The sequence below is a fragment of the Roseovarius sp. MBR-78 genome, from assembly GCF_040547535.1.
GTDB lineage: Bacteria > Pseudomonadota > Alphaproteobacteria > Rhodobacterales > Rhodobacteraceae > Roseovarius.
The window spans coordinates 112,667-167,447 of record NZ_JBEPPX010000006.1; the positions used below are offsets into that span (position 1 = coordinate 112,667).

At 65.8% G+C, this 54,781-nt stretch carries 60 protein-coding genes (2 of these 60 cut by a window edge); 16 read left to right on the forward strand and 44 right to left on the reverse strand.

Annotation, left to right across the window (positions count from 1 at the left end; genetic code table 11):
• The 3 genes in view from ABIE58_RS06715 to ABIE58_RS06725 are tightly spaced (at most 39 nt apart) and all read right to left on the reverse strand, a layout consistent with a single transcriptional unit that may run on beyond the window.
• Positions 1-707 carry the 5' portion of a PhnD/SsuA/transferrin family substrate-binding protein gene (locus ABIE58_RS06715; protein ID WP_354543934.1) on the reverse strand. It extends 43 nt beyond the left edge of the window, so 707 of the gene's 750 nt are visible here — the first part of the coding sequence; its start codon is at positions 705-707; its stop codon lies off the left edge, out of view.
• The gene (locus ABIE58_RS06720) at positions 704-1,141 is read right to left on the reverse strand and encodes a tellurite resistance TerB family protein (protein ID WP_354543935.1); all 438 of its coding nucleotides are present in this window, start codon (positions 1,139-1,141) and stop codon (positions 704-706) included. Before ABIE58_RS06720 ends, ABIE58_RS06715 begins: the two co-directional genes overlap by 4 nt.
• Positions 1,142-1,180: 39 nt before the next feature.
• Complete coding sequence (locus tag ABIE58_RS06725; protein WP_354543936.1) at positions 1,181-1,954, reverse strand: 3-hydroxybutyrate dehydrogenase; 774 nt, start codon at positions 1,952-1,954, stop codon at positions 1,181-1,183.
• Between the two features lie 291 nt (positions 1,955-2,245).
• Here ABIE58_RS06725 and ABIE58_RS06730 point away from each other — a divergent pair, with 291 nt between their 5' ends.
• From ABIE58_RS06730 to rnd, 8 genes are all read left to right on the forward strand, one after another.
• Positions 2,246-4,075 carry an extracellular solute-binding protein gene (locus ABIE58_RS06730; protein WP_354543937.1) on the forward strand — a complete coding sequence of 610 codons (1,830 nt, stop codon included), beginning with the start codon at positions 2,246-2,248 and terminating at the stop codon, positions 4,073-4,075.
• 46 nt (positions 4,076-4,121) lie between these two features.
• The gene (locus tag ABIE58_RS06735; protein ID WP_354543938.1) at positions 4,122-4,235 is read left to right on the forward strand and encodes an entericidin EcnA/B family protein; all 114 of its coding nucleotides are present in this window, start codon (positions 4,122-4,124) and stop codon (positions 4,233-4,235) included.
• 116 nt (positions 4,236-4,351) lie between these two features.
• Positions 4,352-5,389: an alanine racemase gene (gene alr / locus ABIE58_RS06740; protein ID WP_354543939.1), complete on the forward strand. Its 1,038-nt coding sequence runs from the start codon at positions 4,352-4,354 to the stop codon at positions 5,387-5,389.
• Entirely contained in the window at positions 5,386-6,171 is a 786-nt protein-coding gene (locus ABIE58_RS06745; protein WP_354543940.1) for an MlaE family ABC transporter permease, read from the forward strand. The genes alr and ABIE58_RS06745 overlap by 4 nt, the downstream gene beginning before the upstream one ends.
• Positions 6,168-6,914, forward strand: a complete 747-nt coding sequence (locus tag ABIE58_RS06750; RefSeq protein ID WP_354543941.1) for an ABC transporter ATP-binding protein — start codon at positions 6,168-6,170, stop codon at positions 6,912-6,914. The genes ABIE58_RS06745 and ABIE58_RS06750 overlap by 4 nt, the downstream gene beginning before the upstream one ends.
• Before the next feature lie 79 nt (positions 6,915-6,993).
• A complete protein-coding gene (gene purM, locus ABIE58_RS06755) occupies positions 6,994-8,058 on the forward strand; it encodes a phosphoribosylformylglycinamidine cyclo-ligase (protein WP_502950071.1) in 1,065 nt (354 codons plus the stop codon).
• The gene (purN, locus tag ABIE58_RS06760; RefSeq protein ID WP_354543943.1) at positions 8,055-8,648 is read left to right on the forward strand and encodes a phosphoribosylglycinamide formyltransferase; all 594 of its coding nucleotides are present in this window, start codon (positions 8,055-8,057) and stop codon (positions 8,646-8,648) included. Before purM ends, purN begins: the two co-directional genes overlap by 4 nt.
• 77 nt (positions 8,649-8,725) lie before the next feature.
• Positions 8,726-9,892 (forward strand): ribonuclease D, encoded by a 1,167-nt coding sequence (rnd, locus tag ABIE58_RS06765; RefSeq protein ID WP_354543944.1) that lies wholly within the window; start codon positions 8,726-8,728, stop codon positions 9,890-9,892.
• A 69-nt stretch (positions 9,893-9,961) separates the two neighbouring features.
• On the opposite strand, the gene ABIE58_RS06770 is transcribed toward rnd, so the two are convergent.
• From ABIE58_RS06770 to ABIE58_RS06935, 34 genes are all read right to left on the reverse strand, one after another.
• Positions 9,962-10,471, reverse strand: coding sequence for a DUF2478 domain-containing protein (locus ABIE58_RS06770; RefSeq protein WP_354543945.1), 510 nt, complete (start codon positions 10,469-10,471; stop codon positions 9,962-9,964).
• A 12-nt stretch (positions 10,472-10,483) separates the two neighbouring features.
• The gene (locus ABIE58_RS06775) at positions 10,484-12,151 is read right to left on the reverse strand and encodes a ribonuclease J (protein ID WP_354543946.1); all 1,668 of its coding nucleotides are present in this window, start codon (positions 12,149-12,151) and stop codon (positions 10,484-10,486) included.
• Positions 12,152-12,157: 6 nt separating this feature from the next.
• A complete protein-coding gene (locus tag ABIE58_RS06780) occupies positions 12,158-12,928 on the reverse strand; it encodes a type III pantothenate kinase (RefSeq protein ID WP_354543947.1) in 771 nt (256 codons plus the stop codon).
• Positions 12,929-12,939: 11 nt separating this feature from the next.
• A complete protein-coding gene (locus tag ABIE58_RS06785; RefSeq protein ID WP_354543948.1) occupies positions 12,940-13,698 on the reverse strand; it encodes a biotin--[acetyl-CoA-carboxylase] ligase in 759 nt (252 codons plus the stop codon).
• Positions 13,699-13,735: 37 nt separating this feature from the next.
• Entirely contained in the window at positions 13,736-15,169 is a 1,434-nt protein-coding gene (gene nuoN / locus ABIE58_RS06790) for an NADH-quinone oxidoreductase subunit NuoN (protein WP_354543949.1), read from the reverse strand.
• 16 nt (positions 15,170-15,185) lie between these two features.
• Positions 15,186-16,733, reverse strand: coding sequence for an NADH-quinone oxidoreductase subunit M (locus ABIE58_RS06795; RefSeq protein WP_354543950.1), 1,548 nt, complete (start codon positions 16,731-16,733; stop codon positions 15,186-15,188).
• Complete coding sequence (nuoL, locus tag ABIE58_RS06800) at positions 16,733-18,805, reverse strand: NADH-quinone oxidoreductase subunit L (RefSeq protein WP_502950072.1); 2,073 nt, start codon at positions 18,803-18,805, stop codon at positions 16,733-16,735. Before nuoL ends, ABIE58_RS06795 begins: the two co-directional genes overlap by 1 nt.
• A gap of 5 nt (positions 18,806-18,810) precedes the next feature.
• Entirely contained in the window at positions 18,811-19,116 is a 306-nt protein-coding gene (gene nuoK, locus ABIE58_RS06805; RefSeq protein ID WP_354537223.1) for an NADH-quinone oxidoreductase subunit NuoK, read from the reverse strand.
• Positions 19,113-19,397, reverse strand: a complete 285-nt coding sequence (locus tag ABIE58_RS06810) for a hypothetical protein (protein ID WP_354543951.1) — start codon at positions 19,395-19,397, stop codon at positions 19,113-19,115. The genes nuoK and ABIE58_RS06810 overlap by 4 nt, the downstream gene beginning before the upstream one ends.
• 3 nt (positions 19,398-19,400) lie before the next feature.
• Complete coding sequence (locus ABIE58_RS06815) at positions 19,401-20,009, reverse strand: NADH-quinone oxidoreductase subunit J (RefSeq protein ID WP_354543952.1); 609 nt, start codon at positions 20,007-20,009, stop codon at positions 19,401-19,403.
• Positions 20,006-20,419 carry a carboxymuconolactone decarboxylase family protein gene (locus tag ABIE58_RS06820; protein ID WP_354543953.1) on the reverse strand — a complete coding sequence of 138 codons (414 nt, stop codon included), beginning with the start codon at positions 20,417-20,419 and terminating at the stop codon, positions 20,006-20,008. The genes ABIE58_RS06815 and ABIE58_RS06820 overlap by 4 nt, the downstream gene beginning before the upstream one ends.
• The gene (gene nuoI, locus ABIE58_RS06825) at positions 20,416-20,910 is read right to left on the reverse strand and encodes an NADH-quinone oxidoreductase subunit NuoI (protein ID WP_354537226.1); all 495 of its coding nucleotides are present in this window, start codon (positions 20,908-20,910) and stop codon (positions 20,416-20,418) included. The genes ABIE58_RS06820 and nuoI overlap by 4 nt, the downstream gene beginning before the upstream one ends.
• Before the next feature lie 3 nt (positions 20,911-20,913).
• Positions 20,914-21,951, reverse strand: a complete 1,038-nt coding sequence (gene nuoH, locus ABIE58_RS06830; RefSeq protein WP_354543954.1) for an NADH-quinone oxidoreductase subunit NuoH — start codon at positions 21,949-21,951, stop codon at positions 20,914-20,916.
• A 13-nt stretch (positions 21,952-21,964) separates the two neighbouring features.
• Positions 21,965-22,342 (reverse strand): YNQ4 family lipoprotein, encoded by a 378-nt coding sequence (locus tag ABIE58_RS06835; RefSeq protein ID WP_354543955.1) that lies wholly within the window; start codon positions 22,340-22,342, stop codon positions 21,965-21,967.
• Between the two features lie 2 nt (positions 22,343-22,344).
• Positions 22,345-24,357, reverse strand: a complete 2,013-nt coding sequence (gene nuoG, locus ABIE58_RS06840) for an NADH-quinone oxidoreductase subunit NuoG (protein WP_354543956.1) — start codon at positions 24,355-24,357, stop codon at positions 22,345-22,347.
• 6 nt (positions 24,358-24,363) lie between these two features.
• On the reverse strand, positions 24,364-24,768 hold the full coding sequence (locus tag ABIE58_RS06845) for a DUF5333 domain-containing protein (protein ID WP_354543957.1): 405 nt from the start codon (positions 24,766-24,768) through the stop codon (positions 24,364-24,366).
• A gap of 32 nt (positions 24,769-24,800) precedes the next feature.
• Positions 24,801-25,154 (reverse strand): hypothetical protein, encoded by a 354-nt coding sequence (locus ABIE58_RS06850; protein WP_354543958.1) that lies wholly within the window; start codon positions 25,152-25,154, stop codon positions 24,801-24,803.
• Positions 25,151-26,449 carry an NADH-quinone oxidoreductase subunit NuoF gene (nuoF, locus tag ABIE58_RS06855; RefSeq protein WP_354543959.1) on the reverse strand — a complete coding sequence of 433 codons (1,299 nt, stop codon included), beginning with the start codon at positions 26,447-26,449 and terminating at the stop codon, positions 25,151-25,153. Before nuoF ends, ABIE58_RS06850 begins: the two co-directional genes overlap by 4 nt.
• 4 nt (positions 26,450-26,453) lie before the next feature.
• The gene (locus tag ABIE58_RS06860) at positions 26,454-26,684 is read right to left on the reverse strand and encodes a DUF5337 domain-containing protein (RefSeq protein WP_354543960.1); all 231 of its coding nucleotides are present in this window, start codon (positions 26,682-26,684) and stop codon (positions 26,454-26,456) included.
• 12 nt (positions 26,685-26,696) lie between these two features.
• On the reverse strand, positions 26,697-27,449 hold the full coding sequence (locus ABIE58_RS06865; protein WP_354543961.1) for a helix-hairpin-helix domain-containing protein: 753 nt from the start codon (positions 27,447-27,449) through the stop codon (positions 26,697-26,699).
• Positions 27,450-27,483: 34 nt separating this feature from the next.
• Positions 27,484-28,659, reverse strand: a complete 1,176-nt coding sequence (locus tag ABIE58_RS06870; RefSeq protein WP_354543962.1) for an NADH-quinone oxidoreductase subunit E — start codon at positions 28,657-28,659, stop codon at positions 27,484-27,486.
• Position 28,660: 1 nt separating this feature from the next.
• The gene (locus ABIE58_RS06875; protein ID WP_354543963.1) at positions 28,661-28,939 is read right to left on the reverse strand and encodes a hypothetical protein; all 279 of its coding nucleotides are present in this window, start codon (positions 28,937-28,939) and stop codon (positions 28,661-28,663) included.
• Between the two features lie 2 nt (positions 28,940-28,941).
• Entirely contained in the window at positions 28,942-29,307 is a 366-nt protein-coding gene (locus tag ABIE58_RS06880; RefSeq protein ID WP_354543964.1) for a hypothetical protein, read from the reverse strand.
• Positions 29,304-30,521: an NADH-quinone oxidoreductase subunit D gene (locus tag ABIE58_RS06885; protein ID WP_354544015.1), complete on the reverse strand. Its 1,218-nt coding sequence runs from the start codon at positions 30,519-30,521 to the stop codon at positions 29,304-29,306. Before ABIE58_RS06885 ends, ABIE58_RS06880 begins: the two co-directional genes overlap by 4 nt.
• The gene (locus ABIE58_RS06890) at positions 30,521-30,724 is read right to left on the reverse strand and encodes a hypothetical protein (protein WP_354543965.1); all 204 of its coding nucleotides are present in this window, start codon (positions 30,722-30,724) and stop codon (positions 30,521-30,523) included. The genes ABIE58_RS06885 and ABIE58_RS06890 overlap by 1 nt, the downstream gene beginning before the upstream one ends.
• Positions 30,721-31,326, reverse strand: coding sequence for an NADH-quinone oxidoreductase subunit C (locus ABIE58_RS06895; protein WP_354543966.1), 606 nt, complete (start codon positions 31,324-31,326; stop codon positions 30,721-30,723). Before ABIE58_RS06895 ends, ABIE58_RS06890 begins: the two co-directional genes overlap by 4 nt.
• Complete coding sequence (locus ABIE58_RS06900; protein WP_354543967.1) at positions 31,323-31,856, reverse strand: NuoB/complex I 20 kDa subunit family protein; 534 nt, start codon at positions 31,854-31,856, stop codon at positions 31,323-31,325. Before ABIE58_RS06900 ends, ABIE58_RS06895 begins: the two co-directional genes overlap by 4 nt.
• Entirely contained in the window at positions 31,847-32,212 is a 366-nt protein-coding gene (locus tag ABIE58_RS06905; protein ID WP_354543968.1) for an NADH-quinone oxidoreductase subunit A, read from the reverse strand. The genes ABIE58_RS06900 and ABIE58_RS06905 overlap by 10 nt, the downstream gene beginning before the upstream one ends.
• Positions 32,213-32,431: 219 nt before the next feature.
• The gene (locus ABIE58_RS06910; protein ID WP_354543969.1) at positions 32,432-33,217 is read right to left on the reverse strand and encodes a crotonase/enoyl-CoA hydratase family protein; all 786 of its coding nucleotides are present in this window, start codon (positions 33,215-33,217) and stop codon (positions 32,432-32,434) included.
• A complete protein-coding gene (locus ABIE58_RS06915; RefSeq protein WP_354543970.1) occupies positions 33,210-33,713 on the reverse strand; it encodes a DUF6653 family protein in 504 nt (167 codons plus the stop codon). The genes ABIE58_RS06910 and ABIE58_RS06915 overlap by 8 nt, the downstream gene beginning before the upstream one ends.
• Positions 33,710-34,561 (reverse strand): hydroxymethylglutaryl-CoA lyase, encoded by an 852-nt coding sequence (locus ABIE58_RS06920; RefSeq protein ID WP_354543971.1) that lies wholly within the window; start codon positions 34,559-34,561, stop codon positions 33,710-33,712. The genes ABIE58_RS06915 and ABIE58_RS06920 overlap by 4 nt, the downstream gene beginning before the upstream one ends.
• 2 nt (positions 34,562-34,563) lie before the next feature.
• Positions 34,564-35,220 carry a glutathione S-transferase family protein gene (locus ABIE58_RS06925; RefSeq protein WP_354543972.1) on the reverse strand — a complete coding sequence of 219 codons (657 nt, stop codon included), beginning with the start codon at positions 35,218-35,220 and terminating at the stop codon, positions 34,564-34,566.
• On the reverse strand, positions 35,217-37,154 hold the full coding sequence (locus ABIE58_RS06930) for an acetyl/propionyl/methylcrotonyl-CoA carboxylase subunit alpha (protein ID WP_354543973.1): 1,938 nt from the start codon (positions 37,152-37,154) through the stop codon (positions 35,217-35,219). Before ABIE58_RS06930 ends, ABIE58_RS06925 begins: the two co-directional genes overlap by 4 nt.
• Positions 37,155-37,211: 57 nt before the next feature.
• Complete coding sequence (locus tag ABIE58_RS06935; RefSeq protein ID WP_354543974.1) at positions 37,212-38,816, reverse strand: carboxyl transferase domain-containing protein; 1,605 nt, start codon at positions 38,814-38,816, stop codon at positions 37,212-37,214.
• A 137-nt stretch (positions 38,817-38,953) separates the two neighbouring features.
• Between ABIE58_RS06935 and ABIE58_RS06940 the strand changes: the two genes are divergently transcribed.
• Positions 38,954-39,565, forward strand: coding sequence for an OmpW/AlkL family protein (locus tag ABIE58_RS06940; RefSeq protein ID WP_354543975.1), 612 nt, complete (start codon positions 38,954-38,956; stop codon positions 39,563-39,565).
• 71 nt (positions 39,566-39,636) lie between these two features.
• On the opposite strand, the gene ABIE58_RS06945 is transcribed toward ABIE58_RS06940, so the two are convergent.
• From ABIE58_RS06945 to ABIE58_RS06960, 4 genes are all read right to left on the reverse strand, one after another.
• Entirely contained in the window at positions 39,637-41,196 is a 1,560-nt protein-coding gene (locus tag ABIE58_RS06945) for an AMP-binding protein (protein WP_354544016.1), read from the reverse strand.
• Positions 41,197-41,210: 14 nt separating this feature from the next.
• Positions 41,211-41,675, reverse strand: a complete 465-nt coding sequence (locus ABIE58_RS06950; RefSeq protein WP_354543976.1) for a lysozyme inhibitor LprI family protein — start codon at positions 41,673-41,675, stop codon at positions 41,211-41,213.
• A complete protein-coding gene (locus ABIE58_RS06955) occupies positions 41,672-42,835 on the reverse strand; it encodes an isovaleryl-CoA dehydrogenase (RefSeq protein ID WP_354543977.1) in 1,164 nt (387 codons plus the stop codon). Before ABIE58_RS06955 ends, ABIE58_RS06950 begins: the two co-directional genes overlap by 4 nt.
• 151 nt (positions 42,836-42,986) lie before the next feature.
• Positions 42,987-44,186 carry a DegT/DnrJ/EryC1/StrS family aminotransferase gene (locus ABIE58_RS06960; RefSeq protein WP_354543978.1) on the reverse strand — a complete coding sequence of 400 codons (1,200 nt, stop codon included), beginning with the start codon at positions 44,184-44,186 and terminating at the stop codon, positions 42,987-42,989.
• A 201-nt stretch (positions 44,187-44,387) separates the two neighbouring features.
• On the opposite strand from ABIE58_RS06960, the gene ABIE58_RS06965 reads away from it, so the two are divergent.
• Positions 44,388-45,293, forward strand: a complete 906-nt coding sequence (locus ABIE58_RS06965; RefSeq protein ID WP_354543979.1) for a pirin family protein — start codon at positions 44,388-44,390, stop codon at positions 45,291-45,293.
• 32 nt (positions 45,294-45,325) lie between these two features.
• Here the strand turns inward: ABIE58_RS06965 and ABIE58_RS06970 are convergent, their stop codons facing one another.
• The 3 genes from ABIE58_RS06970 to ABIE58_RS06980 are packed head-to-tail and all read right to left on the reverse strand — an operon-like array spanning position 45,326 to position 46,672.
• The gene (locus tag ABIE58_RS06970; RefSeq protein ID WP_354543980.1) at positions 45,326-45,841 is read right to left on the reverse strand and encodes a helix-turn-helix transcriptional regulator; all 516 of its coding nucleotides are present in this window, start codon (positions 45,839-45,841) and stop codon (positions 45,326-45,328) included.
• Positions 45,838-46,416 (reverse strand): cytochrome b/b6 domain-containing protein, encoded by a 579-nt coding sequence (locus ABIE58_RS06975; protein WP_354543981.1) that lies wholly within the window; start codon positions 46,414-46,416, stop codon positions 45,838-45,840. The genes ABIE58_RS06970 and ABIE58_RS06975 overlap by 4 nt, the downstream gene beginning before the upstream one ends.
• A 4-nt stretch (positions 46,417-46,420) precedes the next feature.
• Positions 46,421-46,672: a PepSY domain-containing protein gene (locus ABIE58_RS06980; protein ID WP_354543982.1), complete on the reverse strand. Its 252-nt coding sequence runs from the start codon at positions 46,670-46,672 to the stop codon at positions 46,421-46,423.
• A 232-nt stretch (positions 46,673-46,904) separates the two neighbouring features.
• Between ABIE58_RS06980 and ABIE58_RS06985 the strand changes: the two genes are divergently transcribed.
• From ABIE58_RS06985 to ABIE58_RS07010, 6 genes are all read left to right on the forward strand, one after another.
• Positions 46,905-47,972 carry an AI-2E family transporter gene (locus tag ABIE58_RS06985; protein WP_354543983.1) on the forward strand — a complete coding sequence of 356 codons (1,068 nt, stop codon included), beginning with the start codon at positions 46,905-46,907 and terminating at the stop codon, positions 47,970-47,972.
• A complete protein-coding gene (locus ABIE58_RS06990) occupies positions 47,969-48,646 on the forward strand; it encodes a P-loop NTPase family protein (RefSeq protein ID WP_354543984.1) in 678 nt (225 codons plus the stop codon). Before ABIE58_RS06985 ends, ABIE58_RS06990 begins: the two co-directional genes overlap by 4 nt.
• 49 nt (positions 48,647-48,695) lie before the next feature.
• Positions 48,696-50,870, forward strand: coding sequence for an RNA degradosome polyphosphate kinase (locus tag ABIE58_RS06995; protein WP_354543985.1), 2,175 nt, complete (start codon positions 48,696-48,698; stop codon positions 50,868-50,870).
• 49 nt (positions 50,871-50,919) lie between these two features.
• Complete coding sequence (locus tag ABIE58_RS07000; RefSeq protein ID WP_354543986.1) at positions 50,920-52,470, forward strand: Ppx/GppA family phosphatase; 1,551 nt, start codon at positions 50,920-50,922, stop codon at positions 52,468-52,470.
• A 425-nt stretch (positions 52,471-52,895) separates the two neighbouring features.
• Entirely contained in the window at positions 52,896-53,792 is an 897-nt protein-coding gene (locus tag ABIE58_RS07005) for a 5-bromo-4-chloroindolyl phosphate hydrolysis family protein (RefSeq protein WP_354543987.1), read from the forward strand.
• A 12-nt stretch (positions 53,793-53,804) separates the two neighbouring features.
• Positions 53,805-54,781, forward strand: the 5' portion of a protein-coding gene (locus tag ABIE58_RS07010; RefSeq protein WP_354543988.1) for a toxic anion resistance protein. It continues 223 nt past the right edge of the window; only the first 977 of its 1,200 coding nucleotides appear in the window; the start codon lies at positions 53,805-53,807; the stop codon falls past the right edge of the window.

The following is a 54,781-nucleotide window of genomic DNA, read 5'->3' on the forward strand; positions in this document are numbered from 1 at the left end:
AAATAATCCTCGGGCGCGAGCGCCGCCAGGCCACTCAAGCCCAGCACCGCGCGGTCGGCCGCCGACAATGCCGCCAGCGCCTCGCCAAGTGCCGCGCGGATCGGGGCCGGGTCGCGGGTGATCGCGGTGATATAGGGCATCGCGGGGCTTGGATCGGTGCGCGCGATGATCCGCAGCCTTGCGGCATAGCCCTCATGCCGCGCGATTATCCGCCATGTCAGCGCGTCGATGGCGGCGATATCGGCACGCCCTTCGGCCACCGCGCGCGCGGCATTCACATGCGCCCCGGTGCCCATCACGCGCGCAAACGCGAATCCGCGCGCGGCGGCCCAGGCCTGCGGTGCCGCCCAGCCCGATTGCGATACCGCCTCGTTATAGGCAAGCACCGCATCGGCATAGTCCGCCGGGTCATCGCGCGGATCATCCGCGCGCACCACGAAATGGCTGTAGTAATGCCCTTCAGGGCAATCGGGCAGGTCAAAGACGGGGGCGGCCACGAACTGCACGCGGTCGCGCAGCCGCGTGCGAAACGGCAACCCGCAGGTCTGCGACAGCACCAATTCGGGATGCTCCCAGTGCTCCCAAAAATCGCCCCCGCGCGTGAGATGCTCCGGCCCATATCCCAACCGGTCGCGCACCCCCTGCCACAAACGGTCATTGGCCGCCGCCGTCTCGGGGCGGTCATACATCGGCAGGCTCGCGATCATGCGCGCGTTACTTTCTGCCGGGCGCGGGCGCTCTCCTGATCGGTGAGGCCCAGAAGGCTCGCCACCAGCCGCATCAGCGAATCCTCATGTGCCTCGCGCGCCCCATCGGCAAGCGCCACCTGCCACAGCGCCTCGATCACCTCGGCGCGCGCCTCATAGGGCACCGCGTCCTTGATCGCACGGGTGAATCGCACCGTGTCGGGGGCCTCGGCCTCCAGCGCCTCGGCATCGGCGCGCAGCGCCTCGGCCTCTGCCGCGTCAAGGCCGTAGCGTTCGGCGATGATCGCCGTGATTCGCGCGCGCTCTGCCTCGGCATAATCATTATCGCTGCGGGCAAACCGCACCATCAGCGCCGACAGCGCCAGACGCGCATCCGCGTCGGGCAGGGTTTCGGGGGCGGGGGCAAGAAGCCGGGTCAGGAAATCAGCAAACATGCCTCTGTCATAGCCCAGCCAACCGCCCCCGCCAATGGCTCAAAGCGCGGTCCAGCCGCCATCGACGCTGATCGTGGTGCCGGTGATCTGCGCGGCTGCGTCCGAGCACAGGAACAGCGCCGTGCCGCCCATCTGTTCGGTGGTGGCGAATTCCTTGGAAGGCTGCCGCTCCAGCATGACCTTCTCGATCACCTCTTCGCGGCCCATGTTGTATTTCTCCATCGTGTCGGGGATCTGATCCTCGACCAGGGGCGTCAGCACATAGCCCGGACAGATCGCATTGGCGGTGATCGGCTCGCGCGCGGTTTCCAGCGCCGTGACCTTGGTCAGCCCGACAATGCCATGCTTGGCCGCGACATAGGCCGATTTGAACGGGCTTGCTGTCAGGCCATGCGCCGAGGAGATGTTGATCACCCGACCCCAGCCGCGTTCACGCATCGCGGGCAGCGCGGCGGCGGTGGTATGGAAGGCGGAACTGAGGTTGATGGCGATGATCGCATCCCATTTGCCGGCCGGAAACTCATCGATCGGCGCGACATGCTGAATGCCCGCATTGTTGATCAGGATATCGCAGGCCCCTGCCTTCTCAATGAGCGCGCGGCACTCGTCGGCCTTGGACATGTCGGCCTTGATATAGCGCGCCTCCACCCCGGTCTCATCGGCGATGCGTTTGGCCAGCGCGTGATCCTCTTCCGAATCGGTGAACGAGTTCAGCACCACGTTCACGCCCGCGCGCGCCAGCTCCTCGGCGATGCCGAGGCCGATGCCCGAATTCGACCCGGTGATGACGGCGGTCTTGCCTTTGACACTCATGCTTTGTCTCCCAATATACATTGCGCTTGCAGCATAGATGCCGCGCGCGCGAAATGCACGGGGACTTGCGCGGGGGTGTCGATCACATCGGGGAGAGGGGACAAAAAAACCCCGGCACAAGGCCGGGGTATAGTCATTGAGGCAGGTTTCATACAGGCAAGAAACCTATCGAGCAGTGACCCCTTTATAAGCAATCTCGCGCCTCGCTCCAAGCTAAAAGTTTGAAAAGACGTGAATCCGGTCTTAGGGTTGGGGTCAAGAAAACAAGGCAGAGCAGGAATTGTCGCCAAAATGGCACCGGATTTTTTCCCCAAAATGCAGGCCGCGCTGGCGGCCCTCGCGCTTGCCCTCGCAGGCTTACCCGCAGCCGCCGGGCCCGCGCATGGCATAGCTATGTATGGCACCCCGGACCTGCCACCGGATTTTGTGTCGCTGCCCTATGCCAACCCCGACGCGCCCAAGGGCGGGCGCGTTGTCACCGGCAATGTCGGCGGCTTCGATTCGCTCAACCCCTTCATCCTGCGCGGCACCCCGCCCTGGCAGTTGGCAAGCCTCACGCATGAGAGCCTGATGGGCCGTTCCTTCGACGAGCCGTTCACCCTCTACGGCCTTCTGGCCGAATCGGTCGAGACCGACGCGGCGCGATCCTGGGTCGAATTCACCCTCCGCGCGGAGGCCCGATTCTCCGATGGCAGCCCGGTCACGGTTGAAGATGTGATCTGGTCCTACGAGACATTAGGCACGCGCGGCCACCCGCGCTATCGCGGCTTCTGGGACAAGGTGGCGCGGATCGAGGCCACAGGGCCGCGCTCGGTCCGCCTCACCTTTCGCGACGCCGACCGCGAATTGGCCCTGCTCGCCGGGATGCGCCCGATCCTGCAAAAGGCGCAATGGGACGGGCGCGACATCGCCGAGGGCGGGCTTGACGATATTCCCATCGGCACCGGCCCCTACACGGTTGCGGACTATGAGCCGAACCGCTTTGTCACCCTCACGCGCAACCCCGATTACTGGGGCCGCGACCTGCCGCTGACCCGTGGCACGCATAATTTCGACGAAATCCGCATCGAGTATTTCGGCGACGATACCGTGCTCAAGGAGGCGTTCAAGGGCGGGCTGCTCAGCTATGTGCGCGAATTCAACGCCGAGGCCTGGGCCACGCAATATGATTTTCCGGCTGTGCAGCGCGGCGAGATCGTGCTCTCGGAAATCCCCCACGCCACGCCCTCGGGGATGACCGGTTTCGTGATGAACACGCGACGCCCCCCCTTGGATGACTGGCGCGTGCGCGAGGCGCTCATCACCGCGTTCAATTTCGAGTATATCAATGACACGCTCACCGGCGGGCGACAGCCGCGCATCACCTCTTATTTCTCCGGCTCGGATCTGGGCATGGATCACGGCCCCGCCACCGGCGCGGTGCGCGACCTGCTGGCCCCCTTCGCGGGCACGCTGCCCCCCGGCGCGCTCGACGGCTATGCCCTGCCGGTCAGCGACGGCACCGCGCGCAACCGCACCGGGCTGCGCCGCGCCCGCGCGCTCTTGGCAGAGGCTGGCTGGCAGGTCGAGGGCGGGCGCCTCACGAATGCGGCGGGCCGCCCGCTTGCCCTCACCGTGCTGTTGCAACAGGACGGGCTGATCGCGCAGGCCGGCGCGATGATGGATATCTACGCCCGCGCGCTGGAGCGGCTTGGCATCGCGCTCACCATAGAGACGGTGGACCGCGCGCAATATACCGAGCGGGTGGCGCAGTTCGATTTCGACCTCACGATGATGCGCCGGTCGCTCTCGTTTAGCCCCGGCAACGAGCAACGCTTCTACTGGGGGTCCGAGCATGCCGACACCCCCGGCAGCCGCAACCTGATGGGGATGCGCTCCGACGCGGCCGAGGCGATGATCGACGCCATGCTTGCCGCGCCCGACCGCGCCGCCTTTACCGCCGCCACCCGCGCGCTCGACCGGGTGCTGACCGCCGGGCGCTATGTCATCCCCATCCACCGCTATGCCGTGGGCCGTATTGCCCACAAGGCGGATTTGGCCTATCCTGTGGATAACCTGCCGGTCTACGGGGATGGGATTCATTTCCTGCCCACGGTCTGGTGGGACAAAAGGCGCGAGTGAAACTTGCGTCGCATCGAGCAGAGCAAACAGACACACAGGCAGCCTCATGCGCAAACTGATCGCCTTCGCCCTCATCGCCGGTCTCGCGGGCTGTGCCACCGTCGATGGCATCGGGCGCGACATCTCGGGTGCCGCCCGCGGCGTGCAAAGCTGGTTCTGACCGGCCCGGCGGACAGCCGCGCGCAGGCCGCGCGGCGTCCGGCCCCCTGGCCTGTCACGCGCCGTAATCGCCCATTCCCCCTTGACGCCCCCGCCCGGCCTGTCAAAACCCATGCCATGAGCACCGCCACCCTCACCATCGACCTCGACGCCATCGCCGCCAACTGGCGCGCGCTGGCCGATGCCAATACCGGCGAGACCGCCGCCGTGGTCAAGGCCGACGCCTACGGGCTGGGCGCCGCCCGCGTCGCGCGCCGCCTTGCCCGCGCGGGCGCGCGCAGCTTTTTCGTGGCCGTGGCCGAGGAAGGCGCCGCGCTGCGCGAGGTGGTCGGCCCCGAGGCGGCGATCCATGTCTTTTCCGGCCACATGCCCGGCGATGCCGACATGATCGCCGATTGCGGGCTGGTGCCGATGATAAACTCGGTCGATCAGATGATCCGCCACGCCGAGGCCCTGCCCGGCCATGCCTTCGGCCTCCAGCTTGATACCGGCATGAACCGGCTCGGGATGGAGCCCGCCGAATGGCAGGCGGTGCGCGAGATCGCGCTGGCGCAGGCCCCCGTGCTCATCATGTCGCACCTTGCCTGCGCCGACGCGCCGGATCACCCGATGAACGCGCAGCAATTGCGCGCCTTCCGCGAGATGACCGAGGGGCTGGATATCCCCCGCAGCCTTGCCAATACCGGCGGTATCCTGCTGCACCCGGAGTATCATTTCGACCTCGCCCGACCGGGTATCGGCCTCTATGGCGGCGCGCCCTTCACCGAGGCGGCCCCCGTGGTCACGCTCGATATCCCCGTGATCCAGTGCCGCGATCTGGAGCCGGGCGAGAGCGTGGGCTATGGCTGCGATTTCATCGCCGCCCGCCCCACCCGCATCGCCACCATCGCGGCGGGCTACGGCGATGGCATCCTGCGCGCGATGGGGCCGCGCACCATGCTTTACGCCGAAGATACCCCCTGCCCCGTCGCGGGCCGCATCTCGATGGACCTGATCGCCGTGGACGTGACCGATCTTGGCCACGACCCGGCGCATCTGCGCCTTCTTGGCCCAGAGCAGGGCATCGACCACCTCGCCGACAATGCGGGCACCATCGGCTATGAAATCCTCACCTCGCTGGGGGGGCGCTACACGCGGCGCTATATCGGCGCATGAGCGTGCTGGCGCGCTTTCTCGCAGCCATCGGGCAGGCGGTGATCGCGATGCTCTCGGGCGTGGGGCGGTTCACGCTTTACGCCGCCGAGACCGTAAGCCACCTTGCGCGCCCGCCCTTCTATGCCCGCGAATTCCTGCACGCGCTGATGCAGATCGGCTGGTTCTCGCTGCCGGTCGTTGGCCTCACCGCGCTCTTCACCGGCGGCGCGCTGGCGCTTCAGATCTACGCGGGCGGCGCGCGTTTCAACGCCGAAACCGTTGTGCCCTCGATTGTCGCCATCGGCCTCACCCGAGAGCTTGGCCCCGTGCTGGGCGGCCTCATGGTGGCGGCGCGCGTGGCCTCATCCATCGCCGCCGAGATCGGCACGATGAAAGTGACCGAGCAGATCGACGCGCTCACCACGCTTTCCACCAACCCGATGAAATACCTCACCCTGCCCCGCGTTCTGGCGGCCACGCTGGCGGTGCCGGTGCTGGTCGCGGTGGGCGATGCCATCGGCATCATGGGCGGCTTCATGGTGGGCATCGGGCGGCTTGATTTCGGCGCGGCCACCTATCTCAAGACGACCGTGGATTTCCTGGAGACATGGGATGTCGTCTCGGGCCTCATCAAGGGATCGGTCTTTGGCTTCATCGTGGCGCTGATGGGCTGCTATCACGGCATGCGCTCGAGCGGCGGCGCGCAGGGCGTGGGACGCGCGACCAAGCGCGCAGTGGTGGCCTCGTCTGTGCTGATCCTCGCCGCCAACTATATCCTGACCGAGGTGTTCTTTTCCGCATGATCGAGATGCACGATGTTCACAAGGCTTTCGGTGATCTGCGCGTGTTGCGCGGGGTCAACCTGACCATCGCATCGGGCACGTCGATGGTCATCATCGGCGGCTCTGGCACCGGCAAATCGGTGGCGTTGAAATGCATTCTTGGCCTCATTCATCCCGATAGCGGCACCATCACGCTTGACGGGCAGGACGTGACAAAGGGCGACCGCGACGCCTTTCTTGCCCGCTTCGGGATGCTGTTTCAGGGCGGTGCGCTGTTCGATTCGCTGCCGGTCTGGCAAAACGTCGCCTTTCGCCTGCTGCGCGGCTCGCTCAAACGCCCCAAGGCCGAGGCGCGCGAGGTGGCCATCGAGAAGCTGCGCCGCGTGGGCCTCAAACCCGAGGTGGCCGACAAGTTCCCCGCCGAATTGTCGGGGGGGATGCAAAAACGCGTAGGCCTCGCCCGCGCCATCGCCGCCGAGCCCGAGATCATCTTTTTCGACGAGCCGACCACCGGGCTTGACCCGATCATGGCGGGCGTCATCAACGAACTCATCCGCGAAATCGTGGTGGAAATGGGCGCCACCGCCATGACCATCACCCATGACATGAGCTCCGTGCGCGCCATCGCCGACAATGTCGCGATGCTGCATGACGGGGTGATCCAATGGACCGGGCCGGTCGCGGAGATGGACGCCTCGGGCGATCCATATCTCGATCAGTTCATCCACGGCCGCGCCGAAGGCCCGATCGAGGCGGTGCGGTGAGCCTGCCCTGCGCCCCTGCTTTGGGATTGCGCGGCGCGGGGCGATGGACTAACCGATGCCGCGACAGGCGCGAGGAGCGATGACCATGACCAAGCCCACGACCGATACGGGCGGCCTGACCTATGCCGCAGCGGGCGTCGATATCGACGCCGGCAACGCGCTGGTGGAGCGGATCAAGCCCGCCGCCGCCGCCACGAAACGCGCGGGCGTGATGTCCGGCCTCGGCGGCTTTGGGGGCCTCTTTGATCTGCGCGCCGCCGGGTTCACCGACCCGGTTCTGGTCGCGGCAACCGACGGGGTTGGCACCAAGCTGCGCATCGCCATCGACACTGGCGAGGTGGATGGCGTGGGCGTGGACCTTGTCGCCATGTGCGTCAACGATCTGGTCTGCCAAGGGGCGGAGCCGCTGTTTTTCCTCGACTATTTCGCCACCGGCAAGCTTGAGGTCGACAGCGCCGCGCGCATCATCGAGGGCATCGCCAAGGGCTGCGCCGCCTCTGGCTGCGCGCTGATCGGCGGCGAGACGGCGGAAATGCCGGGCATGTATCCGGCAGGCGATTTCGACCTCGCGGGCTTTGCCGTCGGCGCGATGGAGCGCGGCACCGATCTGCCGCGCAGGGTGGCCGAGGGCTGCGTGCTCATCGGCCTTGCCTCTAGCGGGGTGCATTCGAACGGCTATAGCCTCGTGCGCCGCATCGTCGAGCGCTCGGGCCTTGGCTGGGGCGATCCCTGCCCCTGGGACGCGGGCCAGAGCCTCGGCGCGGCCCTGCTTGCGCCCACCCGGCTCTATGTGCGCCCGGCGCTGGCGGCGCTGGCCACCGGCGGCGTGCGCGGCCTTGCCCATATCACCGGCGGCGGGCTGACCGAGAACCTGCCGCGCGTCCTGCCCGAGGGCCTTGGCGCGGAAATCGACCTCGGGGCCTGGCCGCTGCCGCCGGTGTTTCGCTGGCTGGCCGAGACCGGCGGGCTGGCCGAGGCGGAACTGCTCAAGACCTTCAATTCCGGCATCGGCATGGTGGTGGTCGCGGCCCCCGATCACGCCACGGCGGTCGAGGCCGCGCTGCAAGAGGCGGGCGAGACCACCCACCGCATCGGCACTGTGACGGCAGGCGCAGGCGTGGCCTATGCCGGGCGGCTCGCTTGAGCAAACGGGTCGCGATCTTCATTTCGGGCGGCGGCTCGAACATGCGCGCGCTGGTGGCAAGCATGACCGGCGAGCACCCCGCGCGCCCGGCGCTGGTGATCTCCAACAACGCGGACGCGGGCGGCATCGCCTGGGCCAGGGCGCAGGGCATCGCCACCGAAGTGGTGGACCACCGCCCCTTCAAGGGCGACCGCACAGCCTTTGAATCAGAGATCGCCGCGCGCCTTGCCCCCCATGCCATCGACCTCATCTGCCTTGCCGGGTTCATGCGGGTTCTGACGGCGGGCTTCGTCACCCCCTGGCAGGGCCGAATGCTCAACATCCACCCCTCGCTCTTGCCGAAATATCGCGGGCTTGACACCCACGCCCGCGCGCTCGCCGCCGGAGAGACGGAGGCCGGCTGCACCGTCCACGAGGTCACCCCCGCGCTCGACGATGGCCCGATCCTCGGGCAGGCGCGGGTGCCGGTCCTGCCCGGCGACACGCCCCAAACCCTCGCGGCGCGGGTGCTGGAGCAGGAACATATCCTCTATCCGGCGGTGCTTCGGCGCTTTGCACAGGGCGACCACACGCAGGTGATGCTGCCCTGAGCGGGGCATTCCCTTTGACCGGGCGCTGGGATATACCCAGCCCCAAAGGCGCAGACCCGCGACACAGAAAGACACAGATGCAGACAATCACCACCACCGAGGCGCTCGCCGCCTATTGCGAGGCCGCGCGCGCGCATCCCTATATCACCGTCGATACAGAGTTCCTGCGCGAGCGCACCTATTATTCCCAGCTTTGCCTCGTGCAACTGGCCATGCCCGGCACCGATGACGACAACGCCGTGCTCGTCGATCCCATCGAGGGCGGCGATGCGCTCTCGCTCGCGCCGCTCTTTGATCTCTTTCGCGACCCGTCGGTGGTCAAGGTGTTCCACGCCGCCCGGCAGGATCTCGAGATTTTCGCCGTCGCCGCAGGCGTGATCCCGGCCCCGCTCTTTGACACGCAAGTGGCGGCGATGGTCTGCGGTTTCGGCGATCAGGCGGGCTACGAGACGCTGGTCAAGAAGATCGCCCGCGCCTCGGTCGATAAAAGCTCGCGTTTCACCGACTGGTCGCGCCGCCCGCTCTCGGAGGCGCAGAAGGCCTATGCCATCGCCGATGTGACCCACCTGCGCCAGATCTACGAATTCCTCGCCGCCCGCCTCGACAAGACCGGGCGTAGCGCCTGGGTGCAGGAAGAGCTGAGCACGCTCGCCAATCCCGACACCTACCGCACCGATCCCGCCGAGGCCTGGCGCCGCCTCAAGACCCGCAACACCGCGCCGCGGTTCCTCGCAATCCTGCGCGAACTGGCCCGCTTCCGCGAGAGCTATGCACAGGCCCGCGACGTGCCGCGCAGCCGCGTCTACAAGGATGATGCGCTGCTGGAACTGGCCGCGACCAAGCCGCAATCGATGCAAGACCTGGGCCGTGCGCGGCTCTTGCTGCGCGAGGCCCGCAAGGGCGAGATTGCCGACGGGATCATCGCCGCCGTCAAGGCGGGGCTTGACTGCCCGCAAGACGATCTGCCGCGCGTCGCTGAGAACGCCAACGGCAAGGCGCAGGCCAACCCGGCCATCGCCGATATGCTGCGGGTGCTGCTCAAGGCGCGCAGCGATCAAAGCGGCGTCGCCGGGCGGCTCATCGCCAGCGCCGCCGATCTCGATCACCTCGCGGCAGGCGGGCACGACGTGCCCGCGCTCTCGGGCTGGCGGCGCGAGGTGTTCGGCGAGGACGCGTTGCGCCTTTGCCGGGGCGAGATCGGGCTAGTGGTGCGCGGCGAAGAGGTGACGGCGGTGCCGCTCTAAGCCACCTACGCACCCCCGTCATCCTCGGGCTTGCGCCCCGAGGATCTCCGGCCACCTTCCCCTAACGCATCACCCCCCAGGCAGCGCGCGGTCCAGCCACGCATCGAGCGCCTCGGGAGTCGGCTCAGGCCGCTCGGGTGCCTCGCCGAGAAACTCGGCAAGGCGCGCGGCGTTGAGGCTGTTCACGCCCATCACGACCGGCACATCGCGGGCCACCGCCTCGGCGATGAGGCTGCGAAAGCCGCGCCCCTCGGCCTCGTGCTTGCCGAACTTGTTGACGATCACCAGATCGCATCCCGCCGCAAGCCGCGCCTCTGCCGCCGCCACTGCCTGTTCCAGCGCCTCCGGGTCGAGCCGACAGCCGCGCGCCTCGGTCCCAAGGCTCTGAGATATGCGGATCACCGGCCCGTCGGGCAGCACGCGCACATCCATGTCGCAAACCCGCCCCGGCCCGCAATCGGTATTGACCTGAACCGTGCCACAAAGCCGCAGCCCCCGCGCCGCCGCGCGGCCTGCGAAATCATGCAGCAGATCATCGGTCCGGCCCGGCCCCTCGGCCATGATGCAGGCGATGTGCACGACCCCGGCCCCCTATTCGGTCAGGCGGGTGATGATCACGCTCACCTCGGGGCGCTTGCCGATCTCGATCTGCGCGCTCTGGCGCGCGACCCGACGCAGCCCTTCCTCGAGCTTGTCATCGTCGCGCAGGATCTTGTCGCTGGCACGGTTCATGAACTGCGCGAGAACGTCTTCGAGCGCATCGACAAGCGGCCCGCCCGACCGGCCCGTCTCGGGCACGCCCATCATCTCGACCCAGGGATCGCCGAGCGGCGCATCATCCTCGTCGATGATGACATTGATCATGACATGCCCGTTGAGCGCCATGCGGATTCGGTCGCGCACGATGCCATCCAACGCGCCGATCTTGACCGAGCCGTCAAGATAGGTGCGACCGGTCTCGATATATTCCGCCACCGTGGGCGCGTTGCCGCCAAGGTCGATCATCATGCCGTTGACGGCCACGACCCCCTCGATCCGGTTGGCCTTGGCAAGCTTCACATGCTCGCGCAGGTGGCGGTGTTCGCCATGCATGGGGATCACGATCTGCGGGCGCAGGATCTTGTGCATCTCGTCAATATCGGGGCGGTTGGCATGGCCCGAGACGTGATAGCGGTCATCGCCCTCGATCACATCCACGCCCAATTGCGAAAACTGGTTGATGATGCGGATCACCCCGCGCTCGTTGCCGGGGATGGTCTTGGAGGAAAACAGGAACGTGTCGCCCTCCTTGAGGGTGATCCCGTTATACTTGCCATTCGCAAGCTGCGCGCTGGCGGCGCGGCGCTCTCCCTGGCTTCCGGTGACGATCAGCATCACCTGGTTGCGCGGCAGCTTGGCCGCCTCCTCGGGCGGGATGGTGGCGGGAAACCCGGTGAGCACGCCGGTGGTCTTGCCCGCTTCGACCATGCGGTTCATCGCGCGGCCCATCAGGCAGACCGACCGCCCGGCGCGGATACCCGCCTCGGCAAGTGTCTTGACCCGCGCGACATTGCTGGCAAACGTGGTCGCCACGACCATGCCGGACCGCCCGGCGATCAGCTCGGTGATCGGTGCCCCCACGCTGCTCTCGGAGCGGCCGGGATGCTCGCTGAAGACATTGGTGGAATCGCACATGAAGGCCTTGACGCCGCCCGCGCCGATGCTTTCCCACAGGGCGCGGTCAAACGGCTCTCCCACCACCGGATCGAGGTCGATCTTGAAATCGCCGCTATGCACCAGCCGCCCGGCAGGCGTGTCGATCACCAGCCCCGAGGCCTCGGGGATCGAATGCGAAATCGGCGCAAACCCCACCGTGAACGGCCCCGCCGTCACCGTCTCGGGCCAGGGCGAAACCACGCGCACCGCCTTGTCGGGATGGCCATGCTCGGCCATCTTGGCGCGGGCGATATTGGCGGTAAAGGCGCGGGCATGGATCGGCGCGCCGAGGCGGTCGTAATACTGCGCCACGGCACCGATGTGATCCTCGTGGGCATGGGTGATGAACACCGCCTCGAGCCGGTCGCGCCGCTCGGCAAGCCAGGTGATATCGGGCAGGATCAGATCGACGCCGGGCGTCGTATCCATATCCGGGAAGGCAAGGCCCAGATCGACAAGGATCAGGCGCTCCTTGCCGGGCTTGCCATAGCCGTAAACATAGGCATTCATGCCAATCTCACCCGCTCCGCCGAGGGGCAGGTAAATCAGTCTTTCGCTGCTCATGGGGCGTCAGCCCTCCTTGTTATAAGCGTTAATCACGGTCAGCCCGTGCATCGTCAGGTCTTCTTCGAGGGCGTCGAAAGCGGCGTCCCCCTGCTGGAAAAGCGGGGCCAGCCCCCCGGTAGCGATGACCGTCATGGCGCATCCGCGCTCGGTCTTTATCCGCTCACATATCCCATTCACGAGGCCGACATAACCCCAGAACACGCCCGATTGCATACAGTCGACCGTGTTGGTGCCGATCACGCGCTCGGGCTTGGTCACGTCGACATGCGGCAGCGCCGCCGCCGCCTCGTGCAGCGCCTGCAACGACAGGTTCACCCCCGGCGCGATCACGCCTCCGATATAGGCCCCGTCGCGCGCCACCACGTCGAATGTGGTGGCGGTGCCGAAATCCACGATGATCAGATCACCGCCATAAAGATCATGCCCCGCCACCGTGTTCACAAGCCGGTCTGGCCCCACCTGCGTGCCCGCATCCACCCGCACCTTGACCGGCAGGCGGCACTCGGGCTTGCCCACCACCAGCGGGCGGCAGCCGAAATAGCGATCCGCCAGAACCCGCAGGTTGAACACCACCCGCGGCACGGTCGAGGAGATGATCATCTCGGTGATCTCGGCGCGGATGCCGTGATGATGGATCAGCGTCGAGAACCAGACGAAATACTGGTCCGCCGTGCGCTGATGCTCGGTCGCGGTGCGCAGGGTGCAGAGGAACCGCGCGCCGTCCCAGATCGAAAACACCGTGTTGGTATTGCCGCAATCTATCGCCAGAAGCATCCCCGGCCCTTTCAGAAAAACACATCCGCCGCCGCGATGGCCTGCCGCCCCCGCGCCGTTGTCAGGATCAGGTTGCCCGCGTCATCCACGGTCTCGAACCGGCCCTCATGGGTCTCTCGCGGGGTGCGCGCCACGATTGTGTCGCCCAATCTCGCCGCCCGCGCAAGCCAGGCCGCGCGGATGGGGGCAAACCCGTAGGTCACGAATTGCGCCTCATGGCGGGCATAGGCGGGGGCCAGCAGATCAAGAAACGGCTCGGGCGCAATGGCGATTCCGGTCTCCGACAGAAGCGACACGGGCCGCAGCGCGCCCGCCTCCACCTCACCCGCATCCGGCGCGGCCACGAGGTTCACCCCGATGCCGATGGCGAAATGGCTGAGCGCCGCGCCCGCGCCTGCGCTTTCCAGCAATATCCCCGCCAGCTTGCCACCGTTCAACAGCACGTCATTGGGCCATTTGAGCGCGAATCCCTGCGCCCGTCCCGTCGCCGCCACCAGCGCATCAAATAGCGCCAGCGCCGCCACGAAGGACCGCAGCGCCACCCGGTCGGGCGTCTCCGAGGGGCGCATCACCAGCGTTGCCGCGAAATTCCCCGCAGGGTTTGCCCAGGCCCGGCCGCGCCGTCCCCGCGCCGCCGTCTGCTCCAGCGCCAGGATCCATTCAGGCCCCGCCAGCCCCGGCGCGATACGCGCGGCTTCGGCATTGGTGCTGTCCACCCGCGCCAGCACCCGCCGCCCATAGCCCTCGGGCCAGCACGTGCCCGGTTTCATCTTGCCCGAAATATCCCCGCCGGAGGCATCCCCCGGCCTATTGCACAAGGGTCGCCGCCGCGTTGAGCGCCATGGTCTCGACACCGAACATGTTGACGATGCCGACCACCATCACGGCCGCCGAGGCCATGAGAAAGCCCCATTGCACGACCGAACGCCCGGTTTCCAGCGCCTCGCCTTCTTCGCCGAAATACATGTAATAGACGATGCGCAGGTAATAGAACGCCCCGATCACCGAGGCCACGACACCGGCCACCGCAAGCCATGCCAGCCCGCCCTCATAGGCCGCGCGCAGCACGTAGAGCTTGCCGAAAAAGCCCAGAAGCGGCGGCACGCCCGCAAGGCTGAAGAGGAGGATCAGCATCGCCAGCGCGCGCCCCGGCTCGGCCTTGGAATAGAGGTTGAGGCTGCGGATATCCGTCACCGGCTGGCCGCCGCGCTCCATGCTCAGGATAAAGGCGAAGGTGCCCACGTTCATCGCGACGTAAATCGCCACGTAAACCAGCATCGCCTGCACGCCGAACGCCGTGCCCGACGCGAGCCCCATCAGCGCGAATCCCATATGCGCGATCGAGGAATAGGCCATCAGCCGCTTGATATCGGTCTGGCCAATCGCTGCCACCGCGCCGAGGAACATCGACAAGAGGCTGAGCGCCGCCACCACCTGTTGCCAATCGCCCACCACGCCGCCAAAGGCGTCATGCACCACGCGGGCGAACAGGCCCAGTGCCGCCACCTTGGGGGCGGTTGCGAAAAACGCCGTGACCGGGGTGGGCGCGCCCTCATAGACATCGGGCGTCCACATGTGGAACGGCACCGCCGAAACCTTGAACGCCAGCCCCGAAATCACCAGCACCAGCCCGATCAGCAGGCCCAGCGGGGCCTGCCCGTCCGCCGCCGCAAGGATGCCAGAGAAAACCGTTGTGCCCGCAAAGCCGTAAACCAGCGACGCACCAAATAGCAAAAGCCCCGATGACAGCGCCCCCAGCACGAAATACTTGAGCCCGGCCTCGGTCGATTTCACGCTGTCGCGCCGCATCGACGCCACCACGTAAAGCGCCAGCGATTGCAGCTCCAGCCCCATATAGAGCGCCATCAGGTCGCCCGCGCTCACCATCACCATCATGCCCACGACCGACAGCGCGATCAGCACCGGGTATTCGAACCGCAGGATGCCGCGCCGCTCCATGTAGTCTTGCCCCAGCACCAGCACCGCCGCCGCCGACAACAGGATCACCACCTTGGCGAAGCGGGCGAACCCGTCATCGTTTATCATACCGCCAAAACCCGTGCGCGTGCCCGCGCCGCCCATCCCGATCCAGATCGCGAGCAGCACCATAAGCCCCGCCGTCGCCCAGACAAGCGGCACGGCGAGCCGGTCGCGCCCGGTATAGACCGCCCCCAGAAGTGCCGCCATCGCATAGAGCGCGAGCACGATTTCCGGGAGGATGACGTTGAGATCAGCCTGCATGTTCAGAGCCTCCGGTTCAGTGTGCGACCTGCGCCACGGCGGTCGCGGCACGCGCGACCGACTGGGCCAGATCAACATTGGAAATCAGCGCCTCGACCGAGGGGCCGGTGATATCGGTGACAAGCCGGGGATAGACGCCCAGAAGCAGCGTCATCGCGACAAGCGGCGCGAAGATCGCGCGCTCGCGCCCCCCCATGTCGGTAATGGTGCGCAGGCTCTCCTTGATCAGATCGCCCATCACCACCCGGCGATAGAGCCAGAGCGCGTAGGCCGCGCTGAGGATCACGCCGGTGGTGGCCACCGCCGCCACCCATGTATTGACCTGGAACACACCCACCAGCGTCAGGAATTCGCCGATGAATCCGCTGGTGCCCGGCAGGCCGACATTGGCCATGGTGAAGAACATGAAGATCAGCGCATAGGCCGGCATCCGGTTCACCAGACCACCATAGGCGTCAATCTCGCGGGTATGCATCCGGTCATAGATCACGCCGACGCAGAGAAAGAGCGCCCCCGAGATGAAGCCGTGGCTGATCATCTGGAAAATCGCCCCGTCAACGCCTTGTTGATTGGCCGCGAAAATCCCCATCGTGACATAGCCCATATGCGCCACTGAGCTATAGGCGATGAGCTTTTTCATGTCCTCCTGCGCCAGTGCGACCAGCGAGGTATAGACGATGGCAATCGCCGACAGCCAAAGGATGAGCGGGGTCAGAACCTCCGCCCCCACCGGGAACATCGGCAGCGAGAACCGCAAGAAACCATATCCGCCCATTTTCAAGAGGATCGCCGCCAGCACGACCGAGCCCGCCGTGGGGGCCTGGACATGGGCGTCGGGCAGCCAGGTATGCACCGGCCACATCGGCATTTTCACCGCGAAGCTGGCAAAGAACGCCAGGAACATCAGCGTTTGCATCCCGCCGACGACGTAAATCCCCAGCACAGAGAAGCCCTCAGAGGCAAATTCGTGCCGCATCAGCGTCGGGATATCGGTGGTGCCCGCATCCGCGAACATCGCCACCATCGCCACCAGCATCAGCACCGATCCGAGGAAGGTGTAGAGGAAGAACTTGAACGACGCATAAATGCGCGCCGCCCCGCCCCAGATACCGATGATCAGGAACATCGGGATAAGGCCGGCCTCGAAGAAGAGGTAAAAGAGCACCAGATCAAGCGCCATGAACACGCCCAGCATCAGCGTTTCCAGCAGCAGGAAGGCGATCATGTATTCCTTGACGCGCACCGACACGTTCCACGAGGCCGCGATCGTCAGCGGCATGATGAAGGTGGTGAGCATCACGAACAGAACGCTGATCCCGTCGACCCCCATCTTGTATTTCAGGCCCAGAAGCCACTCGCGCTCCTCAACGAACTGAAAGCCGGTATCGGACGGGTCGAACCCGAACAGGATGAAGAGCGACACCACAAAGGTGAGCGTAGTCGCAATCATCGCCACCCATTTGGCGTTGCGCTGCGCGGCCTCGTCCTCGCCGCGCAGGAACACGGCCAGGATCGCCGCCGCCACCGCCGGAATGAAGGTCACAATGGAAAGAAGGTTGTCCATCAGTTGGCCCCCCCGAACATGGTCATCCAGGTGACAAGGATCACGATCCCGATCACCATCGCGAAGGCATAGGTGAAGATATAGCCCGATTGCGCCCGCCCCGCGAGCCGCGTGAGCCGCGGGACAAGCCCCAGTGCCACGCCGTTCAACGATCCGTCGATCACGTCACCGTCGCCACGCTTCCACAGCAGGCTGCCAAGCGCCTTGGCGGGCCGCACGAAGAGGAAGTCGTAGATCTCGTCGAAATACCACTTGTTGAGCAGAAAGAGGTAGAGCGGTCGGTTGGTTTCGGCCACGCGGCGCGGCATCGCCGGATCCCAGACATAGAACCAAAGCGCCGTGATGAGGCCGATCAGCATGGCGATGAACGGGCTGACCTTGACCCATGTGGGCGCATGGTGCGCCTCGTCCAGCACATGATTGTCGGGATGCATGAAGATCGCGCCTTGCGGGGCCACGGCCACCGGGTCGGCGTGCATGGTCGCGTGGTCATGCCCCTCCTCGCCATGCGCCACCACCTCTTGCGCGGCCTCGGCATGGGCCTCGATCCCGAAGAAGTGGTTCACCGCGTCATGGCTGCCAAAGAAGCTGTTATACCAGACCATGCCCGAAAAGACCGCACCAAGCGCCAGCACGCCAAGCGGGGCCACCATGACCATCGGGCTTTCATGCGCGTGCTCATGCGTGTGCTTGTCGCCGCGCGCCTCGCCGAAGAAGGTCAGGAACATCAGCCGCCAGCTATAGAAAGAGGTGAAAAGCGCCGCGATGACCAGCATCCAGAACGCATAGCCGCCCGCCGTTCCGGCCCATGCACTCTCGATCACAGCATCCTTCGAGAGGAACCCGGCAAAGCCGATATGGGTGAGCGGAATACCGACGCCGGTGATGGCCAGCGTGCCGATCATCATCGCCCAGAACGTATAGGGCATCTTGCGGCGCAACCCGCCATAGTTGCGCATGTCCTGCTCGTGATGCATCCCGTGGATGACCGAGCCGGCACCGAGAAACAGCATCGCCTTGAAAAACGCATGCGTGAAGAGGTGGAACATCGCCACCGAATAGACGCCAACACCGGCGGCCACGAACATATAGCCAAGCTGGCTACAGGTCGAATAGGCGATCACGCGCTTTATGTCGTTCTGCACCAGACCCACGGTCGCGGCAAAGAATGCCGTCGTGGCGCCGAGGAACACAACGAATGTCATCGCCTCGGGCGCGTATTCCATCAGGGGCGACATGCGACAGATCAGGAACACCCCCGCCGTCACCATCGTGGCCGCGTGAATGAGCGCCGACACGGGCGTCGGGCCTTCCATCGCGTCGGGCAGCCATGTGTGCAGGAAAAGCTGCGCCGATTTCCCCATCGCGCCGATGAAGAGCAGCACCGCGATCAGGTTGGCGGCGTTCCACTCGGTCCACAGAAACGAAAGCTGCGTTTCGGCCAGTTGCGGGGCCGCCGCAAAGATATCGTCAAAGCGCACCGAGTCGGTCAGGAAGTAGATCGCCATGATCCCCAGCGCGAAGCCGAAATCGCCCACCCGGTTGACCACGAAGGCCTTGATCGCGGCGGCGTTCGCGCTTGGCTTGCGGAAATAGAACCCGATCAGCAGGTAGGAGGCAACGCCCACCCCTTCCCAGCCAAAGAACATCTGCACGAGGTTATCGGAGGTCACCAGCATCAGCATGGCGAAGGTGAAGAACGATAGATAGGCGAAGAAACGCGGCCGATAGCTCTCGTTCTCGCGGAAATTCGCGTCATGGGCCATGTAGCCCACCGAATAGAGATGCACGAGCGCCGAGACGGTCGTCACCACGATCAGCATGATCGTGGTAAGCCGGTCCACCCGGATCGACCACGCGGCATCGAGCGTGCCCGACTGCACCCAATCAAGGATATGCACCGCCTGCGCCTCGGTCGCGCCTTGCAGGAACACAACCCAGCTCAGGATCGCGGCGAGAAAGAGCAGCGCGGTGGTGAGCCATTGCGCGCCCTTGTCACCGATGATCCGCCAGCCAAAGCCCGCGATGATCGCCCCGATGAGCGGCGCAAAAAGGATTATCTTGTAGATCATCGGGATCAGCCTTTCATCACGTTGACGTCTTCGACGGCGATGGTGCCGCGGTTGCGGAAGAAACAGACGAGGATCGCAAGGCCGATGGCGGCCTCGGCGGCGGCCACGGTCAGCACGAAGAGCGTGAACACCTGCCCCACCAGATCACCCAGATGCGCGGAAAAGGCGACGAGGTTGATATTGACCGACAGAAGCATCAGCTCGATCGACATCAAGAGCACGATCACGTTCTTGCGGTTCAGAAACAGGCCGAAAATGCCTATCACGAACAAGGCCGCCGCCACCGTCAGGTAATGTTCAAGTCCGATCATCGTGCTGCTCCGTTTATGGTTCCTGAACGCTTGAACTCTTCAACCAGCCTGACCGTATGCTCAAAGAGTTTTTCGCTATGCGCAGGGTCGCCGCCCAAGCTTCGAGTCGTATTCATGGGCCAATGTTTCGAGACACACGTGCTTAAATCTAAGTCGTTCTCGGACGCATATTCCAAAGCATCCAACAAACGCCCTTCATCGAGAGCATGTGGAATTGAAGGGTTCGCAAGAGTCACATACTTCTTAAGCAGTTCGGAAAACGTTTTTTCAGTTGGCGTCATTTTTTACAGCCCCTGCCCCGGCCTCACATCCTTCAGTTCCATCGCCTTGGCCGGATCGCGATACATCTGCGCCAGCACGTCCTGCCGCTTGACCCCCTCGCGGTGGCGCAACGTCAGCACGATCGCGCCGATCATCGCCACCAGCAGGATCAGACCGGCCAACTGGAACAGGATGAAATATTTGTCGTAAAGCAGCATCCCGAGGGCTGCGGTATTCTGCACCCCCTCGGGCGTCACCGCCGCGCGCGCCGCCTCGGCCCCGTCGGCCATCTGCCAGTTGCCGAAGGCAAGGCCAAGCTGCATCAGGAGGATCACCCCGATCAGCAGCGCCAGCGGCATATATTTCGCCATTTCCGCCTTCAACTCGGCGAAATCCACGTCGAGCATCATCACCACGAACAAGAACAGCACCGCCACCGCGCCCACGTAGACGATGATCAGCAACATCGCCACGAATTCGGCCCCCAAGAGCACGAACAGCCCCGCCGCGCTGATGAAGCTCAGGATCAGCCAGAGCACCGAATGCACCGGGTTGCGGCTGATGACGGTGAACAGCCCGCCCACCAGCAGTGCCGCCGCGAAGAGATAAAAGGACAGTGCCGCGATGGTCATTTCTGTTTTCCTTCTTCACCAGTCTCGTCCATCACCTCGCGCGCAAACTCCATCGCGCGGGTCATCGACGGGATGCCCGCGAACATCGACATTTGCACGATGGTCTCGGCGATCTCGTCTTTCGTGGCCCCCGCCTCGAGCGCGTGGCGCACGGTGAGGCGGATTTGCGTATCGCTCTGCGCACCCAGCATCGTGAGCCCCGCCAGCGTCAGCAAAAGCCGCGTCTTGGCGTCAAGCCCCTCCTTGTTGATCCCGCGCCCGAAACTCATCTCCATGAATTCCTTTGGCATGGTCGGCCACAGCTTCTCGAACCCCTTGGGCGAAAAGCTCTCTAGCGCGGGGTTCATGGCCTTGGCCATTTCCTGCGCCTGCCGCATCATCATCTCGAAAGGGTTGGTTGGATCGCTCATCGGTAGGGGGCATCCATCTCAAGGTTGCGGGCAATCTCGGCCTCCCAGCGGTCGCCGTTTTCCAGCAGGCGCGCCTTGTCGTAGAAAAGCTCCTCGCGCGTTTCGGTGGCAAACTCGAAATTCGGGCCCTCGACGATGGCATCGACCGGGCAAGCCTCCTGGCAGAAGCCGCAATAGATGCATTTGGTCATGTCGATGTCATAGCGCGTGGTGCGGCGCGAGCCGTCATCGCGCGGCTCGGCATCAATCGTGATCGCCTGCGCCGGGCAGATCGCCTCGCAGAGCTTGCAGGCGATGCACCGCTCCTCGCCATTGGGATAGCGCCTGAGCGCGTGCTCGCCGCGAAAGCGGGGGGAAAGCGGGCCTTTCTCGTGCGGATAGTTCAGCGTCGCCTTGGGTGCGAAAAAGTATTTCAGTCCCAGCTTGAACCCGACATAGAAATCCTTGAGCAGGAAATACCCCGCCGCGCGTCCGTAATCCATCTGCGTCATGGCTCAGCCTCCAATCGCCCAGCGGGCCCAGAACCCGCCGAGAATCTCGAATTTCGCAAGAAACGCCACGATCACCACCCAGGCAAGCGACATGGGCAGGAACACTTTCCAGCCGATCCGCATGAGTTGATCGTAGCGGTAGCGCGGGGTGATCGCCTTGACCATCGCGAAGAGGAAGAAGAAGAACGCCATCTTGGCGATCATCCACAGCACCCCGTCGGGCAGGCCCGGAATGGGCGAGAGCCACCCGCCGAAGAACAGCAGCGAGGTGAGCGCGCACATCAGGAAAATCGCGATATATTCCCCGGCCATGAACAACAGGAACGGCGTCGCGGAATACTCCACCTGATAGCCCGCCACCAGCTCCGATTCCGCCTCGGGCAGATCGAAAGGCGGGCGGTTGGTCTCGGCCAAGGCACTGATGAAGAACAGGAACACCATCGGCAGATGCGGCAGCCAATACCAGCCGAAAAAGCCATAGCCCGTATCCTGCGCCGCCACGATGGCGCTGAAATTGAGCGAGCCGGTAGAGATGATGACCCCGATGATGATGAGGCCGATCGAGACCTCGTAGGAAATCATCTGCGCCGCCGACCGCAAGCTCCCGAGGAACGGGTATTTCGAGTTCGACGCCCAGCCACCCATGATGACGCCATACACCTCCAGCGAGGACACGGCGAAGACGAAGAGCACGGCCACGTTGATATCCGACAGGATCCAGCCCTCGTTCATCGGGATCACCGCCCAGGCGAGGATCGCCAGCACGAACGATGTCATCGGCGCCAGCATGAACACGGCCTTGTCGGCCCCCGCGGGCACGACCACCTCCTTGACCACGTATTTCAGCGCGTCGGCCACCGATTGCAGCAGGCCAAAGACGCCCACGACGTTGGGGCCCCGCCGCATCTGCACGGCGGCCCAGATCTTGCGGTCGCCATAGACCAGGAACAGCAGCGAGATCATCACGAAGCCGACAATCGCCAGGCATTGCGCGAGGATGAGCACGAACGTCCCGAGCGGGGTTATCAAGAATTCAGCCATGTGGTCCCAGTCCTCATACCATCGGTATTCCGTTTTCCGCGCAATTGGCGGCGACGACTTCTGCGTCGATTGTCATCAACCCGCGAGGCAGCGAATCCGAGATCGTGTAGACCGCATCGCCCCGCCAGATACCACCCTCTTGCAACACTTGTGTGCGCACATGCCGCGCAAATCCATAGCCCCGGATGAGCGTGTATTGCGCGGCGGCGCATTCGGCATAGCGCTCCACGTCGCTTGCATCGCGCGCGCCCTGCATGGCGACGTGGAAATTCACCAGGTCCCCATCCAGAAGCCGCGTCTCGATGCCCATATACTCGGGCGCAAAGACGGGCTCCGTCCCGGTCTCGGCACAGCCCGCGAGGGCCAGCGCGCATATGAGGGCGGAGGCCATTCTCACTCCGCCGCCACCGGCGGCATCCGGCGTGCGCGCGCCAGCGCGCTCAGTTCCGCCATCAATTCGCTGGCGCGGGCGATGGGGTTGGTCAGGTAGAAATCCCCGATCGCCGCCTCCACCTGCCCGGCCCCGATCTCGGCCTCGGCCACCGGTTGCCAGTCATTTTCCGGCACCTCGTCGATGCGCGCCAGATGCGGCACGTCGCCCACCAGCGCGCGGCGCAGCGCGGCAAGGTTGTCCCAGGGCAGCGCCGCGCCCAGCTCGCCCGAGAGCGCGCGCAGGATCGCCCAGTTTTCCTTGGCCTCGCCCGGCGGGTGGCTGGCGCGCAGCGCAAGCTGCGGGCGGCCTTCGGTGTTGACGAACAGCCCCTGCTCCTCGGTCCAGGCGGCACCGGGCAGGATCACATCGGCGCGATGCGCGCCCCGGTCGCCGTGGCTGCCCTGATAGATCACGAACGCCCCGGTCGGAGTGTCGATCTCGTCGGCCCCGAGGTTCACGACCACGTCCGCCCCATCCAGCGCGGCCGCGATCCCGCCCTCGCAGGTGGCATCGACATCCATCGCGCCGACACGCCCCGCCGCCGTGTGCAGCACCAGCAATTTCGCGCCCGTGGCCTGCGTCAGCGCCATCGCATGGCTCAGCACCGCCGCGCCATTATCGCCCCGCAGCGCGCCCTGCCCCACGATCACCAACGCGTTCTCGCGCGGCGTGGTATCGGCAAAGACCCGCGTCAGGAACTTGTTGCGCGCGCCCAGTTGCGCCGCCTCGAACGTCAGCGCCGCAGGCTGTCCGACATGGGTGATCTCGGCCCCGTTGATCCATGCCTTGCGGATGCGCGCGCCCAGAACCGGCGCTTCAACGCCCGGATCGGTGCCGATGAGGGTGATGTGCTTGGCCGTGTCGATATCCTCGATCCGCGCGGTGCCCACGTAACCGGAGCGGTTGCCCGCAGGCAGCGCCGCGCCGTCGGTGCGGCACTCGACCACGCCGCCCTGCCCCTCGATGAGCGCCTTGAGCGAATAGGCCGCCTCCACCGGGGCCAGATCGCCGACAAGACCGGCCAGTTTCGACGCGCCCTTGATCGCCGTGGCCGCCGCGGCCAGCGCCTCGGGCCAGGTGGCCGCACGCAAGCGACCATTCTCGCGGATATAGGGCCGATCAAGCCGCTGCCGCCGCAGCCCGTCCCATACAAAGCGCGTCTTGTCGGAAATCCATTCCTCATTCACGCCGTCATGGTTGCGCGGCAGGATGCGCATGACCTCGCGGCCCTTGCAATCAACACGGATGTTGGAGCCAAGCGCATCCATCACGTCGATGGTCTCGGTCTTGGTCAGCTCCCAAGGCCGCGCGGTAAAGGCATAAGGCTTCGACACCAACGCGCCAACCGGGCACAGATCAATGATATTGCCCTGAAGGTTGCTGTTGAGCGTCTCGCCCAGATAGGACGTGATTTCGGCATCCTCGCCGCGCCCGGTCTGGCCCATCACATGCAGCCCCGCCACCTCTGTGGTAAAGCGCACGCAGCGCGTGCAGGAAATGCAGCGCGTCATATGGGTCTCGACCAGCGGGCCAAGGTCAAGATCTTCGGTGGCGCGCTTTGGCTCGCGGAAGCGCGAGAAATCCACGCCATAGGCCATCGCCTGATCCTGAAGATCGCATTCGCCGCCCTGATCGCAGATCGGGCAATCGAGCGGGTGGTTGATGAGCAGGAACTCCATCACCCCCTCGCGGGCCTTTTTCACCATTGGCGACTTGGTCGAAACCGTCGGCGGGCTGCCATCGGGAAAGGGGCGCATGTCGCGCACCTGCATGGCGCAGGAGGCGGCGGGCTTTGGCGGCCCCGGCTGCACCTCGACCAGGCACATCCGGCAGTTGCCCGCGATGCTCAAACGCTCGTGATAGCAAAAGCGCGGGACTTCCACCCCCACCTGCTCGCAGGCCTGGATGAGGGTCATCGCGCCCTCGACCTCGACCTCTTGCCCGTCGATGATGATCTTGCGTAGGTCAGCCATGCTTCCTCACCTTGCATAGAGAAGCGAGCCGATCCGGCTCTGCTTCGCGATTTCGTCCCGGCCAAGCGCACAGAGGCTTGGCCCGTCATTCGGCGCCGCGCCCTGCGCCCGGATATAGGCGTCAGCGCGGGCGCGCATCTTGCGTTTCTCTTCCTTGTCAGAGACATAGGCCTCGATCTCGGCCTCGGAATAGCCGCGGCTCTGCGCCTCGTTCTTCAGCGCGTTCATCCGCCCCAGCGCGGCAAAGATGCGCGCGCCGATGCTGTCGCAATTCTTGCGAATCTCGTCGGCGACCGAGATTTCAAAGAGCGCCTTGTTGATATCGGCCTCCTTCGAGAGCGATGCCGCGCTCGCGGCGGGCACCAACGCCCCGAGGGCCAACGCGGCCAGCCCCGCGCCAGTCATGCGCATGGCCCGGCCATCCGCCCCGGATATGGCCCGCATCATTCCCATATGACACACCGCCCCGTCACCGACACCCGGTCGCCCGAGCGGGCATAAACCGGTCCCGTCTGCCCCTCGGCCACGCCCGCCCACGCGATCTCGGAGGTGCCGAAATTCATGATGCAATAGCGCGTCGCCTCGTAAACGGCAGCCTTTTGCGCGCCCTCGATGCCGCGCCCGGCGCGGCGCGCCGTGGCGGTGAAAACGCGCCGGTCAGCCTTTTCGCCGCGCACCTTGCCGGGATAGTAATTGCCGTCAAAATACACGCGATCCTCGCGATCGGTGCACCCCGCGACAAGCGCAACCCCAAGCAGCGCAGCCCCCAAGAGGCGATATGCCCGCCCTGCGATCATTCCGCCGCCACTGCCGGGCTACGGCCCCGGTCGCGGGCGCGGATGCGATCCTCGATCTCGTCGCGGAAATTGCGGATCAGGCCCTGAATCGGCCAGGCTGCGGCATCGCCAAGCGCACAGATCGTGTGGCCCTCGACCTGCTTGGACACCTCGAACAGCATGTCGATTTCCTCGATCCCCGCCTCGCCGCGCACCAGCCGCTCCATCACCCGCATCATCCAGCCGGTGCCCTCGCGGCAGGGCGTGCACTGCCCGCAGCTTTCGTGCTTGTAGAATTTCGCCAGCCGCCAGATCGCCTTGATGATATCGGTCGATTGATCCATCACGATCACCGCCGCCGTGCCGAGGCCGGATTTCAGATCCTTTTGCAGATAGTCGAAATCCATGATCGCGCCGCGCATGTTCTCGCCGCGCACGCAGGGGACGGAACTGCCACCGGGGATCACCGCCTTGAGATTGTCCCAGCCGCCGCGAATACCGCCGCAATGCCGCTCGATCAGCTCCTCGAAGGGGATCGACATCTCTTCCTCGACGACGCAGGGATTATTCACATGGCCCGAGATCGCGAAAATCTTGGTGCCGACATTGTTGGGCCGGCCAAAGCCTGCGAACCATTCCGGCCCGCGCCGCAGGATTGTGGGGGCAACCGCGATGCTCTCGACGTTGTTCACGGTGGTGGGGCAGCCATAGACGCCCGCCATCGCGGGGAATGGCGGCTTCATGCGCGGCATCCCCTTCTTGCCCTCCAGGCTTTCCAGCAGGGCTGTTTCCTCGCCACAGATATAGGCGCCCGCACCGTGATGCAGGTAGAGGTCGAAATCCCAGCCCGATTTGCAGGCGTTCTTGCCGATCAGCCCGGCCTCGTAGGCCTCGTCGATGGCGGCCTGAAGCGCCTCGCGCTCGCGGATATATTCGCCCCGGATATAGATGAAACAGGCATGCGCATTCATCGCGAACGACGCGATCAGGCAGCCCTCGATCAGCGTGTGCGGATCGTGGCGCATGATCTCGCGGTCCTTGCAGGTGCCCGGCTCGGACTCGTCGGCATTGACCACCAGATAGGCGGGCCGCCCGTCGCTTTCCTTGGGCATGAACGACCATTTCAGCCCGGTGGGAAAGCCCGCGCCGCCGCGCCCGCGCAGCCCCGATGCCTTCATCTGGTCCACGATCCAGCCGCGCCCGTTCTGGAGGATTTTCGCCGTGCCATCCCAATGGCCACGGGCCATCGCGCCCTTGAGGCTTCGATCATGCATCCCGTAGAGATTGGTAAAGATACGGTCTTCGTCTTTCAGCATCCCGTTACCTCCGGCTGCCCTGATGTCCCCGGCGCAAGCGCCAGAGTTGATAGATAAGCACGAGCGCAAACACGAAACCGCCAAGCGCCATCATGTCGAACAGCGCGCGCAGGCGCTGGTCGAGCCCCAGCGCCCCGCCCAGGACCGTGGCGAGGATCCAGAAAACCCCCGTGCCCGCGATCACCAGCGCGGCCAAGCGCCCCTTGCGCGCGATCTGTGCGTCCTGCTCCGGCATCGCATCCCATGCTCAATAAACGTCGCCCTTGTCCACGCGGGCCGAAAACTCTGTCTCGCCCCCCGCGGCAAGGGTCTTTGCCTGCGCCACCCAGTTATCGCGGGTGACGCGGCCCTTGAACCCCGTGAGGTTGTCATCGACCCAGGCCACCTCTGCCTTGGTCCAATGCGCGATCTGGTCGTAGTGATAGAATCCCAGTTCGTTGCACAGTTTTTCCAGCTTGGGCCCCACGCCCTTGATCTTCTTGAGGTCATCGGCCTGCCCGCCGCGCGGGCCGCTCAGCGCCTCGGGGCGGGTGGCCGCTCCCGCGACCGGTTGCACATCCGCCCCGCCGTCATATCGCCATTCGCCCTTGCGCGCGGCCAGTTCTTCCTCGCCCGGCAGGGTCGTGCCCGGCCTTACCACCGCCTCGGGTGCCTCGGCAGGGGCCGCCATGGCCGCGCTTGCCACCGGCTCGGCGGCGGGCGCAGGGGCGGGCGCGGCGTCTTCCTCGGGATCGGGGGCCTTGTAGCCGGTGACCCCGGTCGCCTGCCGCAGCGTCGCCTCCACGTCGCGCGCCTCGATGCCGCGATCACCCGCGCCATACCCGGTGCATATCAGCCGGGTGGCGACCAACGCCAGCAACACCGCCAGCGCAAGCGCCAGCAACAATGCCGCGAAAAATCCCACGGCCTCGGTCGCAGACCATAAAACGATCATCCCGACAAGGCCCGAAAGCCCCCAGCAGACGATCTGGCAAGTGCTCAGTTTGGACGTGTCAGACATGGCTTACTCCCCCGTTGGTTCTCAATCGGCGCGGTCAGTATACCTCGCCTTTCTTGACCCGGGCGGAGAACTCCGTCTCCTTGCCCTCGGCCAGCAGCTTGGCCTGCTCGACCCAGGTGTCGCGGGTGACACGCCCCTTGAACCCTTCAAGATTGGCATCCACCCAGGCCACCTCGGCCTCGGTCCAGCTTGCGATCTGGTCGTAGTGGTAAAATCCCAGCGTGTTGCACAGCGCCTCCAGCTTGGGGCCGATCCCCTTGATCCGCTTGAGATCGTCGGCCTTGCCCCCGCGCGGGCCGCTCAGCGCCTCTGGGCGGGTGCCCGCCTCGGGTGCGGCCTCGGACTTGGGGGCCTCCGGCGCGGGTTTGGCGGGCGCCGGTTTGGGGGCCTCTGCCTTGGGCGCATCCTTGGCGGCCTCAGCCTTGACCGCCCCTTTGGCGGTGATCGCCACCGGCTCCTCGTTGAGCACCACCGATGACGGCGCGGGCGCATGGTTGGCCCCCTTGTCGCGCCACGGCGCATAGAGCGCCTCCTCGGTGCCGTCGATCCGCTTCAACGTGTCGCCATGATCGACGGCGCGCTGCGCGCTGGCATTATACTGCGCGCGCCCGCTCTCGAACTCGGTCAGGCTTGTCAGCCCCGATTTCGGCTCGCAGGCATAGCGCCCGTTTTGCGGCCCCGGCACCGGCACCTCGCCCGCCGCCATCTCGTCGATCATCTCGGCAAAGCGCTCGGGCGTCAGATCCTCGTAGTAATCCTTGCCCACCTGCGCCATCGGCGCGTTGGAGCACGCACCGAGGCATTCTACCTCTTCCCAAGAAAACTTGCCATCTTCCGACACCTGAAACGGCGCGGGCGCGATCTTGTCGCGGCACACGGCAATCAGGTCTTCGGAGCCGCAGAGCATGCAGGGCGTGGTGCCGCAAATCTGGAAATGCGCCACGCCGCCCACGGGATGCAGGTGGAACATGAAATAGAACGTCGCCACCTCCAGCGCGCGGATGTAATCCATGCCCAGCATATCGGCGACATGCTCGATCGCGGGACGGCTCAGCCAGCCCTCCTGCTCCTGCGCGCGCCACAAAAGCGGGATGATCGCGCTGGCCTGACGACCTTCGGGATATTTGCTGATCTGCGCCTCGGCCCAATCCGCGTTGGCGGGGGTAAAGGCAAAGCTCTCGGGCTGCTCGTGGTAAAGACGGCGTAGCATCTCAGGCACAGGCTCCTGTGGTCAGTTTGACGCCCCCGTCGGGCTGCCTCTCGGCCCCCCCGGTGGACAAATGAAAGGCGGCGAAATCCAGAAGCTGCTGGCGCGCCAGCCCGGTCTGCATCTCCATCGCCAGATAATCGCCCTCGCTGCGAAGGGTGCAGCCGAGGCTCTTGGCGGCGGCCTCGAAACGCGCGGCATCCTCGGCAGAGGTGCCCGGCGGTGTCGCGGCACAGGCCGCCAGCGCCCCAAGCGCGTATATCGTCATCGCCGCCTGCCGCATTCTCAGGCCCCTCCGGCATGGGCGAACCATGCCAGCCCGGCAATGCCCAGCGAGAAACAGCCCGATGTCGCGTGCCGCCACCAGCCATGCCCCGCGCGCGCATAGATCGACGCGTCATGCAGGCCAATCAGCCCCAGCACCGCGAACAGCGCGGCCAACACCGACAGATCACCATGCAACATCGCCAGCGCCACCAGCCCTGCAAGCGCAAGGTAGCGGTTGCCCATCACTGTCGGCAGCGCCTCGGTCCGGTGGGTGGCCAGCCGCAGCCCCGCCGCCGGATCGCGCAGGCAGATCAGCCCGAGCACGCCAAGCACCAGCCCCCCGGCCCCGGCAAGCCCAAAGCTGAGGCCCCCCGCGCCAATCACCTGTCGATCTCCCCGAACACCACGTCCATCGTGCCGATGATCGCCGCCACATCGGCAAGCTGGTGGCCCTTGGCGACATGGTCCATCGCCTGCAAATGCAGGAAACCCGGCGCGCGCAGCTTGGCGCGGTAGGGCCGGTTGGTCCCATCGGCCACGAGATAGACGCCAAACTCGCCCTTGGGCGCCTCAACGGCGGCATAGACCTCTCCGGCGGGGACGTGAAAGCCCTCGGTATAGAGCTTGAAGTGGTGGATCAGCGCCTCCATCGAGGTCTTCATCTCGCCGCGCTTGGGCGGGGTCACCTTGCCGCGCGTCAGGATATCGCCCTGCCCCTCGGGCGCGCGCAGCTTGGCAATCGCCTGATGGATGATCCGCAGGCTCTGGCGCATCTCTTCCATGCGGCACAGATAGCGATCGAAACAATCGCCGTTCTTGCCCACCGGCACAAGGAAATCGAACTCGTCATAGCATTCATAGGGCTGCGCGCGGCGCAGATCCCACGCCATGCCAGAGCCGCGCACCATCACGCCGCTAAACCCCCAGTCAAGCGCCTCTTGCTGGCTGACCACGCCGATATCGACGTTGCGCTGCTTGAACACGCGGTTCTCGGTCAAAAGCCCGTCGATATCGTCGAGCACGCGGGGGAATTCATTGGCCCATGTCTCGATATCGTCGATCAGCGCGGTCGGCAGGTCCTGATGCACGCCGCCGGGCCGGAAGTAGGCCGCATGCAGCCGCGCGCCACAGGCCCGCTCGTAGAACACCATCAGCTTTTCGCGTTCCTCGAAGCCCCAGAGCGGCGGGGTCAGCGCGCCCACATCCATCGCCTGCGTGGTGACGTTCAGGAGGTGGTTGAGGATGCGCCCGATCTCGGAATAAAGCACCCGGATGAGGCTCGCACGGCGCGGCACCGGCGTGCCCGTCAGCCGTTCGATGGCCAGACACCAGGCGTGCTCTTGGTTCATCGGGGCGACGTAGTCCAGCCGGTCGAAATAAGGCAGGTTTTGCAGGTAGGTGCGGCTTTCCATCAGCTTTTCGGTGCCGCGGTGAAGCAGGCCGATATGCGGGTCGCACCGCTCCACCAACTCGCCGTCAAGCTCTAGCACCAGCCGCAAAACACCATGCGCGGCAGGGTGTTGCGGGCCAAAGTTGATGTTGAAATTGCGGATCTTCTGCTCGCCGGTCAGGGCGTCGTCGAATTTGGAGCCGTCCATCATGACCTGCCTCCATCAAGCTTGTCGCGAAACGCCATCACCCAGAGCAGCACCAGCGCCCCAAGCGGGATGATCGCCGCCAGCGCCACCCAATTCGGGATGCCAAATTGAGGTAGAAGCCGCCAGAACGGGATCACCAGAAGCGCCGCCACGATCAGCATCATGAGAAAACCGCCGCCGCCCATGCCATAGCCTCCCATCATTTCGCCTCCTCCTTCTCGTCACCGGGAAGGATGTAATCGGCCCCCTCCCAAGGCGACATGAAGTCGAATTGCCGGTATTCCTGCACCAGCTTCACCGGCTCGTAGACGACGCGCTTTTGCACCTCGTCATAGCGCACTTCCGTATATCCCGTGGTCGGGAAATCCTTGCGCAGTGGATGCCCGCGAAAGCCGTAATCGGTGAGGATGCGGCGCAGATCGGGATGGCCGGTAAAGAGGATGCCGAACATGTCGAACACCTCGCGCTCGAACCAGTTCGCCGCCGGATAGACGCCGGTGAGCGAGCGGATCATGTCCTCCTCGCGCGCGGCAACGCGTAGGCGGATGCGGTGGTTCTGATACATGCTGAGCATGTGATAGACCACGTCGAACCGCTTGGGCCGCTCGGGGTAATCGACCGCCGTGATATCGACCAGCGTGGAAAACGCGCAGTTCTGATCGGTCTTGAGAAACTCCGCCAGCCCGGCAATGTTCGACGGGGCCACATCGACCGTCAATTCGCCATGCGCGACCTGCCAGCCCAGCACGCAATCGGCGCGCTTGGCCTCGATATACTCGCCCAGTTCGTTGAGTGAATTGCTCATCTGACAATGGTCCCCGTCCGGCGGATCTTGCGCTGCAATTGCAGGATCCCGTAAACCAGCGCCTCGGCCGTGGGCGGGCAGCCCGGCACGTAGATATCCACCGGCACGATCCGGTCGCAGCCGCGCACGACGCTGTAGCTGTAGTGATAATAGCCGCCGCCATTGGCGCAGCTTCCCATCGAGATCACGTAGCGCGGCTCGGGCATCTGGTCATAGACCTTGCGCAGCGCCGGGGCCATCTTGTTGGTCAGCGTGCCCGCCACGATCATCACGTCGGACTGGCGCGGGCTGGCGCGCGGGGCAAAGCCGAAGCGCTCCACATCATAGCGCGGCATGGCGGTGTGCATCATCTCGACCGCGCAGCAGGCAAGCCCGAACGTCATCCAGTGCAGGCTGCCGGTGCGCGCCCAGTTGATGATATCCTCGGTCGAGGTGACCAGGAACCCCTTGTCCTGCAACTCGGAATTCAGCGCCTGCGTTGCCACTTCACGGTCCGGGCCCGCGGTATAGGCCCCTGTGGTCATTGCCATTCCATCGCTCCCTTGCGCCATTCATAGGCAAAGCCTGCGGTCAGAACGCCGAGGAACACCATCATCGACCAGAAGGCCGCCATGCTGATATCCTGAAACGCGACTGCCCAAGGAAATAGCATCGCAATCTCAAGGTCAAAGATGATGAACAGGATCGACACGAGGTAGAACCGCACGTCGAATTTCATCCGCGCATCGTCAAAGGCGTTGAAGCCGCATTCATAGGCGCTCACCTTTTCGGGATCGGGCGCGCGCACGGCGATGATGACGGCGGCGAGGATGAGGACAAGGCCCAGACCGATGGCAACGGCCATGAGGACAAGGATCGGGAGATATTCCCTCAGCATCTCTTCCACAGGGTGGCTCCTTTCATGCGCGGCCCCGCGCGCATCAAGTTGGCTGCATATGCACCGGGTTTAAACCTGCCCCAGTGCCCGGTCAACCGAGGCCGGGGTGGTTTGCCCGCCTGCATGGATGAAATCTTCGGCATTGTATGCCATCGTATGCGGCTTTCTGCCGCAATTGGTCCGAAAACCGGGCCACCCCATCGCCGCACCGCGCGAGGGCGGGCCGACTCACCCCTGCTGCCAGCCCGGCTTGCGACGGTCGAAAAACGCGGCGATGCCCTCGCGCGCCTCATCGCCGGCCCAGGTCGCGGCCAGCGCGTCGATGGTGCCTGCGATCACGGCCCCGTCGATCTGCGGCCCAAATCCGCGCAGCAACGCCTTGGCCGCCGCCACCGCGCCGGGCGCGCAGTCGAGATAGGGCGCAACCTCGGCCTCCACGGCCTCGTCAAGCGCCGCCTCGGGCACCGCGCGCGCCAAAAGTCCAAGCGAAACCGCCTCTTGCGCCCCGAACCGGCGGCCTGACATGAACACGCGCCGCGCGCAGGCCTCGCCCATCCGCGCCGCCACATAGGGTCCGATGGTCGCCGGGATAAGGCCCAGCCGCGTCTCGGTCAGCGCGAATTGCGCCCCCTCCGCACCTATCACCACGTCGCAGACGCTCATCATCCCCACACCGCCGCCAAAGGCATTGCCCTGCACCCGGCCAATCAGCGGCTTGGGCAGGGTGTTGAGCGCATGCAGCATATGCGCCAGCTTCGCCGCCTCGCGGTTGCGCGTCTCGGCATCGGCGTCAAACTGCTCGCGCATCCAGCCCAGATCGCCACCCGCGCAGAACGTCTTGCCGCGCGCCGCCAGCACCACGACGCGGCAACCCTCATCCGCGCCCAGCACGCGCGCTGCCCCGCGCAACTCGGCGATCATCTGCGCCGACAGGGCGTTGTGCTTTTCCTCTCGCGCCAGCGTGAGGGTCGCCACCCCGCGCGCGTCGGTCTTGAGTCTGATGGTTTCAAACATCGCCCAGCTCCTTGCCTGTTTGCCGCAACCAATCCGCGTAGACCCAGTTCATGCGATCCATGAACCAGATCTTCGGCACCATCATCAGGATCGTGCCAAACGCCGTCGACACCGCATCGAGCCGCCACAGGCCAACCGCCATGATCAGAGCTGCGGGCAGCGATGCCGCCGACAAAAGTGCTGCCCAATACCGGTGATGGGCGGCGACCTCGCCGGGACGCTTCAGAAACACCCTTTCCCCCAACACCCCGCGCGAGGCCCAGTTGTCCAGCGACGCAGGCGGCGGAAACGCGCGCGGGTTGACCCAAACCCAGATCATCACCGCGATCAAGCCCGCCCATGCCCAGCCCCCGACCCAGACCCTTGACCAGATCGCGAGAGCAAGAAGCGGCAGCATCGTGAAACGGGTGTAGACCGACCATGGATTAGCATGGCGCGCCCAAGTGGCGCCGTTCATCCCCATCGCGCGTTCGGCAATCCGGTAGACGCTGCTCATCCCCGCATCGCGCGCGCCATCGCGGCTGCGCGCTCCAGAACATCCCGGTCCAGCCCGGTCTCATAGCCCAGCGCCACCAGCCGCTCATGCACCTTTTCCGTGGCCACGTTCCCCGCCGCCCCCGGCGCATAGGGACAGCCGCCAAGCCCGCCCACGGCGGCGTCGAACACCCGCAGCCCGCGCGCCAGCGCCACCTCGATATTGTCCAGCGCGCGCGCCGACGTGTCATGAAAATGCCCCGCCAGCCGCTCGACCGGCACCACGTCGCAGACCGCCGCCAGCATCGCCTCCACCGCCTCGGGGCGGCCCTGCCCGATCGTGTCGCCAAGGCTGATCTCATAGCAGCCCATCTGCCACAGGTTTTCTGCCACCCGCGCCACCTGATCGGGGGCCACGGCGCCATCATAGGGGCATTCGACCACGCAGGAGACATAACCGCGCACGCGCAGCCCCTCGGCCCCCGCCGTCTCCATGACGGGCGCAAAGCGCGCAAGGCTCTCGTCGATGGTGGCGTTGATATTGGCCTTGGAAAACCCCTCCGAGGCCGAACCGAATATCGCCACCTCATCCGCCCCCGCCTCGAGCGCATCCGACAGCCCGCGCATGTTCGGCGTGAGCGCCGCATAGCGCACCCCCGGCGCGCGCGTGATCCCGCGCAGCACCTCGGCCGAATCGGCCATCTGCGGCACCCATTTGGGGCTGACGAAACTCGCTACCTCGATGCGCGCGAATCCCGCCTCGCTCAAGACATCCACCAGCGCGATCTTGTCGCGCGTGGCGATGCGCCCCGCCTCGTTCTGAAGCCCGTCGCGCGGGCCCACCTCGAATATCTCGACACGCTCTGCCATTCCTAGTCCTCCGGCACGGGATAGAAGTCCCGCGCATAGATATCCTGCTCCCCGTCCCGCGCCTTGGCCCGGACATAGGCGGGGCGCGCGCGCAGCCGCTCCCAATAGGCCACAAGGCGGGGGTAGGCGTCCAGATCGACGTAATAGCGCGCCAGCTCGAACCCGTAGGCAAACATGATATCCGCCGCCGAAAACCCCGTGGGCAAAAGGTAATCGCCCGCCATCCGCGCCTCCATCGCCGCCAGCACCGCACGCAGCCGCGCGTTCAAGAGCTTGACCACCGTGGCCGAGGGCCGCGCAGGCGGGCGCAGGAAGACCTGATTGAGGTTGAGGTTTTCCAGCAGACAGCCCACCGTCTCCGACAGGCTCAGCATCTCCAGAAACCGCGCGCGCTCGGGATGCGCGGGCGGCGGCATCAGCCCCGCCTCCGGGTAGGTCTCGCACAGCATCTGCAAGATGGCCCCGCTCTCGACCCAGACCGCGCCCTCATGCTCCAGCACCGGCACCCGACCGGCAGGCGACAGCGCCAGAAACGCGGGCGCGCGCATCGAGCCGTCGCGGATCGAGTAATACGCCACCTCGTACTCCAGCCCCAGCTCTTCCAGCAGCCACATCACCCGCAGCGACCGCGCCAGCGGCACATGATGCAGCCGGATCACGCCTCCACCTCCAGCCGGATCAGCGCCGCGCCCGCGCTCACCTGATCGCCCTCTGCTACCAGCACCTCGGCCACCACCCCGTCGCGCGCCGCGAGCAGGCTGTGCTCCATCTTCATCGCCTCCAGCACCGCCAGCCGGTCGCCCCTGGCCACCGCCTGCCCGGCCTCGGCATAGACCGCCTTCACCAGCCCCGGCATCGGTGCCTCGATCAACGCGGCATCGCCGCCCGCCGCACTATCGCGCGCCAGCGGATCGACCAGATCGAAGGCAAGGCCATAGTGCGCAAACACCGTCACCCGCGCCCCATCCACCGCCACCGGGGCCGCGGGCTGCCCGTCGAGCCGCCAGCCCCCGTCCACACGCCGCGCCGCGACCCATGCCTCGCCCACGCGCAGATCATGCGCGCTGGCCGACAGCGTGCGCAGCCGCACCGTGATCTCCTCACCGGCATGGATCAGCACCACCTCGCGCTCCAGCGGCTGCCACAGGACAAAGCCCGCTTCCTGCGGCACGCCCTCAAGCAGCCCCAGCCCCGCCAGCGCGGCCAAGGCCACCTCGCGCGGCCCCGCCTCGGGCACCACCACCAGCGCGTCGATATCGCGCGCAATGAGCCCGGTATCCACATCCCCGCGCGCAAACCCCGCGTGCCGCGCCAGGGCCCCCAGAAAGCCGAGATTGGTCACCGTCCCGGCCACTTGCGTGCGTGCCAGCGCCGTGGCCAGCCGCCGCAGCGCCACCGCGCGCGTCGGCCCATGCGTCACCAGCTTGGCAATCATCGGGTCATAAAACGGGCTGATCTCGTCGCCCGCCCGCACGCCGCTATCGGCGCGCGCCCCTTCAGGGAAGGCCAGATGCGACAGCCGCCCCGTCGCAGGCAAAAAACCCTTGGGCACATCCTCGGCATAAAGCCGCGCCTCGAAAGCGTGGCCGTTAATCCGCAAATCCTCCTGCCGCGCAGGCAACCGCTCTCCGGCGGCCACCCGCAACTGCCATTCCACCAGATCGACGCCGGTAATCGCCTCGGTCACCGGATGCTCGACCTGCAACCGCGTGTTCATCTCCATGAACCAGAACCCGTCGGGGCGCAGCCCGTCCGAGCCATCGACGATGAACTCCACCGTGCCCGCTCCGCTATACCCGATCGCCTCCGCCGCGCGCACCGCCGCCCCGCCCATCGCCGCGCGCATCTCTTGCGTCATGCCGGGCGCGGGGGCCTCCTCGATCACCTTCTGATGGCGGCGCTGCAGCGAGCAATCGCGCTCGAAAAGATGCACCGCATTGGTGCCGTCACCAAACACCTGAACCTCGATATGCCGGGGCTTGAGGATGTATTTCTCGACCAGCACATCCGAATTGCCAAAGGCCGTCTTGGCCTCGCCCCGCGCACTTTCCAGCGCATCCATGAAATCCTGCGCCCGCTCCACGAGCCGCATCCCCTTGCCGCCGCCGCCTGCCACGGCCTTGATCAGCACCGGATAGCCGATGGCATCCGCCGCCCCCGACAGATGCTCGGGGTCTTGATTGCTGCCGTGATAGCCCGGCACCACCGGCACGCCCGCCGTCTCCATCAGCGCCTTGGCGGCATCCTTGAGGCCCATCGCCCGGATCGCCTGCGCCGAGGGGCCGATGAAGACCAGCCCCGCCGCCTCCACCGCCTCAACGAAATCGGGGTTCTCGCTGAGGAACCCATAGCCGGGATGAATGGCCTCCGCCCCCGTCTCCAGCGCCGCCGCGATGATCGCGTCGCCGCGCAAATAGCTGTCGGCAGGGGCCGAGCCGCCGATATGCACCGCCACATCCGCCAGCGCCACATGCGCCGCCCCCCGGTCGGCGTCGGAATAAACCGCCACCACCTCGACACCCATCGCGCGCGCCGTGCGCATCACACGGGCTGCAATCTCGCCCCGGTTGGCCACAAGGATTCGCTCAAACATGGCCCGTGCTCCCAGCTTCATCTTGCCTCAAATATCCAAATCCCATCATCGCCGCCCTCACATCCGGAAGACGCCAAAGCGCGTCTCCGCCACCGGCGCGTTGAGCGCGGCGCGCAAGCTGAGCGCCAGCACATCGCGGCTCTTGCGCGGGTCGATACAGCCATCATCCCAGAGCCGTGCAGAGGCATATAGCGGATGCGACTGCCGCTCGAACATCTCCACCGTGGGCCGCTTGAACGCCGCTTCGTCGTCTGCCGACCACGTCTCGCCGCGCTTTTCCATCGCGTCGCGCCTGACCGTGGCCAGCACCCCTGCCGCCTGCGCCCCGCCCATCACCGAGATGCGCGAATTGGGCCATGTCCAGAGGAAGCGGGGCGAATAGGCCCGCCCCGCCATGCCGTAATTGCCCGCGCCGAAAGAGCCGCCCACCAGCATGGTGATCTTGGGCACGGAGGTGGTCGCCACCGCCGTCACCATCTTGGCGCCGTGCCGCGCGATGCCCTCGTTCTCGTATTTGCGCCCGACCATGAAGCCGGTGATATTCTGCAGGAACACCAGCGGAATACGCCGCTGCGAACAGAGCTCGATGAAATGCGCGCCCTTGGCCGCCGCCTCGCTGAACAGCACGCCATTATTGGCCACGATCCCCACCGGGCAGCCCATGACATGGGCGAACCCGCAAACCAGCGTCTCGCCGAACCGCGCCTTGAACTCGTCGAAACGACTGCCATCCACCAGCCGCGCGATCACCTCGCGGATATCGTAAGGCGTGCGCAAATCAGCAGGCACCACGCCGAGGATTTCCTCGGGATCATAGGCGGGTTCCTCCGGGCTTTGCCAATCGCGCATGGGCTGGGGGGCCGCGCCCAGATTCCCCACCGCGCGACGCGCCAGCGCCAGCGCGTGCCCGTCATCCTCGGCCAGGTAATCCGCCACGCCCGAGAGGCGCGTATGCACGTCGCCGCCGCCCAGCTCCTCCGCCGTGACCACCTCGCCCGTCGCGGCCTTGACCAAGGGCGGCCCGGCCAGAAAGATCGTGCCCTGATCGCGCACGATGATGGTGACATCCGACATCGCGGGCACATAGGCCCCGCCTGCGGTGCAGCTTCCCATCACCACGGCGATCTGCGCGATGCCCTTGGCCGACATCCGCGCCTGATTGTAGAAGATGCGCCCGAAATGGTCGCGGTCGGGGAACACCTCGTCCTGGTTGGGCAGGTTCGCGCCGCCCGAATCCACCAGGTAGATGCAGGGCAGACGGCATTCCTCGGCGATTTCCTGCGCGCGCAGGTGCTTCTTGACGGTCATCGGGTAATAGGTGCCGCCCTTCACCGTGGCGTCGTTGCACACCACCATCACGTCGCGCCCCATCACCCGGCCCACACCGGCGATCACGCCCGCGCAGGGTGCCGCCCCGCCATAGAGGCCATGCGCCGCCGTGGCCCCCACCTCCAGAAACGGGCTGCCCGGATCGAGCAACCCCGCCACCCGGTCGCGCGGCAGCATCTTGCCGCGCGAGATGTGGCGCGCGCGGGCGGTCTCCCCGCCGCCTTGGGCCGCGACACTCGCGGCCTCCTCGACCTCGCGCAGCGCCTCGAGATGGGCGGCGCGGTTGGCGCGAAACGCTTCCGATGTCGGCAGCGCCGATGATGTCAGACGCATGACGGCTCCTCATGTTGCAGGGGATCTGTTGCAATAATGCCGCAGCGCGGCAGGCACGGGCGATTTTGATTCACATCAAAGTGATTTGACGCGAGTCGCCCCATACCGGGCGGCGTGAAAACAAGAGTGGAAAGACCATGAAACACATTACCGCCCTCACCCTTACCGCCCTGATGGCCAGCACAGCCGCACCCGCGCTCGCCCAGGAAAAAGGCGATTTCCTCCTCGGTCTCGGCTTGGGCTGGATCGAACCCGACGACGGTAGCAACACCGCCCTTCCCGGTGGTAAGATTAGCGCCGATGGGGCGTTGAGTCCGACGATCACACTGGAATATTTCGTCGCCGATCGCGTCGGGATCGAGCTTCTGGCCTCTTGGCCGTTCAAGCACGACCTTGAGCTTGGCAGCACGCAAATCGGCGAGACAAAACACCTGCCCCCGACCCTCTCGCTGCAATACCACTTCACCAACGCAAGCAAGATTACGCCATTTGTCGGCGCAGGCATCAACTACACCTACTTCTTCGACGAAGAGCTTGACGGTCCCGCCGCGCCTAGCCTTGATCTCGACGACAGCTGGGGCCTCGCGCTCCATGCCGGGGTCGACTACGCGATCAGCGAGAAAGCCGCCCTGCGCGCCGACGTGCGCTATATCGACATCGAGACCGATGTCGAGGTCGGCGGCGTGGATATCGGCGAGGTCAAGATCGACCCGTGGGTGTTCAACGTCGCCTATGTGATGAAATTCTGATCCTCTCCCAGATCGGATCGAATCCGAGGGGCTGGCCATCGCGCCAGCCCCTTTTTCATGAGAAAGGCGGATCATGCCTGCCCCTCCGCCGCCGCGCGGGCCTTCAATTCCTTGCGGATCACCTTGCCGGTGACGGTCATCGGCAGCGCGTCCAGAAACGCGATTTCCCTTGGATAGGAATAGCTTGCCAGCCGTTCCTTGACGTGGTCCTGCAATTCGGTGGCCAAGGTGTCCGAGGCCACCACCCCCGGTTTCGGCACCACATAGGCCTTGACGATCTCGGTGCGCAGCGCATCCGGCTTGCCCACAACGGCGACGGTGGCCACCGCCGGATGGCGCAACAGACAATCCTCGATCTCGGCGGGGCCGATGCGATAGCCCGCAGAGGTGATCACGTCATCCTCGCGCCCGACAAAGCGGATATGGCCATGCTCGATCACGCCCCGGTCGCCGGTCAGCAGCCAATCGCCGCGAAATTTATCCGCCGTCTCTTGCGGTTTTCCCCAATATTCCAGCATCATGGAGGCCGAACCTCGTGCAATCGCGATATCGCCCTCGCCTGAGACCTCGCGACCATCATCCCCGATCACCGCCACCCGATGCCCAGGCACCGCGCGCCCCAGACAGCCGGGGCGGGGGTCAAAAAGCGCACTGCAGGACGAAGCCACCATGTTGCACTCGGTCTGCCCGTAGAATTCGTTGATCGTGAGGCCAAAGGCCTGCCGCCCCCAATCGAGCATCTCCGCCCCCAGCGGCTCGCCGCCGCTCGCCACGCTGCGAAGCCCCTCGATCCGCGCGCCCTCGGCTTTCAGCATCCGAAGCGCGGTCGGCGGAAAAAACACATTTTTGACAGAAGCTTCCCGGACGATCTTCAAACATTCATCGACGCCGAATTTCGCCATCCGCGCGGCCACAACCGGCACGCCGATGGCCAGCCCCGGCATCAGCACATCGAAAAGCCCGCCAATCCACGCCCAATCGGCGGGCGTCCAGAGGCAATCAGCGGGCTGCCCCAGGAAATCATGGCTCACCTCCACCCCCGGCAGGTGCCCGGTCAGCATCCTGTGGCCGTGCAGCGCGCCCTTGGGGCTGCCGGTGGTGCCGGAGGTATAGATCAGCACGGCGGGGGTTTCGGGGCCGGTCTCCACCGTCTCGAACCGCCCCTCGGGCAGCGCCGCCACCTCGGGCACCAGCGCCGCAACCTCAGGCATCGCCTCCAGCATCGCCGCGCCTTCGGCATCGGTCACGACCACGCGCGCGCCCGCATCCCCCACCCGGCTTTGCAACGCATCATGCTTGAAGAGTTTGAACAAGGGGATTGAAATCGCACCGATTTTCCAGATCGCGATATGCGCCGCCGCACACCACGCGCCCTGTGACCGCAGCACGCCCACACAGGTGCCCCGCGTCACCCCCCGCGCCACCAAGGCCAGCGCCAGCCGGTCCGCCATCGCCCGCAGCGCGCCATAGCTCACCTCGCGCGCGCCCTCACCCGACAGATCGCGGATCGCCACCCGGTCCGGCGCCCGCGCCGCCCACTCGTCGCAGACCTGCATCGCCATGTTGAGCCGCTCGGGGATATCCCAGCGAAACCCGTCGCACAGCGCCTTGTAAGGCGCGCGCGTCAGCATCGGCCAGGTGCCAGTCACTCCATCTCCCCCAGCGTTGCCACTTCAAGCGCCCGCGCGGCGGTCTTTTGCAGGTGGCAATCGGCGGCGATGATCGTGCGGATTGACCCCGCGATCCAGACCGCGTAGCGCAACCCGCATTCCGCGTCGCGATAGGCCTCCCATGCGGCTTGTGCCTCGGTCAACTGCGCCTCAAGCTCGGGATTGATTTGGCCAAGCTCCTGCGCCTTGGCCGTCAGGCTCTCCTCAAGCAAACCCTGCCAGGCTTGCGCCTCGGCCGTCAGGCACTCGGCCATCCCCAGCGTGGTGTCGCCGCCGGGCTGCGTCTGACAGCGCGCCGCCGCCTCGCCGACACAGGCAGGCAAGCCAGTGGCACCGGCCCTGCCGCTGTCGAAACACGCCGCGACAGTCTCGCCGTCAACGCTCCGCTCCTGCGCCATCGCGCCCGAGGCCAGAAGCATGAGTATCAATACCAGTTTCATGCCATCGCCCCCATCATCTCTCGCCCGATCAGCATCCGGCGAATCTCGGATGTGCCCGCGCCGATCTCCATGAGCTTCGCATCGCGGAAAAGCCGCGCCACCGGCGCATCGTTGAGGAACCCCGCGCCGCCCATCGCCTGCACCGCCTGATGCGCCTGCACCATCGCCTGCTCGCTTGCGTAAAGACAGCAGGCGGCGGCGTCCTGCCGCGTCACGTCACCGCGATCACAGGCGCGGGCCACCTCGTAGACATAGGCGCGCGCCGAGTTCATCGCGGTATACATATCGGCGATCTTGCCCTGCATGAGCTGGAACGAGCCAATGGGCTGGCCAAACTGCTTGCGCTCCGAGAGGTAGGGCATGACCTCATCGAGACAGGCCGCCATGATCCCCGTGCCGATGCCCGCCAGCACGACGCGCTCATAGTCGAGGCCGGACATGAGCACGCGCACCCCGCGCCCCTCCTCGCCCAGCACATTCTCGAAGGGCACCTCGACATCCTCGAAAATCAGCTCGGCGGTGTTGGAGCCGCGCATCCCCAGCTTGTCGAAATGCGGCGAGGTGGAAAACCCCGCCATCGTCTTCTCAATCAAGAACGCCGTGATCCCCTTCGATCCGGCCTCGGGGTCGGTCTTGGCATAGACCACGAGCGTATCGGCATCCGGCCCGTTGGTGATCCAGTATTTGTTGCCGTTGAGCCGGTAGTGATCGTTGCGCCGCTCGGCGCACAGCGTCATGCTCACCACATCGCTGCCCGCCCCCGCCTCGGACATCGCCAGCGCGCCCACATGCGCGCCGCTGACCAGTCCGGGCAGATACTTCGCCTTCTGCTCGGGCGAGCCGTTGAGCTTGATCTGGTTGACGCAGAGGTTGGAATGCGCGCCATAGCTGAGCGACACAGAGGCCGAGGCGCGCGCGATCTCCTCCACCGCGATGACATGGGCGAGATAGCCCATCCCCGCCCCGCCATATTCCTCGGGCACGGTGATGCCCAGAAGACCCAGATCGCCCATCTCGCCCCAGAGCGCATTGGGAAAGGCATTGTCGCGGTCCACCTGCGCGGCCATCGGCTTGACGCGCTCCTGCGACCAGCGATGCACCATCTCGCGCAGGGCATTCACATCCTCACCCAGATCAAAGCTCATCACCGCATTGAACATCCCCGGCCTCCGGCATTTATTGAACACTTGTTCATTTTATAACCGCAAACCACCCCGCCCGTCAATCCTGCCGCTCGCTTCATCTTGCCTCAAATATTCCGGGGGTGTCGCCGCTTGCGGCGACGGGGGCAGCGCCCCCGATTAATCCCCCTCAGGCCGCGCGCGCCTGCCAGACCGCGCCCACCTCGGCGCGGATAATGCGCGCGATCTGCGCGCAATCTTCAAGGCTGAAGGTCAGCGGCAGGCGCATATCGACGATCCCGCGCAGGATGCGGTCGGTGGCAGGCATCGGCGCGGCGGGGGCATAGCGCCAGCTATCGTAGCGGCTGGTAAAGCCCGCAGGCTCGGCCCCGCCGAACCATTTGAGCTCCACCCCGCGCGCGGCACAGCGCCGGAGCACCTCCTCGACCGCCCCACCCTCCCAGTCGAGCAGCAGGAACTGAATGGACGAGCCGACAAACCGCCCCGCCTCTGCCCGCTCCACAAGGCGCAGGCCCGGCGTGCCGCGCAAGCCCTCCTCGACCACGCGATACCGCGCGGTCCATTTCTCGCATTGCGCATCGAGCACGCGCAATTGCGGGCGCAGGATCGCCGCGCGCAGGTGATCCATCCGGCCAGAGACATTGGGCGTGTGGTATTTCACCGCCTCGAACACCTCTTCGGGGGGCACGGTGCCGTGGCGCGCATAGAGCATGTAAGACCCCGACAGGATCACCGCGCGCGCCATCACCGCGTCGTCATCGGTGACGAGAAAACCGCCCTCGCCGGAATTCATGTGCTTGTAGGTCTGGGTGGAATAGCACCCCACCTTGCCCCAGCGCCCCGAGGGGATACCGCGCCACGCCGCCCCCATCGTATGCGCGCAATCCTCGATCACCTGCACCCCGGCGGCATCGCAAATCGCCATCAGCGCATCCATATCTACCAGATGCCCGCGCATGTGGCTGAGCATCAGCACCTGCGCCTGATCCGCCTTGGCGGCAAGATCGTCGAGGTCGATGGTCAGCGCCTCGTTCACGCCGATGAAAACCGGCTGCGCGCCGACACTCGCGATCGCACCGGGCACTGGCGCGAGGGTAAAGGCATTGGTCAGCACCCGATCCCCCGGCCTCACCCCGAGCGCGCGCAGCGCGCATGCCAGCGCATAGCCCCCCGAGGTCACGGCAAGCGCGTGGCGCGCGCCGGTATACTCGGCGAATTCGCGCTCCAGAAGCGCCACCTCGCCCGCCTCGCCGGGGCCAAGGTTGTAGCGATGCAGCCGCCCCGAGCGCAACACCTCCATAGCCGCCGCGATCCCCTCTTCGGGGATCGGCTCCTGCTGCGTGAAACTGCCCTTGAACACCTCGGTCATGGCCTCTGTTCTGGCGCGCGCGCGCGGTTGCGTCAATGGGCACCGCGCGGCTTTCACAGGGCCGATTGCCCCGGCCCGAACCGCCCACGACACGCCGCCAGCCTGTCGCACGCCTGCACAGCCCCTCGCGCACACACGAACAAAACGGCCCCTGCCCGTGGCAAGCGCGAGACCCTATATCGGGGGCAAAGGAGAGCCATCATGTCGATCAGACCCGTTCTAGAGGCCCGCGCCGCCACCCCGACGATGGAGGGGGCAGGCGTGCATCTGCACCGCGCCTTTGGCTTTCACGAGCCGCAAGAGCTTGACCCGTTCCTGCTCTTTGATGATTTCCGCAACGATGATCCGGCGCGCTATGCCAAGGGCTTCCCGTGGCATCCGCATCGCGGGATCGAGACTATCACCTATGTTCTGGCCGGTGAGGTCGATCACGGCGACAGCCTCGGCAATACCGGCACGCTCGGCGCGGGGGATGTGCAGTGGATGACCGCCGGATCGGGCATCCTGCATCAGGAAATGCCGCGCGGTAACGCACGCGGGCAGATGCACGGCTTTCAGCTCTGGGCCAACCTGCCCGCCGCGCAAAAGATGTGCGCGCCGCGCTATCAGGATGTGAGCGCCGCCGACATCCCCGAGGTGATCGACGATGACGGCACGCGCGCGCGGGTGATTACCGGCGAGTTCTGGGGCAAGCGCGGCCCGGTCGACGGCATCGCATCCGATCCGCAATATCTCGATATCTCGGTGCCGCCGGGGCGTCGCAAGGTCATCAAGGTGGATACCTACCGGCGCAGCTTTGCCTATATCTTCGCGGGCAGCGGGCGCTTTGCCGATGCCTCCGACCCGACCGGCGTGCTGCTGGAAAAGGAGGTGGCGGGCCGCGAGGTGCATATCCGCGACGCCTCGGGCGACCGCACGCTGGTGCGCTTCGGCACCGGCGACGAGATCACCGTGCAGGCCGGTCCCGAGGGCATCCGCTTCCTGCTGGTCTCCGGCGCGCCGCTCGATGAGCCGGTGGCCTGGCACGGCCCCATCGTGATGAACACCCAAGACGAGCTGCGCGAGGCGCTGCGCGACCTGCGCCAGGGCACGTTCATCCGGGGCTGAGGCCCCCTGCGGCCATCCGCAAGGGGGCAGGCTCAGGCAGAGCCGTCCTGCGCCAGAAGCTCCTCCATGAAGATGCTGAGGAGTTGCGCCCGCCCCTCGACCCCGGCCTTGGCATAAAGCGTGGTGCATTGCGCGCGCACGGTGCCCTGCGCCGTGCCGCGCATTTCGGCGATTGCCTCGTTGCCATAGCCCTTGACCACCATCAGCGCCACATCGCGTTCCGACGGGGTAAGCGCCCATTGCTCGAACATCTGCTCGATCAGATCGGCCATTTCCCCCCGCGCCGCCCGCACGCCGCGATCAAGACGGTCCATCCGGTTCAGCACACCGCGCAATTCGAACATCAGGAAAACCACCCCGGCGGACAGGCCGATGGCCGCCAGCAGTTCAACCGCGGAATGCAGTTCGAAAAAGGCGTCGGCGGTCATCACGTCGTCAATGATATCCCCGAGAAAGAACATCGCGCAGAGCGCCTGCACCAGCACGATCACGGCGAGCGTCGCCGCCCGCCGTTCCGAGGCCGTGTTCACGAATGGCCAACCCTTCATTCTACGGGTCTGCCCTTGGGGATTTTCTTGGTCCCCGTCACCATCGCCCGCACCAGCGCCACGCCAGAGCGCCAGCTATCGAACACCACGCCGCCCAGGTGCAGCACGAAGGACGCCATCAGCCAGTTGAAGGCGATCTCATGCACCTCTTCCACCCATTCGACGCCGAAAAAGCGGTTGGTTCCCATCATGTAGCCCGTCACACAAATCACCACGATGGTGCCCCAAAGGTTATAAGCCATCAGCGCACCAAGCGGATTGTGCGACACATGCACGGTCTTGTCACCGCGCCTCATCGCCCCGGCATGGCGGATTGCCGCCATTGGATTGGGCGGGAAGGCAGAAAACCGCGCATGGTGCGAGCCGATCAGCCCCCAGAGCAGGCGCACGGCAACGAGGCCAAGCGCCGTATAGCCGACCCATTCATGCTGAACGCTGTCCTCCTCCAGAAAGGCACCGTTGACCAGGATGGCCAGCGCCACCCCCCAATGGATAAGACGCACCAGCGGATCCCAGACCCGCACATCGCGGGCCCCCGAGGGCCCGCTTTCACCATGTTCAGACACGAGTGCCATCGGATTATTTCGACTTCAGCTTGACGATCTTGCCGGTCGTGGCATCGACATAGGCCTCGCCCTTTTCATCGCCCTTGATGTAATAGGCTTCGATTTTTCCGTCCTCCATTTCGATCTTGCGCACCTCGTAGCCCATTTCGGTGAGCGTGGCCTTGACCGCCTCTTCGCTGGTGCCGAGAACCGTGTCGGTGCTCAGGCCCTTGGCAAGGAGCGGGGTGGCAACAACCAGGGCTGCCAGAATGATCAGTTTGCGCATTTTAGTCTCCATCAGGTTAAAATTTCGTCACCGGGGTCTTGTCCCGGCTGCTCTGATGTCGTGGTGTCGGCGCAAGAATGAATTGCCCAATAGCTTATTTTGCGCCGCATAAGCGCGTGCTTATGCGTCCCTCTCACCTTTTTCGGGGGTGGAACTTGGGCGAAAAGCGCCGCATCCCTTGAAACAGGGGACGGGTTGGGCGATGTAGACCGTGCACACACGAGGCGCGCGGATGGCATTGCCGGTCAAGGAACAGGTTACGTATTGGGGCGTTGCCACGGTCGCGGTGCTGGCCGTGCTGTGGTTTCTCGGCGACGTGATCCTGCCCTTCGTGCTGGGCGCGGCGGTGGCCTATTTCCTCGATCCCGTCGCCGACCGGCTGGAGCGGATGGGGCTGGGGCGCGCGGCGGCGGTGGCGGTGATCGCGGCGCTGGCGGTGCTTGGCTTCGTGGTGGCGGTGCTCATGATCATCCCCAGTATCGTCACGCAGGCGGTGGCGCTTTTTGACATCGCGCCGCAGCTTGCGCGCGACCTGCAGGCCTTTCTCGGGCACCATCTGCCCTCGCTCTACGAGCCCGGCTCGACGCTGCACCAGGCGCTACAATCGCTGGGCGACACGATCCGCGAGCGCGGCGGCCAGCTTTTGCAGACCGCGCTCAGCTCTGCCGCGTCGCTGGTCAATATCGTGGTGCTGCTGGTGGTGGCGCCGGTGGTGGCGGTCTATCTGCTCTATGACTGGGATCACATGGTCGCCCGGATCGACCACCTGTTGCCGCGCGACCATGCGCCGATCATCCGGCGGCTGGCGGGCGAGATCGACGCCACGCTCGCGAGCTTCATTCGCGGGATGGGCACGGTCTGCCTGATCCTCGGCACCTTTTACGCCGTGGCGCTGATGCTGGCGGGGCTGCAATTCGGCCTTGTCGTGGGGGCGCTGGCGGGGCTGTTGACCTTCATTCCTTACGTCGGCGCTCTGGTCGGCGGGGCGCTGGCGCTGGGGCTGGCGCTGTTTCAGTTTTGGGGCGATTGGCTCAGCATCGCGCTGGTGGCGGCGATTTTCGTCTCGGGGCAGGTGATCGAGGGCAATTTCCTCACGCCCAAGCTGGTCGGCTCGTCGGTGGGGCTGCACCCGGTCTGGCTCATCTTCGCGCTGTCGGCCTTCGGCACGCTGTTCGGCTTTGTCGGGATGCTGGTGGCGGTGCCGGTGGCCGCGGCACTTGGCGTGATCGCGCGGTTTGCCATCTCTGAGTATCAGAAGGGCCGCCTTTATCGCGGGCTGGACGGGCAGCGCAGGGAATGACCGCACAGCAGTTGAGCTTTGATCTGCCGGTGCGCACGGCGCGGGCGCGCGAGGATTTCTTTGTCTCGCCCGCCAATGCGCAGGCCGTGGCGCTGATCGAGGGCTGGCGCGACTGGCCCGCGCGCAAACTGGTTCTGGCGGGGCCGCGCGGCGCGGGCAAGACGCATCTCGCCCATGTCTGGGCCGCGCTCTCGGACGCGCGGATCGTGGCGGCGGGGGCGCTTGGCGGGGCCGATATCGCGGCGCTGGCCACCGGGCCGGTGGCGGTCGAGGATGCCCACACCATCGCAGGCGACGCACGCGCCGAGGCCGCACTATTCCACCTGCACAATCTGGTGCTGGCCGAGGGCCACGCCATGCTGGTGACGGCGGCGGCCCCGCCCCGGCGCTGGGCGCTGTCGCTGCCCGATCTCGCCAGCCGGATGGAAGCGGCGCTCCTGGTGCAGCTTGCCCCCCCCGATGACGCGCTGCTGGCGGCGGTGCTGGCCAAGCTGTTTGCCGATCGTCAGCTTGCGCCTGCGCCCGATTGCGTGCCCTATCTCGCGCGCCGGATCGAGCGCACCTTCGACGCCGCCCGCGACATCGTGGCCGCCATCGACGCCCGCGCGCTGGCCGAGGGGCGCGCGATCACTCGCGCATTGGCCGCCGAGGTGCTGGACAAGCGTGATGCCTGACGCAAATATCCGTCATCCATCCGTTACATTCCGCCGACATAAGGCCCCCATGACACAGGCAGATTTCCTCAAGCACAGCGCCCCCGAACCGGTGGACATCCCCGATCTCGACATTGCCGGGCCGGGCCGCTTCTTCAACCGCGAGCTAAGCTGGCTCGGCTTCAACTGGCGCGTGCTGGAAGAGGCGCAGAACCTGCGCGTGCCGCTTCTGGAGCGGCTGCGCTTCCTGTCGATCTCGGCCACCAACCTCGATGAGTTCTACAACGTGCGCGTCGCGGGCCTGCGCGAATTGGCCAAGGCCGGCAACACCACACCCGCCGCCGATGGCCTCAGCCCTGCCGAGCAACTCGTGCTCATCAACGAGGACGCACGCAAGCTGCTCGAGGCGCAGCAGGCGACGTTTCAGGCGCTGCGCGCCGAGATGGAGGCCGCGCGCATCACCATCCTCACCCATGACGCGCTCGACGAGGCCGACCGCACCTATCTGGCCGATCTGTTCTTGCACAATGTCTTTCCGGTGCTGTCGCCGCTGGCCATCGACCCGGCGCACCCGTTCCCGTTCATCCCCAACCTGGGCTTCGTGCTGGCGCTGCAACTGGAGCGGAAATCCGACCGCCGCCCGCTTCAGGCGCTGTTGCCGATCCCGCAACAGATCGACCGCTTCGTGAGCCTGCCCGCCCCCGAGGGTGCGCATCGCGCGCTGCCGCTCGAGGAATTGCTGCTGTTGCATCTCGACAGCCTGTTTCCCGGCTATCGCTACAAGGGGCATTGCGCCTTCCGGGTGCTGCGTGACAGCGATCTGGAAGTCGAGGAAGAGGCCGAGGACCTGGTGCGCGAATTCGAGGTGGCGCTGAAACGCCGCCGTCGCGGCGAGGTGGTGCGCATGAAGATCACCGCCAATGCGCCCACGGCGCTGCGCGGCGTCATCATGCGCGAATTGCATGTCATCCCCGACGAGGTGGTCGAGGTCGAGGGCATGATCGGGCTGGCCGATCTCAAGGAACTGGTGCTTGACGCGCGCCCCGATCTGCTCTGGCCGCTGTTCACGCCGCGCGTGCCGGAACGGGTGCAGGATCACGACGGCGACATGTTCGCCGCGATCCGGCAAAAGGACATGCTGCTGCACCACCCCTATGAGACCTTTGACATGGTGGTGCGCTTTCTCGCGCAGGCCGCGCGCGACCCCGATGTTCTGGCGATCAAGCAGACGCTTTACCGCACCTCGCGCAACTCGCCCATCGTCGAGGCGCTGTGCGAGGCCGCCGAGGACGGCAAATCCGTGACCGCGCTGGTGGAGCTGAAGGCCCGCTTCGACGAGGCCGCCAATATCCGGCAATCGCGGCGGCTGGAACGGTCGGGCGCGCATGTCGTCTATGGCTTTGTCGACTGGAAGACCCATGCCAAGATTTCCACCGTGGTGCGCCGCGAGGGCAACGCGCTTGTGACCTATACCCATTACGGCACCGGCAATTACCACCCGATCACCGCGCGCATCTATACCGATCTGAGCTTTTTCACCTGCGATGCCGCGCTGGGGCGCGACGCCACCAAGGTGTTCAACTATCTCTCGGGCTATGCCGAGCCGGAGGGGCTGGAAAACCTCTCGATCTCGCCCAAATCGCTCAAGCCCCGGCTGATCGAGATGATCGCGCGCGAGGCCGATCACGCCCGCGCGGGCAAGCCCGCCGCGATCTGGGCCAAGATGAATTCGCTGATCGAGCCGGATGTGATCGACGCGCTTTATGCCGCCTCCGAGGCGGGGGTAAAGATCGACCTCGTGGTGCGCGGCATCTGCGGGCTGCGCCCCGGCATCAGGGGGCTGTCGTCGAATATCCGCGTCAAATCCATCATCGGGCGGTTTCTGGAGCATTCGCGCATCGTCTGTTTCGGCAATGGTGCGGGGCTGCCGTCGAAAAAGGCGCGGGTGTTCATCTCCTCGGCCGACTGGATGGGCCGCAACCTCAACCGCCGGGTGGAAACGCTGGTCGAGACGACCAATCCCACCGTCAAGGCACAGATCGTCAGCCAGATCATGGCCGCCAACATGGCCGACACTGCGCAGACATGGGTGATGGCCCCCGATGGCAGCTTTACCCGCCATCCGGTGCCCGAGGGGCAGTTTGCCTTCAACTGTCACCGCTTCTTCATGGAAAACCCGTCGCTGTCGGGGCGCGGCTCGGCGGGGGCGTCGGATGTGCCCTCGCTCACCCATACCGATGATTGACCCGCGTGCCCCCCGCGCATAGACAGGCGATCGACCGGCAAGGCAGACGATGGACGGCGTGAACGATCCAGAACCGCATCGCGACGGCCCGTTCGGGCGTCCTGTCTTTGACAGCCCCGAGGCGCGCGCGCTCAGCCGCGTCGGCGTGGTGGATGTCGGCTCCAACTCGGTGCGGCTAGTGGTGTTCGATGGCGCGGCGCGCAGCCCGGCGTATTTCTTCAACGAAAAGGTGATGTGCGGGCTGGGCGCCGGCATGGCCGAGACCGGGTGCCTCAACCCCGAGGGGCGCCGCCGCGCGCTCGACGCGCTGCGGCGCTTCGCGCATGTGGCCAAGGGGCTGGGCACCGGCCCGCTCAACGCGGTGGCCACGGCGGCGGTGCGCGAGGCCAGCGACGGCCCCGATTTCGTGGCCGAGGTGCTGCGCGAGACCGGCATCCGGCTCTATGTCATCGACGGGGCGGAGGAGGCGCGGCTCTCGGCGCAGGGGGTGCTCCTGGGCTGGCCGGGGGCTTACGGCCTTGTCTGCGACATGGGCGGCTCGTCGATGGAACTGGCCGAGATCGACGGCGGGCGCGTCGGGCGCTGCGTCAGCTCCACGCTCGGCCCGCTCAAGCTGCGCGACCTCAAGGGCGGCAAGAAGGCGCGCCGGGCGGTGATCCGCGAGACGGTCGAGCAGCTTCGTGACAGCCTTGGCGAGCAGAAGAACCGGCTTTTCCTCGTGGGCGGCTCGTGGCGGGCCATCGCCCGGATCGACATGGCGCGGCGCGGCTATCCGCTGCATGTGCTGCACGAATACCGCATGAGCGCCGCCGATCTGCGCGCCACGATCAAGCATATCGCCAAGCATGACGCCGACGCCCTGCGTGCGCAATCGGGCGTGTCGGCGGCGCGGGTGGCGCTGGTGCCCTATGCGGCGGAGGTGCTGCGCGAGGTGGTGCGGCTGTTTCGCCCCCATGACATCGCGGTCTCAAGCTATGGCATCCGCGAGGGCCTGCTCTACGAGCAAATGCCCGAGGCGCTGCGGATCCGCGATCCGCTGATCGAGGCGTGCCGCTTTGCCGAGGCCAAGGATGCGCGCCTGCCCGGTTTCGGGCGCATCATCTACCACTTCATCGCGCCGCTCTACAAATCCGCCCGCCCCGAGCGGCTCCGCCTCGTCAAGGCCGCCTGTCTGCTGCACGATGTAAGCTGGCGCGCGCATCCCGATTACCGGGCCGAGGATTGCTTTGACAACGCCACCCGCGCCAATCTCGGCGGGCTCAAGCATTCCGAGCGGGTGTTTCTCGGGCTGGCGCTGCTGCACCGCTATTCCAACAAGCGCGAGGGCACGCGGTTCGAGACGCTCGAGGCGCTGATATCCGAGCGCGAGCGCAGCGAGGCCGAGATCCTCGGGCGCGCGCTGCGGCTGGCGGCGATGCTGTGGCTGACCGCCGATCAGGAGGTGGCGCAGCTTCGCTGGTTCCCCCGGCGCAAGGTGCTGGCGCTCGACCTTGCTGCCGAGGCGGCCCCGCTCTTCGGCGAGGTGGCGCAATCGCGGTTCAAGGCGCTGGCGGGCGCATTGGGGGCCACGCCCGAGGTCAACACCCGCCGCGCGGGCTAGGATGCGGGCGCGGCGCGGTGAATGGCCTGAAGCGGACGTTCGTCCCAAGCGATAAGCCGCGCGAGTGCCCGTCCGCCGGGTGGGCGCTGCAACGGCTATGGAATGCGCTTTATGGTGCGAAATACTTGAACGATAGTGAGAGTTTCTCCGTTGCAAAAGCGCCCGCCCGAGGGGGCGGACGGGCGCTCGCGCGGCGGCGCGCCAAGGCGCGCCTTGTTCCGCGCGGGTGGGGCAGAGGCCAACACCTGCCGCGCGCGGGGTGGAAACGACACACAGTTCCCCCTAGCGCCGCCCGCGCCCTTCCCCTAAGTTTCAGGCAGGTTTGATCGGGGCGGCAGGGACATGAGCGACACGGGGCTACAGAAACTGGCGTTTTTCCTTCTGGTGGCGCTCATCGCCTTCGTTTCGGTGGCGGGGGGCGTGTGATGGCGCAGCGTTACGGCGGCAAGCACAGCCCCGGCGCGGATGGCGCAGCCCCGCCACCCAAAGGCGGCTATCGCGGCGCACGGCGCACGCGCGTGGGCGGACGGGTCAACATGCTTTTCATCGCGCCGCTGCCACTGGGCGTGCGCGCCTTCACCGGCGGCCCGGCAGAGCTTGCGCTCAACCTCGCGGCGCTTGGCCTGCTGCTGCTGGCGGCGTGGCTCACCCGCGAGGGGCTGCGCGCGCAAGAGGCCTATGACGCCCGCCGCATCGCCCGCCGCCCCGCCATCCCGCGCAAGATATTCGGCGCGGGCCTCACCGGGCTGGGGCTCGCGGTCGCGGCCTATGCCGCGGGCGGTGGCATGGCCGAACCGGCGATCTATGCCGTGGCGGGCGCGGTGCTGCATCTCCTCGCCTTCGGTCCCGACCCGATGCGCGACAAGACCGTGGAAGGCGTGGACACGTTCCAGACCGAGCGCGTGGCCCGCGTGGTGGACCGCGCCGAGGACTACCTGCGCGCCATGACCGCAGCCATCGCCGCCACCCGCGACCGCGATCTCGAATCCCGGCTAGAGCGGTTCCAGGTCACGGTGCGCGACATGCTGCGCACGGTCGAGGACGACCCGCGCGACCTGACCGGCGCGCGCAAATATCTCGGCGTCTACCTGATGGGTGCGCGCGATGCCTCGGTCAAATATGCCGACCTCGCCGCCCGCGCCCCCAACGGAGAGGCGCGCCAGAAATACCTCGCCCTCTTGGGCGATCTGGAACAGAATTTCACCGCCAAGACCCGCGCGCTCATGGCCGATAGCAGCACCGATCTCGATATCGAGATCGAGGTGCTGCGCGACCGGCTGGAACGCGAGGGCGTTCACCTCGAAGCCAAAGATTTAGCGTAAAAGGATCCTCCCATGTCAGAGACAACCCGCCAACAGGCCGAAGCCGCGCTTGCCGATATCGAGATCGTGAGCCGCGCCACTCTGCCCGAGCCGAGCGACGCCAATACCATCGTGCCGCTCGATAAGGCCGACGCCCCGCAAAGCGCCGAGATCACCCGCCGCATGGCCGAGATCGACATGGGCGACACCCAATCCATCGTCTCTTTCGGCTCTGCCGCGCAGGCCGAGTTGCAGGAGATTTCGCAGGCCATGTTGCAAGGCGTGCGCAACAAGGATGTCGGCCCGGCGGGCGACAGCCTTCGCGGGATCGTCACCACGATCCGGGGCTTTTCGGTCTCCGAGCTGGACGTGCGCCGCGAACGCTCGTGGTGGGAAAAGCTCTTGGGCCGCGCCGCGCCCTTTGCCAAGTTCACCGCGCGGTTCGAGGAGGTGCAAGGCCAGATCGACCGCATCACCGAGAACCTGCTCGGCCATGAGCACACGCTTCTTAAGGATATCAAATCGCTCGACCTGCTTTACGAGAAAACGCTCGCCTTCTACGACGAACTGGCGCTCTACATCGCGGCGGGCGAGGCCAAGCTCAACGATCTCGACACCAAGGACATCCCCGCCGCCGAGGCCGCCGTTGAGGCCGCGCCCGAGGGCGATCAGGTGATGAAGGCGCAGGAATTGCGCGATCTGCGCGCGGCGCGCGACGATCTGGAACGCCGGGTGCACGACCTGAAACTGACCCGGCAGGTGACCATGCAATCGCTGCCCTCGATCCGGCTGGTGCAGGAGAATGACAAGTCGCTGGTGACGAAAATCAACTCCACCCTCGTCAACACCGTGCCGCTATGGGAGACGCAGCTTGCGCAGGCCGTCACCATTCAGCGCTCGGCAGAGGCGGCAGCGGCGGTGCGCGACGCCAATGACCTCACCAACGAATTGCTGACCGCCAATGCCGCCAACCTGCGCGAAAGCAACAAGATGATCCGTCAGGAGATGGA

Excerpts from the sequence above, each read along its gene's own strand:
- ABIE58_RS06960 (WP_354543978.1), bottom strand. The coding sequence starts at position 44,186 with ATGACCGAGGTGTTCAAGGGCAGTTTCACGCAGCAGGAGCCGATCCCC.
- ABIE58_RS06935 (WP_354543974.1), bottom strand. The coding sequence starts at position 38,816 with ATGCGTCTGACATCATCGGCGCTGCCGACATCGGAAGCGTTTCGCGCC.
- ABIE58_RS06915 (WP_354543970.1), bottom strand. The coding sequence starts at position 33,713 with ATGAGCAGCGTCTACCGGATTGCCGAACGCGCGATGGGGATGAACGGC.
- ABIE58_RS06795 (WP_354543950.1), bottom strand. The coding sequence starts at position 16,733 with ATGGACAACCTTCTTTCCATTGTGACCTTCATTCCGGCGGTGGCGGCG.
- ABIE58_RS06780 (WP_354543947.1), bottom strand. The coding sequence starts at position 12,928 with ATGCTTCTGGCGATAGATTGCGGCAATACCAACACGGTGTTTTCGATC.
- rnd (WP_354543944.1), top strand. The coding sequence starts at position 8,726 with ATGCAGACAATCACCACCACCGAGGCGCTCGCCGCCTATTGCGAGGCC.
- alr (WP_354543939.1), top strand. The coding sequence starts at position 4,352 with ATGAGCACCGCCACCCTCACCATCGACCTCGACGCCATCGCCGCCAAC.
- ABIE58_RS07005 (WP_354543987.1), top strand. The coding sequence starts at position 52,896 with ATGGCGCAGCGTTACGGCGGCAAGCACAGCCCCGGCGCGGATGGCGCA.
- ABIE58_RS06990 (WP_354543984.1), top strand. The coding sequence starts at position 47,969 with ATGACCGCACAGCAGTTGAGCTTTGATCTGCCGGTGCGCACGGCGCGG.
- ABIE58_RS06900 (WP_354543967.1), bottom strand. The coding sequence starts at position 31,856 with ATGGCAATGACCACAGGGGCCTATACCGCGGGCCCGGACCGTGAAGTG.
- ABIE58_RS06895 (WP_354543966.1), bottom strand. The coding sequence starts at position 31,326 with ATGAGCAATTCACTCAACGAACTGGGCGAGTATATCGAGGCCAAGCGC.
- ABIE58_RS06745 (WP_354543940.1), top strand. The coding sequence starts at position 5,386 with ATGAGCGTGCTGGCGCGCTTTCTCGCAGCCATCGGGCAGGCGGTGATC.
- ABIE58_RS06965 (WP_354543979.1), top strand. The coding sequence starts at position 44,388 with ATGTCGATCAGACCCGTTCTAGAGGCCCGCGCCGCCACCCCGACGATG.
- ABIE58_RS07000 (WP_354543986.1), top strand. The coding sequence starts at position 50,920 with ATGGACGGCGTGAACGATCCAGAACCGCATCGCGACGGCCCGTTCGGG.
- ABIE58_RS06820 (WP_354543953.1), bottom strand. The coding sequence starts at position 20,419 with ATGAGCGATCCAACCAACCCTTTCGAGATGATGATGCGGCAGGCGCAG.
- nuoG (WP_354543956.1), bottom strand. The coding sequence starts at position 24,357 with ATGGCTGACCTACGCAAGATCATCATCGACGGGCAAGAGGTCGAGGTC.
- ABIE58_RS06785 (WP_354543948.1), bottom strand. The coding sequence starts at position 13,698 with ATGAAACCGGGCACGTGCTGGCCCGAGGGCTATGGGCGGCGGGTGCTG.
- nuoK (WP_354537223.1), bottom strand. The coding sequence starts at position 19,116 with ATGATCGGACTTGAACATTACCTGACGGTGGCGGCGGCCTTGTTCGTG.
- ABIE58_RS06725 (WP_354543936.1), bottom strand. The coding sequence starts at position 1,954 with ATGAGTGTCAAAGGCAAGACCGCCGTCATCACCGGGTCGAATTCGGGC.
- ABIE58_RS06930 (WP_354543973.1), bottom strand. The coding sequence starts at position 37,154 with ATGTTTGAGCGAATCCTTGTGGCCAACCGGGGCGAGATTGCAGCCCGT.
- ABIE58_RS06920 (WP_354543971.1), bottom strand. The coding sequence starts at position 34,561 with ATGGCAGAGCGTGTCGAGATATTCGAGGTGGGCCCGCGCGACGGGCTT.
- ABIE58_RS06940 (WP_354543975.1), top strand. The coding sequence starts at position 38,954 with ATGAAACACATTACCGCCCTCACCCTTACCGCCCTGATGGCCAGCACA.
- ABIE58_RS06845 (WP_354543957.1), bottom strand. The coding sequence starts at position 24,768 with ATGCGCATGACTGGCGCGGGGCTGGCCGCGTTGGCCCTCGGGGCGTTG.
- ABIE58_RS06870 (WP_354543962.1), bottom strand. The coding sequence starts at position 28,659 with ATGCTACGCCGTCTTTACCACGAGCAGCCCGAGAGCTTTGCCTTTACC.
- ABIE58_RS06950 (WP_354543976.1), bottom strand. The coding sequence starts at position 41,675 with ATGAAACTGGTATTGATACTCATGCTTCTGGCCTCGGGCGCGATGGCG.
- ABIE58_RS06750 (WP_354543941.1), top strand. The coding sequence starts at position 6,168 with ATGATCGAGATGCACGATGTTCACAAGGCTTTCGGTGATCTGCGCGTG.
- nuoN (WP_354543949.1), bottom strand. The coding sequence starts at position 15,169 with ATGCAGGCTGATCTCAACGTCATCCTCCCGGAAATCGTGCTCGCGCTC.
- ABIE58_RS06810 (WP_354543951.1), bottom strand. The coding sequence starts at position 19,397 with ATGACGCCAACTGAAAAAACGTTTTCCGAACTGCTTAAGAAGTATGTG.
- ABIE58_RS06970 (WP_354543980.1), bottom strand. The coding sequence starts at position 45,841 with ATGAAGGGTTGGCCATTCGTGAACACGGCCTCGGAACGGCGGGCGGCG.
- nuoI (WP_354537226.1), bottom strand. The coding sequence starts at position 20,910 with ATGACGCAGATGGATTACGGACGCGCGGCGGGGTATTTCCTGCTCAAG.
- ABIE58_RS06730 (WP_354543937.1), top strand. The coding sequence starts at position 2,246 with ATGGCACCGGATTTTTTCCCCAAAATGCAGGCCGCGCTGGCGGCCCTC.
- nuoF (WP_354543959.1), bottom strand. The coding sequence starts at position 26,449 with ATGCTGAAAGACGAAGACCGTATCTTTACCAATCTCTACGGGATGCAT.
- nuoL (WP_502950072.1), bottom strand. The coding sequence starts at position 18,805 with ATGATCTACAAGATAATCCTTTTTGCGCCGCTCATCGGGGCGATCATC.
- ABIE58_RS06775 (WP_354543946.1), bottom strand. The coding sequence starts at position 12,151 with ATGAGCAGCGAAAGACTGATTTACCTGCCCCTCGGCGGAGCGGGTGAG.
- ABIE58_RS06945 (WP_354544016.1), bottom strand. The coding sequence starts at position 41,196 with ATGCTGACGCGCGCGCCTTACAAGGCGCTGTGCGACGGGTTTCGCTGG.
- ABIE58_RS06985 (WP_354543983.1), top strand. The coding sequence starts at position 46,905 with ATGGCATTGCCGGTCAAGGAACAGGTTACGTATTGGGGCGTTGCCACG.
- nuoH (WP_354543954.1), bottom strand. The coding sequence starts at position 21,951 with ATGGCTGAATTCTTGATAACCCCGCTCGGGACGTTCGTGCTCATCCTC.
- ABIE58_RS06890 (WP_354543965.1), bottom strand. The coding sequence starts at position 30,724 with ATGATGGGAGGCTATGGCATGGGCGGCGGCGGTTTTCTCATGATGCTG.
- ABIE58_RS06875 (WP_354543963.1), bottom strand. The coding sequence starts at position 28,939 with ATGCGGCAGGCGGCGATGACGATATACGCGCTTGGGGCGCTGGCGGCC.
- ABIE58_RS06860 (WP_354543960.1), bottom strand. The coding sequence starts at position 26,684 with ATGCCGGAGCAGGACGCACAGATCGCGCGCAAGGGGCGCTTGGCCGCG.
- ABIE58_RS06835 (WP_354543955.1), bottom strand. The coding sequence starts at position 22,342 with ATGGCCTCCGCCCTCATATGCGCGCTGGCCCTCGCGGGCTGTGCCGAG.
- ABIE58_RS06735 (WP_354543938.1), top strand. The coding sequence starts at position 4,122 with ATGCGCAAACTGATCGCCTTCGCCCTCATCGCCGGTCTCGCGGGCTGT.
- ABIE58_RS06955 (WP_354543977.1), bottom strand. The coding sequence starts at position 42,835 with ATGTTCAATGCGGTGATGAGCTTTGATCTGGGTGAGGATGTGAATGCC.
- ABIE58_RS06720 (WP_354543935.1), bottom strand. The coding sequence starts at position 1,141 with ATGTTTGCTGATTTCCTGACCCGGCTTCTTGCCCCCGCCCCCGAAACC.
- ABIE58_RS06980 (WP_354543982.1), bottom strand. The coding sequence starts at position 46,672 with ATGCGCAAACTGATCATTCTGGCAGCCCTGGTTGTTGCCACCCCGCTC.
- ABIE58_RS06815 (WP_354543952.1), bottom strand. The coding sequence starts at position 20,009 with ATGACCATCGCGGCACTGTCCTTTTATCTCTTCGCGGCGGCACTGCTG.
- ABIE58_RS06910 (WP_354543969.1), bottom strand. The coding sequence starts at position 33,217 with ATGTTTGAAACCATCAGACTCAAGACCGACGCGCGCGGGGTGGCGACC.
- ABIE58_RS06850 (WP_354543958.1), bottom strand. The coding sequence starts at position 25,154 with ATGATCGCAGGGCGGGCATATCGCCTCTTGGGGGCTGCGCTGCTTGGG.
- ABIE58_RS06975 (WP_354543981.1), bottom strand. The coding sequence starts at position 46,416 with ATGGCACTCGTGTCTGAACATGGTGAAAGCGGGCCCTCGGGGGCCCGC.
- ABIE58_RS06865 (WP_354543961.1), bottom strand. The coding sequence starts at position 27,449 with ATGTCTGACACGTCCAAACTGAGCACTTGCCAGATCGTCTGCTGGGGG.
- ABIE58_RS06995 (WP_354543985.1), top strand. The coding sequence starts at position 48,696 with ATGACACAGGCAGATTTCCTCAAGCACAGCGCCCCCGAACCGGTGGAC.
- purM (WP_502950071.1), top strand. The coding sequence starts at position 6,994 with ATGACCATGACCAAGCCCACGACCGATACGGGCGGCCTGACCTATGCC.
- ABIE58_RS06885 (WP_354544015.1), bottom strand. The coding sequence starts at position 30,521 with ATGGACGGCTCCAAATTCGACGACGCCCTGACCGGCGAGCAGAAGATC.